Below are 57671 nucleotides of genomic sequence, written 5' to 3'. Positions count from 1 at the left end.
AGTGGTGGGCAGACGAGTTTCCATCGTAGAGGACACCCCCGGCGTAACCAGAGATAGAATTTATGCGGAGGCAGAGTGGAACGGCATTCACTTTGCATTAATTGATACCGGTGGTATTGAGCCTGATAGTGAAGATGTGATTCTTTCTCAGATGCGAGAGCAGGCGCAGACAGCTATGGATATGGCTGATGTAATACTTTTTATGGTAGATGGAAAAGAAGGTCTGACCCATGCCGATAACGAAGTAGCGATGATGCTGAGAAGAACCGGCAAAAAGGTCATGCTTCTTGTTAATAAAATTGATAATCCAAGAAATCTGCCCGATGATTTCTATGATTTTTATGAGCTGGGAATTGGCGAGCCTATCGCTATTTCTGCAGCCAATATGCTCAACTTCGGCGATGTGCTGGATGAAATTGTGGAGAGCTTTCCAAAGGGTCTTGATGAAGATGAGGAGGATGACATTAAGGTTGCCGTCATCGGAAAGCCAAATGTAGGAAAATCCTCTCTGATCAACTGCCTGATTGGAGAAAAGAGAGTTATCGTTTCTCCAATTGCAGGAACGACCAGAGACTCTATCGACACACCTTTTGAGTGGGGCGGCGATCAGTATACCTTAATCGATACGGCTGGTATTCGCAGAAAGAGCAAAGTCAACGAAGATATTGAGCGCTACAGCGTGATTCGCGCCGTTGCAGCTATCGAGCGCTGCGACGTGTGTCTTCTGATGATTGATGCAGAGGAAGGCGTGACTGAGCAGGATAAGAAAATTGCAGGCGTTGCTCACGAGGCAGGCAAGGGCATAGTTATTGTCGTCAACAAGTGGGATCTGATTCAGAAAGAAACCAACACGATGCGCGACTTTAAACGGGAAATCGAGGCAGAACTTCAGTTCATGTCCTATGCGCCGATGGTATTTATTTCTGTCAAAGATAAGCAGCGGGTTTTTGACGTCATCAAGATGGCAAAGTACGTAGCGGAAAAAAGAGCCCTGCGGGTGCCGACCGGTCAGCTGAACAGTCTTGTTACCGATGCGACCATGATGAAACAGCCGCCATCGGATAAGGGAAAAAGGCTGAAAATTTACTATGTAACCCAAGTAGGTGTAAAGCCACCGCTGTTTTCCTTCCAAATTAACAAACGGGATTTAATGCACTTCTCCTATGCCAGATATCTGGAAAACAAAATCAGAGAAGGCTTTGGTTTTGAAGGAACCTCAATCAAGTTTGTGTTCAGAGAAAAAGGAGAGAAGGAACAGTAGTGGAAAACTTACAGTTTGTCATCGTTATTATCATTGCCTATTTCCTTGGAAATATTTCCCCGGCAACGCTTCTTGCCAGAGCGGTCGGTAAGGATATCAAAAAAGAGGGAAGCGGCAATGCGGGAACGACCAATGCCCTTCGCGTACTGGGAAAAAAAGCAGCGCTGATTACGCTGATTGTAGACATCGGCAAAGGATTTATTGCCGTTAAGATAGGATTTGCATTTGCTGCGCCACCTGCAGCAATGTTCTGCGCGCTAGCGGCATTTGTGGGGCATATTTGGCCTATCGTGTTTAAATTTAAAGGCGGAAAGGGCGTGGCCGTTGCCTTTGGCGCGATTCTTGGCGTCAACTGGCAGCTGGCACTTCTTGCGCTTTTAGTGGTGGCTATCGTGGTGGCTTTGACCCGTATGGTATCCCTTGGGTCTATCACAGCAGCAGCTTCATTTCCTGTGTTTGCATATTTTATGGAGCCGGACTTTTTCTATATCGGTATTGTCATGGCGGCGCTTTTAATCTATGCACATCGTGGAAATATTAAACGTATCGTAAAAGGTGAGGAAAGCAGGCTCAGCTTGGGAAAGAAAGCTGACAAGTAGCTGGAAAGAAGGAATTTAAGATGAAAACAATTGGTGTTATCGGTGCAGGTAGCTGGGGAACAGCTCTTGCAATTTCACTGAGTAATAAAGGACATCAGATTAAAATGTGTGATGTCAACATGGATCATGTAAAAGAGATGCAGACGCACAGAGAAAATGTTAGGTACCTGCCAGGTATCAAATTCTGTGATAATCTGCAGATTGTAGAATCTACAGAAGAAGCGCTTGCTGGTGCAGATATTGCACTGTTTTCCGCACCAGCCCAGCATTTTAGAAGTGCCTTTGAAAAAGCGATTCCTTTTCTTGAGGATGACATGGTTGTTGTCAACGTGGCAAAGGGAATTGAGCAGGGAACACTGATGCGTATGAGCGAAATCGCGTATCTTCTGAAACCGGATGTAAAATATGTGGTACTTTCCGGTCCATCTCATGCGGAGGAAGTAGGCAGGGCGATGCCGACGACGGTTGCGGTGGCTTCTAAGGATATGGTGCTGGCAGAGTACATTCAGGATATTTTCATGACAGAGCGTTTCAGAGTGTACACCAATGATGACGTCTGTGGTGTGGAATTGGGCGGTTCTCTGAAAAATATCATTGCTTTAGGTGCAGGTATTTCTGATGGAATCGGTTTTGGGGATAATGCCAAAGCGGCGCTGATGACTCGCGGTATTACAGAAATGTGCCGTCTTGGTGTGAAACTGGGCGCAGATATTGCAACGTTCTCGGGTCTTACCGGTATCGGCGATTTAATCGTAACTTGTACTAGCATGCATTCCAGAAATCGCCGCTGCGGCATTATGATCGGTGAGGGTATGAAACCCAGTGAGGCAGTTGAAAAAGTCGGCATGGTCGTAGAAGGCATGTTTACGGCAGAAGCTGCTTATCAGTTGGCACAGAAAGTTGGCGTAGAAATGCCGATTACCGAGTGCATTTATAATTGTATCAATGAGAAGATTACCGCAAAGGATGCTGTAGAGCTTTTGATGGGCAGAGATAGAAAGAACGAAAAGCATATTGACTAGAAAGATAGCCGGAGGGGGAACCTCCGGCTGTGTTTATAATGAAAGGAGCCGGTATAGTGAAACTGAAAGTGCTGGTAGATAACAATACTTACATCGACGAATATTATCTGGGAGAACCAGCGGCAGCCTTTTATATTGAGGAGGGCGGCGAGCGGATTCTCTTCGACTGCGGCTATTCAGATGTGCTTCTAAAAAATGCGGAGCTGATGGGTATAGATTTATCCTCCTTGACGAAGATTGTGTTTTCCCATGGACACAACGATCATACCAGAGGGTTGTTGTTTTTAAAAGACAGGGCTGATTTGTCGGCAGTTTCTTTGATTGCACACCCAGACTGTTTTCTGCCGCGGGAAGATGAAACGGGAAGCTTTGGTGCGCCTTTTTCTCTTGCGGATGCTGCTTTGTGGACGAAGCTTACGACAACGTGTGAGCCTGTTAATCTGATCGATAAGCTGGTATGGCTTGGTGAAATTCCTAGAGGCAATGACTTTGAGGCATCAGAACCTGTCGGGCGCAGGCTGAAGGATGGCCTTTGGGAAGATGACTATGTCATGGACGATACAGCACTGGCATACCGCGGGGAAGAGGGACTGTTTATCATTACCGGCTGCTCTCACAGCGGAATTTGCAACATCATAGAATATGCAAAGAAAGTCTGCGGTGACAGCAGAATTGCCGGCATCATCGGAGGCTTTCATCTCTTTGAAAAGGGCAGGCAGCTGGATAAGGCGGTTGAATATTTGAAATCCTGCGGCGTAAAACGACTGTATCCGTGTCACTGTGTGTCCCTTGCGGCAAAGGCGGCAATGCTGGCGGAATTGCCGGTTGTTGAAGTCGGCGTAGGATTGAGACTGGAACTCCAATAGGGTAAGTTTTATAGGAGGTAACGATGTATCGTTTTGATGGGAACGCGAAAAATCGAAGCCTTGCGAAGTTGTTTGCAGGCTGGGATGAGACTATGATTTGGTCCTGCCTGCAGGGCATCATGGGCGAGATTTATACAGATGACGCAGTGCATCCGAAATCGGCGGCTGCAGTGCTGGGCGATTTCTGCTTTTTAGCGGGAGCGCCTTCTCTTGATTTTTTGACATCCTTCGCAAAGGGTGGCTGTCACAGCTTTTGTATCATGGTTCCGGCAAGCGACGCGCTGGGTGATTTAATTGAGGATTTTTTCGGAGAACGGGCAAAGAAGTTTACCCGCTATGCCACCCAAAAGGACGCCAGCTTTGATCTGGCAAGGCTTCGCCAATTGGCTTCTGCGGTGCCTGCAGGCTTTACCCTTGCACCGATCGATGAAATAATTTTTGATCGGGCAAAATCCATGGAGTGGAGCCGGGATTTAGTGTCACAGTATGCGGATTACGAAGTATACCGTGAGAAAGGCGTTGGAACAGCAATTTTACATCATGGGGAGCTGGTTTGCGGCGCGTCCTCTTACAGCGTCTACAATGGCGGCATTGAAATTGAAATCGACACCAGAGCCGATTGGCGCAGAAAAGGGCTTGCTCGCCTATGCGGCGCGGCGCTGATCTGCAGATGTTTGGAACAGGGACTCTATCCCAGCTGGGACGCCCATAACAAAGCGTCTCTGGCGCTGGCGCAGCAGCTGGGTTACGTGCTGGATCACAGTTATATCGCTTATGAAGTGAGAAAGTAGAGGGAGCAAATGGAACAGATGGACGAAAAACGGCTGGCGGCCTTTGAGAAAATGCTGACCTTTGTACAGCAGGAATATGACAAAACGACGGAAAAGATGGAGGATTTGAAAGGGGACGGGAAGGAAAAATCCGCCACTTATCGTCAACTCATGGGGAATAAGCTGACATATCAGAATTTGCTTGCGATGTACAGGCAGTATGATCTTTTATAAGGAGAGAAAATGTTTTACGTCGTTTTAGGACTTGTGACTATATTGGTAGGATTCTGCGCGTATCGGTATTTACAGCAGATTTTTACCTGTTTGCATTTAGATCTGCAAAAAAGTAAAGTGCGAGCATTTCACTGGCTGCTGACTTTGGTGTCGGCAGGCATCTGTACAAATCCAATGCACGTACTGGCGCTAGCTATCCTCTATACGCTTCTGTTCGCTGGAATATTGCATTTATTGTTCTGGATTTTGCGGTCCATATGGCGCAGGTGGAAAGAGCGTGATGAAAAGATTGTAAATTTGCAGCGAAAATGTTGTCTGCTTCCCGTGGCTATGGCGATTCTTTTGATTGGCTTCGGTGCGGTGAATATGGACCGAATTCATGAAACCGTGTATGAAATAACGTCGGAAAAACGCATTGGAACCTATGAAATTGCATTGGTTACGGATACTCATTACGGTACAGTGCAGGACACAAAACTTTTAGAAAAAGAGATGGCGGCGCTCAGTGCGCGCAGACCGGATGTACTCATACTGGGCGGTGATATCGTCGAGGAGGGTACGAGCCGGGCACAGATGGAGGATGTATTTCGCATTTTCGGCAATGTCGATACTAAATACGGCGTTTACTATGTTTATGGAAACCACGATCTGCAGAATTATACAGAGAAAAAGGCTTACAGCAGACAAGACCTGGAACAGGTTTTGGCGGAAAATGAGATTATACTGCTGGCAGATTCTTTTATGAAAATTGACGACACGTTGGTTTTGGTTGGCAGGGATGACGCCGGTTATGGGCTGCCCGGCGAACGAAATTCGATGGAAGCGATTCTGCAGGGTGTAAGCCGTGAACAGTATATCATAGTAGCGGATCATCAACCCGTTGATGTGGGGGAATGTGCTTCTGCAGGCGTGGATTTGATGCTTTCCGGTCATACCCATGCGGGGCAGATCTGGCCGCTCGGGTTATTGCTGCAGGCAAGCGGCAGCTATAACTACGGATTATATGATGGTGAAACGTGCAAAGTAATCGTCTCCTCTGGCTTTACAGGCTGGGGCTATCCGGTGCGGACGGAAGGAAAGTGCGAATATGTGTTGATTAGGCTCAAAGGAGAAAAAGTAGGAAAAAATTAACTGTTTTTTCCATTGACACAAGTCATTTCATTGTCTATAATGTATATTAATTTAATCACATGAACGCTTTTCTTACCCCCGGGTAAGGATATGACAGCATGCCGGTTTTGTCCCGTTAGGGCCACTTTCGTGGAGGGGCAGATCAGGGATGCTTTCTTTTTTGAAACAGGAGGTACAAGTAATGAATCACAAACAACAGCCATTTTCAGCACGCGAAGTCTTTGAGGCGTATGATCGGATTCGCGATTACGTTTATTTAACGCCTTTAGAGCCGTCTATTTACCTTGGCAAAGAAACTGGCAGGCAGTATTATTTTAAGCTGGAATGCAATCAAACGGTAAAGAGCTTCAAAATCAGAGGGGCGCTGAGCAAGATGACAACGCTGACAGAAGAAGAACGGAAGATAGGCGTAGCAACGATTTCTTCCGGGAATCACGGCGCCTCTGTCAGCTATGGCGCAAAGCTTTTGGGTATCGAAAATGCAAAGATTATCGTGCCTGAGACTACGCCCCAGGCGAAGATAGACAAGATTCAGTTTTATGGGGCCGATGCGCTTTTGATGGGGAGAAACTATGATGAGGCTCATGCTTTGGGCATGTCATATATTCAGGAAAATGGGTTGACCTACATTGACGCATATTACGATGATCCTAAGATTTATGGAGGGCAAGGAACAATTGCCGTGGAAATTCTCAAACAAAATTCGTCTGTCGATACCATCGTCGTTCCTATCGGAGGCGGCGGTCTGATCACAGGCATAGCTGTCGCGGCAAAGGCAATCAAGCCAGAGATTCGTATCATCGGCGTGCAGACAGAGGCCTGTCCGGCTATGATCAAATCCTTTTCCGACCATGTGTTCTACGAAGAATATCCGGTAACCGGCGATACGATTTGCGACGCATTGGTTGGCGGCATTGGAAAACTCGCTTATGAGATTCTGGAAGACTATGTAGATGATTTCATTCAGGTAAAAGAACGGTCTATACGTAAGGCGGTAAAACACATGATAAAAGAGGAAAAGTATATCGTAGAAGGCGCCAGCGCGGCTGCTGTGGCCGCTGTGATGGATGAGGCAGAAAGAATCGGCGGCAAAAATATTGCTCTGATTATGAGCGGCGGTAATATTGATGGTAATTTGATGGTGGAGCTGTTGAAAGAAAAATTGTAACAAGTAGTCATTTGTGGTATGATAAAGATATCCTGATGAGAGAAGAGGTGTGGTCTGTGGATATCAAATTAAAGGAAAAGATGATTGAGGTTGTTGAACAGAACATGGAGGAATTGACTTCCATCAGAACCTATCTGTATGAAAATCCGGAGATTGGCGGTGAAGAAGAAAAGGCAAGCGCGCTGCTGACAAAAACCATGGAGACGCACGGCTTTGATGTAAGCCGGAATATTTTAGACATACCATATAGCTTTCAGGCTGTCTATGACAGCGGAAGACCGGGTCCTTCTATCGGACTGACCTGTGAATATGACGCCCTTCCGTCTATGGGTCATGGCTGCGGTCATAATATCATAGCGACAGCGCCAATGGGAGCAGCATTTGCGCTACGGGAGGCGGTGAAGGAAACCGGTGGTAAGGTAATTTTGTTTGGCACACCGGCGGAGGAATGTTTTGTTACAAAAGCGCCTATGGCGGAAAACGGAGTTTTTGATCAGGTGGATGTAGCAATGACAGTTCATCCGAATCCTGTAAATCTGTCCAGCGGAAAGACAACAGCTTTGGACGCGTGGCAGGTTGAATTCTACGGCAAAGCTTCCCATGCGGGCGCAGCGCCGGAAGACGGCATCAATGCGCTGGATGCGGCAGTTCATTTTTATAGTTTGATTGGATTTGAGAAGCAGTATTTGAAGAATACCAATATTTACGGTGTATTTGTAGATGGCGGTGAGAAGTGCAGTATGATTCCTGCTCACGCGTCTGTCAAATATCTGGTAAGAGCAAGTTCTATGAAGGATATCCGAAAAATACGCGATTTGTTTGAACGGTGCGCGCAGGCTGCATGCGCGGCAGTAGGCACAACCTACAAAATCTGGAACAATGAGCCGGGCAATAAAAATATGGTTACCAACAGAACGCTGGCGGATATCTTTGATAAGCACTATATGGCTATTGGAGGCGGGCAGATGCCTCACATTGACAGTACAGGTTCTACGGATATGGGAGATGTCAGTCAGGTTGTACCAGCGATTCATCCATGGATTGGTCTAGGATGTCCGGATTTGCAGTTGCATACCAATGAGTTTGCTGATGTGACTGTTACGGAAGCAGGAGACAGGGCGATTCGTTTGGGAGCGGAGGCTTTGGCACTGACAGGATTGGAAATCCTCTGTGATCCAGAGCTTTTAGCTGTTATTAAAGCAGAGTTTGACGAAAGTATGAAGAATAATTGAGTAGAAAGAGAGACAAAATCAGGTTCATGAAAGAGAAGACATTTCACATTACAACTTTTGGCTGTCAGATGAATGAGCACGATTCTGAAGTCATGGCAGGCATGCTTTTAGAAAAAGGCTTTACGCCGGTGAAGGAGCGAAAAGACGCTGACGTTGCCATTATCAATACCTGCAGTGTACGGGATAATGCGGATAAACGGTTTTTTGGCACATTGGGACAGCTGAAACACAGAAAAAAGGACGATCCCAATTTCCTGGTCTGCGTCTGCGGCTGTATGATGCAGCAGCAGCACGTTATTGATACCATTAAAGCCCGGTATCCATGGGTAGATATCATCTTTGGAACCCACAACATTCATCAGTTTCCAGAACTGATTGACAATGCGCTCAACGAGAAAAAGAAGCAGGTGGAAATCTGGCCAGACGGCGGCGAGATCGTAGAAGGACTGCCAGCGAAGCGGCTTTACGAAAGCAAGGCGCTGGTCAACATCATGTTTGGCTGCAACAATTTCTGCACTTACTGCATCGTGCCGTATACCAGGGGCAGAGAGCGGAGCAGAAAGCCTTCGGAAATTCTCCGTGAAGTGCGGGAATTGGTAGCCGATGGTGTTAAGGAAATCATGCTTTTAGGGCAGAATGTCAATTCTTATAAAGGCGCAGATGGGGTGGATTTTGCAGCGTTAATCTATATGCTCAATGAAATAGAAGGGCTTGAGCGGATCCGTTTTATGACTTCACATCCGAAAGATTTGTCTGATAAGCTAATCCAGGCATTTGTGGACTGCGATAAGCTCTGCAAGAATATTCATCTGCCGGTACAGTCAGGCAGCAGCCGGATTCTCAAAGCCATGAACCGTCACTACGATAAAGAGCAGTATCTGGCTCTTGTTGAGAAGCTGAAAACTGCTGTACCTGGCATCACTATGTCAACGGATATTATTGTAGGATTTCCGGGAGAAACAGAAGAGGACTTTGCAGAAACGCTGGATTTAGTCAGCAAAGCACGCTATGATTCCGCTTTTACTTTCCTATATTCCATCAGGAAGGGCACGCCGGCGGAAAAGTATGAGGATCAGATTCCAGAGGAAGTTAAGCATGAGCGGTTTAATCGGCTGGTAGAATTGATGAACGGCATCAGCGCAGAAAAGAACGCCGCCTATGTGGGAACTGTGCAGCAGGTGCTGGTAGAAGGACCGAGCAAAACGGGAAGTAAAACTTTTGCAGGAAGAACCGATGGATTTAAGCTGGTGAACTTCCGTAACGAGACTGACATGACAGGAAAGCTGGTAGATGTAAAGATTACAAAGAGCAACACCTTCAGCCTGGAAGGAGAAATTTTATGAATCCGAAGCTGAGTAATCTTTGCTCTGTCATTACAGATTTTGTGCCGGGCTGTGAGCAGGAAGCGCGGGATAGGGAAGTTATGCTTCGTTTTTTACAAGAAAACGACAATTGTCTGGTGCGGGAGAATCTGACTGCACATTTTACAGCTTCCTCGTGGATTGTCAATGATGGTGGCGATAAAGTACTTATGGTCTACCACAATCTGTATGACTCTTGGGCCTGGACTGGCGGTCACGCTGACGGTGAAGCCGATCTGCTTTCTGTTGCAATCCGTGAAGCAAAGGAAGAAACTGGGGTGCAGGATTTCAAGGTGCTGCGGCGTGTACCGTTTTCTCTCGAAATTATCACCGTAGACGGTCATGAAAAACGCGGCGATTACGTGCCGTCACACCTTCATTTGAATTTGACCTACCTGCTGCAGGCAGATGAAAATGCGCCTCTTTCTGTTAAAGCAGATGAAAACAGCGGAGTGCAGTGGATTCCTGTCAGTCAGCTTGCGCAGCGCGTCAGCGAACCGTGGATGCTAAAGCGGGTATATGGAAAGCTTATTAGCAGGGCGTAGGTGCGGTGTGCATATATTTTGAAAAAATCCTTAAAATATGCACATTATCGTGCATATTTTGACGATAAACTTCGAATATATGCATTTTTTTAAGAAAACGCAGGTCGTTTATAGGAAATTTTAGCTAAATATATAGAGAGTTGTACACATTTTGAAGAAAACTTCTGAAAATATGCATGTATAGTCGAGGAATTATGCATATTTTAGGAGTTTTTTTATTATATATGCATTTTCAGATGAATCAAAGGATAGGAGAGAACGGATATGGAAGAGAGAATTTTGACGGCGAGTTTGATTCAAGCGTTTTGTAGCTATCTATATCAGGAAGAGAAAAGCAAGCTAACAATTGAAAAGTATCGCCGTGACGTAAAAAGATTTGCAGATTATCTAAACCGTAAGGAGGTAGAAAAGGAAAAGTTGATTGCATATAAGCAGGATCTGGTTGCTGAGGGTTACGCATTTAGCAGTATTAACTCTATGCTGGCTGCACTTAACAGCTTTTTTGCATATACAGGGTGGGATGATTTACGAATGAAAGCAATAAAAGTTCAGCGGCAAATTTTTTGCGAAGAAGAAAAGGAGTTGATAAAGTCAGAGTATTTGCGGTTGGTAGATTGTGCACTTAGCAGGGGAAAAGAGCGGCTAGCGATGATTTTGCGAACGATAGGAACTACAGGAATCAGAGTAAGTGAATTAAAGTTCATTACCGTAGAGGCTGTAAAACAGGGAAAACTGCAGGTATGCAGTAAATCCAAAAATCGAACTGTTTTTTTGGTGAAAGGATTACGAAAAAAACTGGTTACATATGTAAAGAAGCAAAGAATTTCATCAGGAAGTATTTTCTTGACTCGTAGCGGCAGACCGGTTAACCGAACTAATATTTGGAAAGAGATGAAAGCACTTTGTAAAGCAGCTGGAGTTTCAGACAAAAAGGTTTTTCCACACAATCTTAGGCATCTCTTTGCTAGAGTGTTTTATCAAGCAGAAAAGGATATTGCAAAACTGGCAGATATTCTGGGACACTGTAGTATCAATACGACACGGATTTATATGGTGTCATCAGGCAGGGAGCATCTGCGCTGTATGGAGAAAATGAAGATGTTGATGTGATAGATTGGAATATGACATAATTGTGATTATGTTGCAAACACGTGTAATCTCATATAAAATATTATACTTTAATATAGTACAAAAATCAACATTTTCTGACAATACTTATAATATTGATTGACCTTTTTTATTTTATACATGACAAATAAGCTGTTTCAGCTATTTTTATACAAAATAGGGAAAGAGCTTGTTTTGTTGTACTTATATTTTATTGAAATAGCTATGGATTTAGCAGGAGCAGTGTGCCGAATACAACATAATCACAATTATGTTGCAAATGCTTTTCGAGGAGGATGAAAATGGCAAAAATTGCAGAGGTAATCAAGTATGAGGGTGATAACAGCACCTTTATATGGAAACACCCCAGTGAGGATTTTAACAGTTTAACACAGCTGATTGTCCATGAAAGCCAAGAGGCTGTTTTCTTTATGAATGGACAGGCGTTAGATTTATTTGGACCGGGCAGATATACGCTGGAAACCCAAAACATTCCTAAAATTGGTAAGGCTTTAAATCGTTCAACAGGAGATATGTCACCGTTTCACTGCGAAGTATATTTTATCAATAAAACAGAGCAGATGGCAATTAAGTGGGGCACTGACAGCAAGGTACAATACATAGAACCAACGTACGGCTTTCCGATTTCTATTGGTGCTTCAGGTGAAATGAGTCTAAGAGCGGAAGACAGCAGAAAGCTGCTAATCAAAGTAGTTGGTACAGAGAGTTTTCTAGGTCAACAAAAACTGGCGACTTTTTTCCGTGGTTTTCTGATGACTCGTGTAAAGACCTACATTGCACAGGTAATGAAATCCAATGCAATTAATATTTTTGAAATAGATGAGAACCTAACAGTTTTTTCAGAGAATATTCGTAATCTCTTGATTCAGGATTTTGCTGACTATGGAGTCAGCTTAGAACGATTTTTCGTGACAAATATCGTAAAACCTGACGGCGAAAGGCAGTTTGAAAAGTTTAAAGAACTGTACTTCCGCCAGTACGCTGACATTGCTGAGGCAAAACTTCGTCAGCAGGTAGGAATTATCGATCAGCAGACCGAGGCGCAGAAGCTGGTAATTGAATCTCAGGCTATCGCACAGAAACGAATGCAGGAAGGCTACACCTATCAGCAGGAAAGAGGTTTTGATGTCGCGCAGGACGCTGCAAAAAATGAAGCGGTAGGTCAATTTACCAATATGGGAATTGGGCTTGGCGTGATGGGGGGCGTTGGCGGTAGCGTTGGAACTATGGTTGGTGGCGCAGTAAGCGACGCTTTTGAGGGAATGCAATCAGCGCAGCCAGTACAAGGCACGGAATCATTTTGTGAAAATTGCGGTGCAAAGCTTGCGGCAGGTGCGGTATTTTGCGAAGAGTGCGGTACAGCAGTACCGGTAGATACATCAAAGTGTGCTGGATGCGGCTTTGTCTTTGAACGTCCGGGTAAGTTTTGTCCTAAATGTGGCATGAAGAGAGGTTAGGAAAAATGAATAAAAGATTTAAGATGTACGCCTTGGTATGGGCGATTATGTTTATTGTATTTCAGGTAATTTGCTTTGTAACACCGACTGAGGTTGCTGGAATGAATAAATGCGGCGGCGCCTTTTGGGCAGGCTATGTGTTTATTAATTTAGCATTTGTAGGGCAGCTTGTTTGTGCCTATATCGCATTGAAAGCAGAAAATCTGCAGAAGCTGTTTTACAATCTGTCGCTGATTAACGTTAGCTACACAGGTCTGGTTTTGATGTTGATTTGCGGCGGCGCTGCGATGATTGTACCTAACATTCCAAACTGGGTGGGAATCATAATTTGCCTTTTGATTCTGGCATTTACAGCAACTTCAGTGATTAAGGCGAAAGCAGCTGTAGATATTGTTGACCGGCTGGATGATAAGCTAAAGACGCAGACCTTTTTCATGCAGTCACTGCGTGCCGATGCGGAAACTCTGATGACACAGGCGAGGTCAGCGGAAAGTAAAACCGCCTGTAAACAGGTTTACGAGGCGGTACGATATGCTGATCCGATGAGCTATGAAGCACTAGAAGGATTAGATGGGCAGATTACACTGAAATTCGCAGAACTGAAAGAAGCAGTTGCAAGTGAAGCTGATTTGGCAGAGAATGTACAGCAGCTGGCAAAAGAGGTGGTTGTGCTGGTGCAGGAGAGAGGGAAGAAAGCGAAGTTGGTGAAGTAGGAGGTGCGTATGAGTTTTAATAAAGCTGTACGATTTATTGAGAAACATTTTACGTGGATAATAGTTGTTATTATACTTATTTCAGTGGGTTCACCCGTTATAGCTTGCTGGTTAGGGAAAGAAACACTCTCCACTGATGGAATTCTTTCATATGTTGGAAGCATTATTACAGGAATAATAACTTTATTTGTCGCAGGGATTGCATTGCATCAAGGAAAAAGAGCAGAACTTGTGGATAAAGAGAAAAGGAAAAATGAAATTAAACCTAATTTAAGAATAGAAGTTAAGGAAATTGAAAATGAAACTTTTGAGATAGACATTGAGAATTTTGGAAACCACCATACAATAGGTGTATATTTATATGAATATCCATTTTCCTCAGTGATAAGATCAAATGATATGACAAAACGAATAATCTCATTTTCAAGGAAAACAGGAGTTGATATTAGTATTGATGAAAGTTTTTATGAGAGAGGAAAAGACTCATTACCGAAAGAAATTTATTTGATTTATGGAGATATTGATAATAATTTGATATCGCAAGAATTTAAACTAACATCAGATGGATATGAGCCAATGGAATTACAGTATTTTTAATTAAGGAGAATAACAATGTCAATTTTTAAATGTAAAATGTGTGGTGGCACACTTGAAATCACAAACAACGAAACTGTAGCAACCTGTGAATATTGCGGAACAAAACAGACGCTGCCAAAACTTGATGATGAAAAACGAGCCAATCTTTACGATCGTGCAAATCATTTCAGACGCAGCAACGAGTACGATAAAGCAATGGGAATTTATGAACAGATTCTCAACGAAGACAGTACAGATGCCGAAGCTTATTGGTCTTTAGTTCTTTGTCGTTACGGAATTGAATATGTTGAAGATCCGGTCACTCATAAGCGTGTACCGACGGTGAACCGTGCACAGTATGCGTCTATTTATACGGACGAAGATTACAAAGCTGCTTTGCAGCACGCTGATGGTTATCAAAAAGTTGTTTATGAAGAAGAAGCAGAAGCAATAGACAATATTCAAAAAGGTATTCTTGCCATTTCACAGAGGGAAGAACCGTTTGATGTGTTTATCTGTTACAAAGAAACGGACAATCAAGGACGAAGAACACCGGATTCAGTTCTTGCTAACGACCTGTATCATCAGCTGACACAGGAAGGCTTTCGGGTGTTCTTTGCAAGAATTACCTTGGAAGATAAACTAGGTTCAGCTTACGAGCCGTACATATTTGCAGCATTAAACTCTGCAAAGGTCATGGTAGTGCTGGGAACAAAATCAGAACATTTTAATGCAGTTTGGGTAAAAAATGAATGGAGCAGATATCTTTCCTTAATTAAGCGTGATGCTAAGAAAATGTTAATTCCTGCTTACAAGGATATGGACCCATACGATTTACCGGAAGAGTTTTCTCATTTGCAGGCACAGGACATGTCCAAGCTAGGATTTATGCAGGACTTAATTCGTGGAATTAAGAAAATTACCGCAGCGGAGGAAACAAAACAGACAGCAAAGGAAACAGTAGTAGTCAGCAGCACAGGAGGAAATGCAGAGGCGCTGTTAAAACGTGCTTTTATGTTCCTTGAAGATGGTGATTTTACAAGTGCAAATGAATACTGCGAAAAGGTGCTGGATTTAGACCCGGAAAACGCAAGAGGCTATCTTGGAAAGCTCATGGCACAACAGAAAGTTAGAACAAAAGAAGCACTGAGAGATTGTTCGAAATCCTTTGAAGAAGAGAACAATTATCAGAAGGCGATTAGGTTTGGCGATATTGCATTAGTTACCGAACTACAGAGGTACATTACATATATCAATGAGCGAAATGAATTAGCAAGAAAAACAGCCATCTATAATAACGCGAAGGAATTAATGGAAAACGCTAAAATAGAAAGTGAATTCAAAGAAGCGGCAGAAAAGTTCCAAATGATAGCCGGATTTGAGGATGCTGATGTTTTAGCAGAGAAATGTTTGGAAGACGCGGAGATTGCAAGGAAAGACGCAGTCTATGACACAGCGAAGAAATTAATGATGAGAAATACAATTTCTTCTTATGAAAGAGCAATAGAGGAATTACAAAGTATTATTGAGTGGAAAGATACTGCAAAACTGGTAGATATTTGTCAACAAGAAATAGCGACAAGAAAGGCTAATCAAGAGGCAAGGAAAGCAAATGCAAAGCGAAAGGCTAAACTGATTAAGAAATGGACAATGATTATTGTTCCGGCGGTAATTATCTGTGGCATTTTAGGTTTTGTTACGGAGGAAGTTATCATTCCAAATGTCCAATACAGCAGCGCAAAGAATTTGCTGGAAGAAGGTAAGTACCAAGAAGCAATCAAGAAGTTCACTAAAATGGGTAATTATAAAGAAAGCAGAAATATGATTACAGAATGTAAATATCGTGAAGCAGTAACAATGATGCAGAAGGGGCAGCTTCAAGAAGGGGTTCAAAGATTAGCAGCATTAGGTGGCTACAAAGATGCGAAAGCACAGATAGAGAAGTGCTTTAGTGGAGAATATGGTAAAAATGCTGATAATTTTAAGATTGGCGATAGCTACTTTTTTGGCTCATATGAACAGGATAATCAAACTCAAAATGGAAAAGAAAATATTGAATGGATTGTACTAGACAAAAAGGAATCTGGGCTGTTGTTGATTAGTAAATATACTTTGGATGCAAAACCGTATTATGATGAGTGGAAAGACATTACGTGGAAATCATCGGACTTAAGAAGTTGGTTGAATGAAGAATTTTTAAAAAATTCTTTTTCGGAGACACAGTTGAGTTGCATTGAGGAAACGAGACTGCAGAACAATAAGAATTCTAGATATGGTACTGATGGAGGAAAAAATACCATCGACAAAATATTTTTACTGTCAATTGATGAGGCAGAAAAATATTTTAAAACGGATGAAGAATGGATCTGCAGACCAACAGATTATGCTATTAAACAAGGTGTATATAATATAAGTGACGACGCATGCCGGTGGTGGCTGCGCTCCCCTGGTTCGAGTAGTGATAGTGCGGCAATTGTAAATATAGACGGCGTCATTAATTACAGTGGTAGCTATGTTAGCAATAATTCTCGTGGGGTTCGTCCTGCTTTATGGATTAATCTGGCATCTTAAATCTGCAAATCAGAAATCTTCCCTTGCGCCGAAGGCGCAAATCTTTCTCCCCCCTTTGGGGAAGATGGCTGCGAAGCAGTCAGAAGGGGAACTTAAACAGGAGAAACATATGAAGCAGAAGCAAAGTGAACTGACTGTGACTACAAAGGCGAAGGATTTGTGTAGTTACATTATGACGATAACGCAGAAATCACCGAAAAAATTTCGTTTTACCTTTGTTTCGAGATTACAGAGTCTTATACTGAACGTGATAGAAAATATTTATCGGGCAAATGACGTTTTCATTTCAAAAGATGATTTACTGGCGCAGCAGAAACGATTAGAACTGCAAAGAAAAGCATTGACTGATTTAAAGGTACTTGGATACGCAAAAGCTTATGAAATCTATAAAGTGCAGAAAAAACTCTTCTGCACTTTTTGCTGACAACAGGAAAGAGATAAGTTTATGATGGACTATGAAAAAGTATGGGATTTTCAAAATTTATATAAAGTGCATACCGTTGCCAGACGGGGTAAGCGAAATGAGAAAGAGGTTATCGAATTTGAACTGCACTTTGCCGAGAACTTGATTAGCGGATATTACAGTTTTATGGTATATGCTCCGAAGAAGAGGGAAGTTCATGCACTGTATTATGTTGACAGAGTTGTACCGCACTGCCTGTGTGATGAAGCTTTAACATCACTGCTGGGCAGGAGATTGATATATGATAATGCAGCATGTCGCTTAGGAAAAGGTACACATTTTGCGATAAAACGTCTTTCAAAGTTTATGAAGAGGTTTTATAAAAATAATGGACAAGAAGGCTTCTTTCTAAAATGTGATGTCCGTAAATTCTTTAATTGTATTGATGTTGATAGCTTTGAAGTCACTCCAGATAAAGGAATTCCAATGGGGAATCAAACCAATCAGTGGTTTGCAATTTATTATCTCGATGGCTTAGACAGACTTAAAAAAACTGAAAGTCAAATATTATTCTCGATATATGGATGATTGTGTTTTAATTCACAATGATAAAAAGTATTTGCAGTGTTGCCTCAAAGCGATGTCAGAATATCTGAATAAAGAATTGCAATTGGAGTTCAATGAAAAAACGCAAATTTTTCCTATAAGAAACGGTGTTAATTATCTGGGTTGGCATTTTTATCTTACCGATACAGGTAAAGTAATACGGAAAGTAAAGCGGCAGACTAAATATAAATACCAGCAAAATTAAAGAAAATGCAAATACTATATGCGAATGATCAAATAAATGTAATGATATAAGACAAATTTTAAAAAGTTATCATGCTCATTTTAATTATGAACACACGTATTATTTACAGCGAAAACTACTGAAAGGTTTTAAACTTTATAGAGAAAAAGACAATCACAATAAATGCGCGAAAACCTTTAACCCATAGTGCTGACAGAACTGACGGATTCTTGTTTTTTGTCAGTTTAACTTGGCTGACAAACATACGCAATATATCGGCATTGGTTGGTTTCAAAATCTTTCGGGGTTCATCCGCGCGGCTTTTTAGTGTAAACATTGCAAAAACAATACAATAGCAGTATAATAAAATAGAAGAGAGCGAGGTGCTAAAATTGAGTACTATACAAGTAAGAGTTGATGATGATTTAAAAGAAAAAATAGATAGCTTATTTAAAGAACTAGGGACTGATACAACATCAGCCATACGCATGTTTTTAGTGCAAGCGCTTGCATATGGTGGATTTCCTTTTGAAATTAAAACAGCAACACCAGCAAATCCATTTGAGCCATTAACAGAAAAAGAGATTTTGCAGAAACTAGAACAGGCGAGAAATCATGCTGATGAGGGTATGGTAAAACCGTGGGATGAAGTTGCTTCAGAAATAAGAAAGAGATATGAACTATAAAGTTATAATCACCACAGATGCAGAGAATGACCTGGAGTGCTCCATAAGGTATCTATTGGAAGTAAAAAAGAGTCGTCAGGCAGCTAAAAATGTGCTCAATGACTTTATGATAACTGTAAAAAACTTGGAAAACGTAGCGGGCTCTTTGCGTTATTGTGAGCATCCCAAATTATCAGAATTTGGATATAAAAGAATTAATTTCGTATCACATAGATATTTTATGTTATTCCGTCTTGATGGCAATGTTGCAATCGTAGATAAGATTTTTCACGAGTTACAAGATTATGAAAGTAAAATTAAATAACGGAGACACAAATTAAACCGCACTAATATATTCCTCAAGAACCTTCAGGGATTTTGGTACCGGCAGATCCGCAGGCAGGATGCCTTTTTTTACGAGGCTTTCAAAGAGCTCCATGGCTGCAGGCTTTTTTAAATTGGTCTGCTGCAAGATAGTGTCGTTTGAAAAAACCTCGACAGGAGTGCCGTGCATCAGTGTTTTACCTTCTGCAATTAATACGATTTCATCAGCCCATTCCAAAGCATAATCGACGTTATGGGTGGACATAAGAATTGTAATACCTTGTTCTACGAGCATATCCACAATTTTGTTGACGATGATTGTATGCTTAGGGTCGAGAGAGGAGGCTGGTTCATCTAAAATGATGATTTCCGGGTGCATGACTAAAACATCGGCAATAGAAACCTGTTTCTTTTGACCTCCGGAAAGAGAGTGGGTGGGTTTATGCTGAAAATCTGTAATTTCCAGAGTTTCGATGACTTTTGCGACCTCTTTGCGTGCATCTTGCTCGCTCATTCCCATGTTAAGAGCGCCGAAGGAAATTTCCTGTGTCACTGAGGCAGAAAACAGCTGATTATCCGGGTCCTGAAAGACAATGCCTACCTTGCTTCGAAGGTCTAAAAGACCTTTTTTGCTGTAGTCCACAGGCTTTCCGTCTAAGTAGAGTGTACCTTCTGAAGGTTTGTGAATGCCGTTTAAGCACAGGAAAAAAGTAGACTTTCCAGCGCCGTTTGCACCCATAAAGGCAACCTTACGGCCACGCTCAATTTCCAGACTGAGTCCGTTTAAGGAATAGCTTTTTTCGTCGTCGTAGGAAAAAAATAAATTGTCTGCTTTAATGATAATATCTTTCGTCATGTCTTTCGCGGAAGCTCCTATCTCCATAATTTAAACCATAAAGTAAAAGCCAGAAGGGCAGTTTCATAAAGTACAATGTAGTAGATATTTCTTTTGCTGGTGGGATGGCTTTCTTCCAGCACTCTAATTTCACCATCATATCCTCTGGACTCCATAGCGTCATAAAGATTTCTGGAACGCTTCATAGATCTGATAAACAGTGCCTGCACCATAGAGGCAAAAGATTTTATTGATGTTTTAAAATCCTTGTGTCCAAGGCGGGCGCTTTGTGAAGTGGAAATGTAGTAGGCTACGTCCAGCAGCACAAAGATATAGCGGTAAATTAGAAGCATGAGCTCTATCATAAGAGCTGGCACATGAAGCTTTCTGAGGACGCTTAGAATATCTGTCATAGTAGTATTAAAAGATAAAAAGTATAGACAGGATACGGCGGCTAGTGCTGTAGTGATAAGCTGTGCCCCATGCAAAATGCCTGCAAAACTTCCAGTGACGTACCAGCTTCCAATAGGAACTGCAAAGGCGTCAAGGGGACGTTTTCCGATGTTGATGATAATGGCAGCAGTGCTCAGTATGAGAAAGGCCAGGGGAACCATCATCAAATTTCTGTATCTGGCAGCGGAAATACCGCCGCGAACAATGGTTAGCCAGCTGTTGACTCCAATGACAAAGACGCCCATAGCAATGGAACGACTGACAATACAAAAAATGAGAGTCAGCATTGCAAAAGCGAACTTTTCCATGGGGTTTACATATCTGAGTTTTGACAAATAGCACAGCTTATCTACAATAATCATAATTTATTTATTCATCCTTCATCCATTTTTTTCTTTCGTAAAACCGACCCATAAAGAAGGCGAGAATGCCGACTCCGATACCGGTCTGTACGCAGAAAATTAAACTTTCGATTTCACCGGGAATTTCACCGCCCAGATAGCTTTCCAAAATCGGTGTAAACCAAGGTTCATATTCACCGCCCTGTATCTCTTCTATAGCGCCGCCGGCAGCGTCATCAGAGCCGCCAAATTCAGCGTCTTTGAGCATTAAGAAGGGTACGACTGCGATGAGAATTGCCAGAATCAGAAGCAGAACCACAAGACCCTTTTTAGATTTCTTCTTATCCATATTATTTGCCCTCCTTGATAAATCCGATTGATTTCAGTTCAGGTTTCGCAAAGGATTCTAAACCGATGACGATGATAACAGTCAAAATGCCTTCTACGATAGCAAGAGGTACTTGCGTCGTAGCAAAAATACCCATGAATTTCGCAAGAGAAGCACCGACACCTCCTACTTCTGAAGGATAAGCCAGAGCCAGCTGCAGACTGGTAATGCAGTATGTAAGCAAATCACCTAAGGCAGCTGCCAGAAATACAGAAAACATTTTGTTTACCTTTAACTTTTTGCATAGCTTGTATACGCCATAGGTGATAAAAGGTCCTGCGATAGCCATGGAGAAAGTATTCGCTCCAAGGGTAGTAAGACCGCCGTGAGCCAGCAGAATTGCCTGAAATAAAAGTACGATAATTCCCAAAATGCTGACTGCTGCAGGTCCGAAAAGGATTGCGCCAAGACCGGTTCCTGTCATGTGAGAGCAGCTTCCTGTAACCGATGGAATTTTTAGCGAGGAAATTACAAAGATAAATGCACCTGCCATGGCAAGTACAGTGATAATTTTTCTATTATCTGTAAGGGTATTTCTGATGGAGAAAAAACCCCAGATAAGAAATGGAACGCATATCGCTCCCCATACCAGACAGTAGGTTCCGGGTAAGTAGCCCTCCATAATGTGCATGGCATTTGCCGTGGGAACCATACCAAAGACCAGTGAAAAAACTGTTACAATTGATAAAAATAATTTTTGCCTTTTTGTCATAAAGTATCTCCTTTCTTGATAAACAAATGAACAAAACACGAAATGTTGTATCTCTACGCAATAAAAAATCCTGTCATTTATGACAGGTGCAGCGATAGAAAAGTATGCAAAAAATACTTTCCGTTTCGTGTTCACACCCGGTCATCGTTCGTAACCTGTGTAAATTGGCTGTATTTGGGTAGTTCTTCTGACTTAGACATCTGGCACCCTTATCTTGCCTTCCCAGTTTCCCAGTGACATAAATTAAGATAGGGCTACGTCATTACAGCGGCGCGACCGTGCAGGACTTTCACCTGCTTCTCTTTTAAACCCCTTGAAAGGGACCCTTATACATTCAATTGTAACCTCATTATATTACCGGAGGTTGTATTTTGTCAAGCGGAGGATAGGGGCAAAAAAAGATTCTGTACAAATGCGATTTGATATGATACAATGTCAGCGTAGAAGCGTTGATGCTTTGAAATAACAACTGAATGACAAGTATTTCTTGTCTGTTTTAACAGCAAAGAGGGAAACAGGTGCAAATCCTGTGCGGTTGCCGCCGCTGTAAGGAAGGAGTCATGCCGAAATACCACTGGACAGATAGTCTGGGAAGGTGTGCATGATGAAGATATCCGAGCCAGAAGACCTGCTTGAAATACTAGGAGTGCGCCTGACGGTTATCAGGTTTCCTAAACGACAGATACAGAAAATACGGGCTGTAGCATATTTTGCTACAGCATTTTTATTATTCTAATATTAAAACTTGCTTAGGAGAAATCAAAGTGGAAGAAAGAGAGTTAGAGCTAAGGAAGAAGCTGCTGATTGAAAAGATCAGTCGAAATCCAGACAGGAAATACGGGCAGAATGACAAAACTTCTGCTGTCTGGAAAAATTATGCATTAGCAAGTCCGGACGGCAAATGTGTCTACCAAAGCTTTTCTGATGAAGAACTGCTCGCTTATCTAAGGCGTTTAGCGTCAGAACTGGGGTATGGCCCTACGCAGGGAGAAGTATTTTGGATATTGAAAGACTACATCAAACAAAGGTTTGGTAAATGGCCTTATGCGCTTCGTGCTGCAGGGCTTTCCGCGTCAGCAGGTAAAGGCGGAAAAACTATGGAGCAGATGGAAAAAGAGCGATTGCATAAGGAAAAGCTTCTTGACATGGTCAGAGAAAAAGCACTGGAGCTTGGGAAAATTCCGCATCCCAGAGATCTGCCTGAGGTTTGCAGGGAAATCAAAAAATATTACAGCGGCTGGACTTCTGTTATTAAAGCTGCAAAGCTGGATGCTGATTTTCTTAAAAGAGCAGTCTATAAGATTCCTGATTTAGAACTGGAATATATCAATATGCTGGAAGCAGTTAGAAATTTTGCTCATGAAATAGGACGAAGTCCTCTTCATGGAGAAATTGAACAGGCTGTTAAGCAGGCGCTCATAGAGCGATGCGGCTCCTGGCGCAATGCGCTGTTTCAGATTGATTTGGAACCGGTCCTCCGAATGGAGCCTTTTCACGATATTTATATCGACCATAGAATGACAGAAAATCGAAGGCATCATTCTGACAGTCTCTATGGCTGCTATTATAAGGTATTGAATCTGGATGAAGATGATAGAAAGCGCCTTGGTATGGTAAAAGATATCTATCTGAAAAACGGAAAAATTCCTATGAAAAAGGAAGTGCCAAGACAGCTGCGGCAGGATTTGCACGAAAAATGCGGTTCCTGGGGTAACGTTCTCTATCAGATTGGCGTTACGCCAAAGGAATACTACGAGGAGAAAAATAAAAAGAAAAATAGTAATCAAGGAAAGTAAGAGGAATAAAAAGATGAATCAGAAACAAGACACCGCGATTCTGGTAGTCAGCTTTGGCACCAGCTATAACGAAAATAGAAAGGTCACAATAGATGCTATTGAGCAGGCAGTTGCGGATGCTTTTTCAGATTATCCGGTGCGGCGTGCTTTTACCAGTCAGATGATTATTAATAAGCTAAAGAAAAGAGATGGACTTCATATCGATAACGAAGCTGAGTCACTGCAGCATGCAGCAGCAGATGGATTCAGAAAGCTGGTGATACAGCCGACACATTTGATGAATGGAACAGAGTATCACGACCTTCTGCGCGATGTGGAAAAACATAGAGATCTTTTTGCAGCTGCAGTACTTGGAGAACCTCTTTTAACTGATAAAGAGGATTTTGAGAAAGTTGCAGCTGCCATGGTGGAAGACACAAAAGAGCATACGGATGAAAAGACGGCCGTGGTGTTGATGGGACATGGAACAGGTGTTGAGGCAAACAGGGTATACTTTGATTTGCAAGATGAGCTCAGAAAACAGGGACACCACAACTATTTTATCGCAACTGTGGAAGCGGTACCAACTCTGGAAGATATTCTTCCTGCCTTAAAGGAAGGCGGTTATGAAAAAATTGTGCTGCAGCCTTTAATGATTGTTGCAGGCGATCATGCCAATAACGATATGGCAAGTGATGATGAAGATTCATGGAAAACGATTCTGGAAAAAGAGGGCTATGCGGTGCAGTGTGTACTGCGAGGCATGGGGCAGATTCCTGCAATCAGAGAAATTTTTGCGCAGCATACAGCAAGGGCATTTGAAAAGCTTAAATAAGCATCCCGATAAACGGCTGCTTCAAGCTGGTGCAAATTGCAGTTGACAGCCGAAAACGATTGTAATATAATTCTGTTAAACAACTTGAAAATATTGGTTGATAAAATCGTAATATGGAATCAGGTGAGAGTCCTGAACAGTCCTGCTGCCGTAATGACGGAGTTTTTATGTAAGGCATATGGCCGGTCACTGGGAATCGTTCCTGGGAAGGCGCATAAGAGCGTTGACGTCAGAGTCGGAAGACATCCCAATATTTTACCATGAAAGTCACAGGATATGAGTTTTAGGGTAATAATAGTAAATTCTTCGGCGGCTGGACTCCCAAAACGGAAAAGAAGGAGACAGTGCGAAGAGTTTTACTTAATGCAAGATAAATTTGAACCCGAATCCTGTGGATTCGGGTTTTTCTATTGCAACATTATTCATTGCAGGAAAAGCTTGCAGAAAGGATAATATGGAGAAGTTTACCGTCAAAAATGGAAAAAAACTAAAATACGGTTTTACAACCGGAAGTTGCGCTGCTGCTGCAGCTGCAGCGGCAGCGGCTATGCTTTTTTCTGGAGAGAAAGTCTCTGAGGCGGAGGTTATATTGCCTGCAGGAGAGAAAACGACCATGCAGGTCAGTGAAATAGATATAGATAAGGGTACGGTTTGCTGCACGGTGATAAAAGACGGAGGCGATGACCCTGATGCAACCCATGGCGCAGGAATTTCAGCCTGTGTCAGCAAGGAGCCGATTTCATCGGGAACTTTAGCAGAAACTCGAGATCGTATTACCTTGCTGGGCGGCTGCGGCATAGGCATTATTACAGCAAAAGGCCTGCAGTGCAGCGTAGGAGAGCCTGCCATCAACCCGGTGCCGAGGCAGATGATCTTTGAAAATGTGCAAAGGATACGCAGGAAGTACGGAAAAGAGGAGGAACCTATATATATAGAAATTTCTGTGCCTTGCGGTGCGGAGATTGCAAAAAAAACATATAACCCAAGACTTGGGATTGTTGGGGGGATTTCTATTCTGGGAACGACAGGTATTGTCGATCCTATGAGTGAAAAGGCTCTTGTCGATACGATTAAGACTGTGATCGACAAACAGTATCAGGAGAATCCGAAGCGGATTCTTATCGCCCCGGGAAATTACGGCAGGGAATTTTGCCGTGAGTATCTGGGACTGGATATCGCAAAGGCTGTATCCATCTCTAACTATATTGGAGAAGCTTTGGATTACATTAAGTTTAAGGGGTTTGAGGAAATACTTCTGGTAGGCCATACAGGCAAGCTGATCAAGCTGGCAGCAGGGATTATGAATACCCATTCCTCTTACGCTGATGGCAGAATGGAGATTATCGGTATGCATAGTGCCGTTTGCGGTGCTGACTGCGATACTGTAAAAGCAATTGCAGAGTGTATTACCACCGATGAGGCGTTTGCTCTGATTCAGGAAAAAAATTATTATGAGGAAGTAAAAGCAAGGATTTTGGAAAAGGTTCTGTACCATCTCCATTTCAGGCTGAAAGGACAGGTGAAAGTTGAGACGGTATTGTTTACTACAGATCGAAACCATATTATGAAAAGCCCTGGTGCAGACCGGCTTGCTGAAATGATACGAAAGGATATGAAACAGATATGAGTGGAAAATTTTATGCAGTAGGACTGGGACCGGGAGATCCTAATCTGCTTACAATGAAAGCCATCAATGTAATGAAAGACTGTCATGTTATTGCAGTGCCAAGAAGTGGAGCAGCAGAGAACATGGCGCTGAAAATTGCGGGAGATTACATCTTGGACAAGGCAATCCTGGAATGCGATATGCCCATGATTAAAGATAAAGAAGAGCTTAATCGCTGTCACGAGAGGTCTGCTGATGCCATTTCCGAAATTTTAGAGCAGGGAAAGGATGTGGCGTTTCTGACCTTAGGAGATCCGGCAATTTACAGCACAGTCATGTACGTGCATAGAAAACTCGCCCAGCGGGGTTATCAGACAGCAATGGTGCCGGGCGTTCCGTCCTTCTGCGGTGCGGCGGCCAGTCTGAATATATCTCTTTGCGAACGTGAGGAAATGCTGCACATCATTCCGGCGACCTATAAAGGAAGTCAGGCGGAAGAACTGGAAGGCACGAAAGTGCTGATGAAGTCAGGCAAAACCATCATGAAGATTAAAGATCAGCTGGCTGACAAGAAAGCTATGATGGTAGAATGCGCCACCATGGAAAATGAAAGGGTATATCAGGACCTAAAAGAACTGAAAGAGCAGTCCAGCTACTTTTCGCTGATTATAATTCCGTCGGAAGACAGACAAAAGGAGAGTTAAACTATGATTTATTTTATCGGAGCAGGTCCGGGCGCTGCAGATTTAATTACTGTCAGAGGGGCGGAGCTTCTAAAGAAAGCAGACGTTATCATTTATGCAGGTTCTCTTGTGAATCCGGCGCTTTTAGATTATGCTGGTAAAGACTGTAAGATTTATAACAGTGCTAAGATGACTTTGGAAGAGGTTATTGCGGTGATGAAAGAAAACAGGGGAAAGGAAGTAGTCCGGCTCCACACAGGAGATCCTTGTATCTACGGCGCGATTAGAGAGCAGATGGATATTTTAGACCGGGAAAATATGGAATATGTTTCTGTACCCGGCGTCAGCTCCTTTATCGGTGCTGCAGCAGCATTAAATGCAGAATACACTTTACCTAATGTAAGCCAGACAGTCATTTTGACAAGAATGGCAGGAAGAACCCCGGTTCCTGAGAAAGAAGAAATTTCTAAACTGGCTGAACATGGAGCAACCATGGTAGTATTTCTAACCTCCACCATGTTGGCTGAGCTTTCTGAACGACTCATTGCAGGCGGGTACGCACCGGACAGCCCGGCGGCGATTGTTTATAAGGCAACCTGGCCGGACGAAAAGGTGGTTCGCACCACGGTGAAGGACATCGCAAAAGCTGCAGAAGAAAATGGTATCAATAAAATGGCGCTGATTATGGTAGGCGGTTTTTTAGGCAGCGAATACGAGCGTTCTAGGCTCTATGATCCGTCTTTTACTCATCTGTTCAGAGAGGCGGCAAAATAATGAAAAACATCAGTATTCTGGCATTTACGGCTAGAGGACAAAGCCTGGCAGAGAAAATTGCAGAAAGGCTGCAAGAGACGTGCAGTGCGGAGATTTTCGATAAAAGAAAAGAAAGCGCGAGAGAATATCTGAAAGCAAACTTTGAGAAGAAAGACACTTTTCTCTTTATCTGTGCGGCAGGCATTGCCGTTCGCCTGATTGCACCGCTGATTAAAACCAAGGATCAGGATCCGGCAGTAGTAGTCATGGACGAGTTTGGCAGATTTTCCATACCGCTGCTTTCCGGCCATCTGGGCGGCGCAAATGAAGCGGCGGCAGAGTTTGCAAAGGTGACGGGAGCGGAGCTGGTGCTGACTACGGCTACCGATATCAACGGACAGTTCGCAGTAGATGTATGGAGTAAATATGCAGGCTGTCATATTATGGATATCAGCAAAATCAAGTTGATATCATCAGCGATTTTGCGAGGAGAAAAGGTGGGGATTTCCAGCGCATTTCCCTTTGAGGGAAAATTGCCGCAGGCTCTGACTCTCGATGAAACGGAAAGTGGTATTTGTGTCAGCCTTGCCGGAAATCAGAATGTTTTTCAAAATACCATTAATTTGGTGCCGCGCATTGTTACTATCGGTGTCGGATGTCGTAAAGGTGTCAGTGCAGAGGTTTTTGAAAGGTTTATTTTGGAGCAGCTGGCAGATAAGCACATTGCGATTGAAGCGGTAGAACAGCTGGCTTCTATAGATTTGAAGAAATATGAAACCTGCATTCTGGCATTCTGCGACAAATATGAGATTCCTTTGGTTACTTATACGGCAGAGGAGCTGCAAGAAGTGCAGGGGTGCTTTGTACCATCAGCACTGGTCAAATCAGTAACGGGTGCTGATAATGTTTGTGAGCGCAGCGCGGTACTGGCGAGCAATTACGGAACAAAAATATTATCAAAGACCAGTGGAAGCGGCTGTACCTGCGCCCTGGCTATGAGAGATTGGAAGTGTAATTTTTGAATATCATTATGTCATATATTGATTATAACATGGCGGGGCTTAGAGAAAGAGAGATATTCTCCTGTACAAAGACGCAGACTGCAGAGCTTTATGATAAGCTGAAGGAAAAAGAGGAGATACTGGGGGCGGTTCTCATTGCCACATGTAACAGGACAGAGTTATATCTGTCTCTCAAGGACGAAGCAGTATTAAACCCTTTTAAGGAGCTTTGCCGGATGATAGGGGTTGAGTATGGGACTTACGCCTATATGAACCGGACACTGACAGGCGATGATGCGATTATCCATCTGTGTAAAGTGGCAGCGGGTGCTGAATCTCAGATTTGGGGCGATGATCAGATTGTGACACAGGTAGATGATGCGCTGAAAGCTGCCCAAAAAGCGGGGGTGACAGATACTCTGCTCAATGTCATTTTCAGAAATGGTGTTAGTGCGGGAAAAAAGGCAAAAACTCTGGTGGATTTCAAGTTTGATGACAATTCAACTGCTTCTCGGGCGGTCAAACTGATTCGTACCAATCCGGCACTGAAAAAGGTGCTGGTCATCGGAAATGGAATGATTGGACGTCTGGTTGCGGAAATTCTGGTAAAAGAGGGCTTAGAAGCGACGATGACCCTTCGTCAGTATAGGCATGGAGAAAACATCATACCGCAGGGTGTGAAAACCGTCAACTATGGGGAACGTTATCATGCGATAGAGACGGTTGACGCTGTTGTCAGTGCAACTTTAAGTCCCCATTACACTGTATCTATGGAGGAAATCAGCCGGTTGAGCAGAGTACCGGAGGTGTTTATTGATTTGGCTGTACCCAGAGATATTGACCCAAGGGTGGAAGAACTTGCGCATGTGCGTTACTATGATATAGATAATTTGGGCACAGATGTGAGAGACACCCGTATGGAACAGCAAATGAAAGAAATTGAATTGATTATAGAAAAATACATGGACGACTTCCACAAATGGTATAGCTTCAGGGAGCGTCTGTCGAAAGAGGATATCTAAATGAAAATATATGTAGTGGGCATCGGCCCGGGTAACAGGGAATATATGACGCCGCAGGCGAAGGAAGCCATTGAGAAAAGCGATGTCATCGTAGGCTACACTCTGTATGTGGATCTGGTACGGGAACTTACAGAAGGAAAAGAAATTAAATCGACAGCTATGAAGCAGGAGGTAGATCGCTGCAAGCTGGCGCTGGAATCTGCTCTGAAAGGAAAAACAGTGGCCTTTGTCTGCAGCGGAGATGCTGGCGTTTACGGAATGGCAGGAATTATGGCGGAGGTTGCAGCAGAGCATCCGGAGGTGGAAATTATTATTGTGCCGGGTATTACGGCGGCCTGCAGCGGTGCAGCAGTATTAGGAGCACCGCTGATTCACGACTTTGCAGTTATTTCTCTGTCAGACCTTTTGACTCCGTGGGAAAAAATTGAAAAAAGACTGCATCTTGCGGCAGAAGCTGACTTTGTGGTCTGTCTTTATAATCCGAAAAGTAAGAAACGTCACGATTATGTCGACAAAGCAGCAGAGATTATGAGCGCTTTCAAAGGCTGGGATACGCCCTGCGGTTATGTAAAAAACATCGGAAGAGATGGCGAAACAGGGGTGGTATGCACTCTTGCTGATTTAAAAAATAATGAAGAAATAGACATGTTTACCACTGTCTTTATAGGAAATAGTCAGACGAAAGTCATCAACGGAAAGCTGGTAACACCTCGTGGATATCAAGACGTGTAAGAAAAAAAGAATACTGGTCTTTGCGGGAACTTATGAGGGTCATCAGCTGGCAAAGGCTTTTGCGGAGAGGAAATGGCAAAGCGGTGCGGATTTCTGTGTTGCTACGGATTACGGAAGTGAAATGCTGACAGATATACCGGGGCTTTCTGTTCTTGAAGGAAGGTTGAACCTTTCAGAAATGGAAGAGCTGATGGCTGCCGGAGATTACGGTCTTGTCATTGATGCGACACACCCTTACGCAAATATTGTCACAGAAAATATTCGAGGAGCCTGTGAGAATCAGTCGATTTCATATTTGAGGCTTCTGCGAGAAAAGGGAAACACCGCAGGTGAGGGTATCATAGAAGTCGCTACCATCGAAGAAGCTGTGAATTTTTTAAATCGAACTGATGAGCGGGTGCTGCTGACGACCGGTGCCAAAGAGCTGTGGAAATATAGTAAAATGAAAGGTATCCAGGAAAGAGCAGTTGCAAGAGTGCTTCCATCGGTTTCATCTGTTGAAAGCTGTATAGCAGCAGGTATCGCTCCAAAAAATATTATCGCTATGCAGGGTCCTTTTATAAAGGAAATGAATCTGGCGGTTATGAAACAGTACGGCTGCCGGTGGCTTGTGACAAAGAATACGGGAAAACCAGGCGGCTTTGATGATAAATTGTCGTGTCTGGAAGAAGGCTTCGGAATTATTGTGATTGGAAGACCCAGCGAGGAGGCAGGATATTCCTTTGAAGAGGTGTTAAGAAAGGCAGCGGACTATTATGAAAAATAGATATTTTCCGGTCTTTGTACCATCTGAGGGGAAGATGGTAGTTGTATTTGGCGGCGGCAATATCGCAACCAGAAGAGTTAAAACTCTGCTGGAATTTGATTTTGAAATTACTGTCATAGCGCCGGAGACTTCCCAGGCGCTGAAAAATCTGACGGCAAATGACAGACTGACTTTGATTACGGACATTTATAATGAAGAATATTTGCATGACTGCTATATGGTGCTTGCCTGTACTGATAACAGACAGGTAAACAAGCAGATTGGAGATGCGGCAAAGAAACGGAACATTTTGGTAAGTGTCTGTGATAATAGGGCAGAGTGTACATTTTATTTTCCGGCTGTCGCAGCGGGAGATGAGGTTACTGCAGGTATCTGCGGTAGCGGACTTTCTCACAGCGTTACGAAAAGAGCTGCAGCAAAAGTAAGAGAAATCATAAAAGGAAAGGCATACTGATGAAAGTAATCGTAGGAAGCAGAGAAAGCAAGCTGGCTGTGATTCAGTCAGAGATGGTGATAGATGCCATTAGAAAATTCGACAGCACCATTGATGTCGGATTGGTGACTATGAAGACCACCGGCGACATCATATTAGATAAAACGTTGGATCAAATTGGAGGGAAAGGTCTTTTCGTCAAGGAGCTGGATAAGGCTTTGATGGAGAAAAGAGTTGATTTAACAGTGCATAGTCTGAAGGATATGCCGATGGAGGTGGATGGCGATTTGCCGCTTCTGGCGTTTTCCGAAAGAGAAGACCCAAGAGATGCGCTGGTTCTGAGGGCAGGTCTCGAAAGGCTGCCGCAAAATCCAATCATAGGCTGCTCTTCAAAGAGAAGGAAATTACAGGCGCAGAAACTGTATCAGACAGCGGATATCAGACCGATTAGAGGCAATGTGCAGACACGCCTTGCAAAACTGGACGAAGGACAGTATGACGCTATTATTTTAGCTTATGCTGGGCTGAAGAGGCTAAACCTTGAAGCGCGAATCAGCAAGCTGTTTTCCACTGAGGAAATTCTGCCGGCTGCATGTCAGGGAATTTTGGCAGTACAGGGAAGGAAGGGTTATGAGGTTCCTTTTCTTAAGGATTTCGCAGATGAAGAGGCGAGATTAGTCGCATTGGCAGAAAGAAGTTTTGTCCGGACTTTGGACGGCGGCTGCAGTTCACCGGTTGCAGCATATGCTGTAATTAACGGTGATGAAATCACTATAAAGGGCTATTATGTAGACGAAGAAGAGAACCAATACATAGATGAAATAAAGGGCAGCAAATATCAGGGTGAGAGTCTGGGAAGAGAGCTTGCTCTGAGGATGAAAGGAGGCAGCGCATGGGCACAGGAATCGTATATTTAGTAGGTGCAGGTCCAGGAGATAAGGAACTGCTTACAGTGAAGGCTGTACGGCTGATTGAGGAAGCGGACGTTATCGTCTACGACCGGTTAGTCAGTGAAAGTATTATGGAACTGATTCCAGATTGCTGCAGACGCATCGACGTAGGTAAAAATGTAGGCAATCATCCAGTTCCCCAGCATGAAATCAACAAAATCCTTCTGAGAGAGGCGCAGGCCGGTCAAAAAGTAGTGCGGCTCAAAGGCGGCGACCCATTTGTCTTCGGCAGAGGGGGAGAAGAACTGGAGCTATTGGCAGATAACAGAATCCCCTTTGAAGTAGTACCGGGCATCACATCTTCTATTTCAGTGCCGGCCTATGCAGGCATTCCAGTAACTCACAGAGATTTTTGCTCGTCGCTGCACATTATTACAGGGCATGCAAAGGAAGGCGCCGATCTTGCTATCGATTTTGACGCGCTGGTACGGCTCAAAGGAACACTGATTTTTATGATGAGTGTGTCGACAGTGGGCCGCATTGCAAAAGGTTTGCTTCTTGCAGGTATGGAAGAAGACATGCCTTGCGCTGTGATCGAAAATGGAACCTATACAAAGCAGAGAAAGTTCATTTCAGATTTAGCACATATAGAAGAAGCTGTAAGGCGTAATGGGGTGAAATCTCCAGCAGTCATTGCTGTGGGCAGGGTTTGTTCTCTCTCGGACAGATTTGACTGGTTTGATGGAAGACCACTTAAGGGCAGACGAATTCTGGTGACACAGCCAAAAAGTAAAGCTTCAAAGCTAGAACAAAAGCTGCGGAATCTGGGTGCGGAAACGAAGCTATATCCTTGTATCAGGACTGATTTTATCAGACCTATGGCACCTGATTTTGAAGGATATGATACCCTCGTATTTACCAGTACCGAGGGCGTTCTCTCCTTCTTCAGTTGGCTTTTGGAGCAGGGGAAAGATGTTCGGGTGGTTTCCGGCAAGCGCTTTGCTTGTATCGGCAGTGCTACAGCAGCTGCCCTGAAGGAATTCGGTCTGACAGCAGATTTTCTGCCTTCTGTGTACGACGGTGAAACTTTGGGACGAGAGATGGTTGCAACGGGCTTTGTGGACAAAGACAGCAAGGTGCTGCTGCTGCGGGCAAAGATAGGAACAGCTGATTTGACTGAAGCTCTTGATGCAGGAGAAATAACGTATCTGGATTACCCGGTTTACGATACCGCATATGTAGAACATGAGGAGATTACAAATCTGGAAGACTGGGACTATGTGACTTTTACAAGTAAATCCTGTGTAGATGGTTTTGTGAAGACACAGAGCAGAGATCATTTTGCAGGGGTAAAAGCCCTTTGCATTGGAAAACAGACTGCAGCAGAAGCCGCAAGGTTTGGCTTTGATACAGTCGTTTCAAAGGTAGCTACTATCGATAGTATGGTAGAAAAGGTAAGGAGTAAGTGCAATGATTAACAGACCGAGAAGACTTAGAGCAAATCCGCTGATTCGCGGTATGGTGCGGGAGACCAGGGTGTCAGCTGACAGCCTGATTTATCCTATTTTCTTTGAAGAAGGAACTGATATAAAAGCTGAAATTTCCGCGATGGAAGGGCAGTATCGTTACAGCCCGGATAGAGCAAAGGAAGTCATCGACCAATGTTTGCAGCACGGCGTTAATAAGGTGCTGCTGTTTGGTATTCCAAAGGAAAAAGACGAGAAGGGCAGTCAGGCTTATGCCGAAAACGGCGTGGTTCAGCAGGCTGTACGCGCGATAAAGGAAGAATACGGAGATCAGATTTATGTGATTACCGATGTGTGTATGTGTGAATATACTTCCCATGGACATTGTGGTATTCTTTGCGGACATGACGTAGACAATGACGAAACTTTGAAATATCTGGCGGCTACGGCAGTTTCTCATGCGGCGGCAGGCGCTGATATGGTTGCACCTTCTGACATGATGGACGGAAGAATTGCTGCGATTCGCGCAGGTCTTGACGAAAATAGCTTTAAAAACGTGCCGATTATGAGCTATGCAGTGAAATACGCTTCAAAATTTTACGGTCCGTTCCGTGAAGCTGCAGGCAGCGCACCTTCTTTTGGCGATAGAAAAACCTATCAGATGGATTTTCATAACATTAAGGAGGGTATGAAAGAGGCAATCATTGATGAACAAGAAGGGGCAGATATTCTCATGGTAAAGCCGGCGCTTTCCTATCTGGATGTAATCAGAGAGCTTTCTTATGAAACCAATCTGCCAATTGCAACCTACAGCGTCAGCGGTGAATATGCTATGATAAAAAATGCTGGCAAAGCAGGGCTTGTGGATGAGTACGGCATCATGTGTGAAACGGCAGTTTCCATGTACCGTGCAGGTGCAGACATCATCATGACCTATTATGCCATGGAAATTGCAGATGCGATAAAGAGAGGAGATATCGGCTAATGAAGAGTTCACAGCAGCTATTTGACAGAGCAAAAAAGGTAATGCCCGGCGGTGTCAACAGTCCGGTAAGAGCCTTTAAGTCCGTAGGTTTAACACCGCGATTTATTGAAAAAGCTTGCGGCAATAAAATTTACGATATCGAAGGAAATGAGTATCTTGACTATGTGGGCTCTTGGGGCCCGATGATTTTAGGTCATGCAGATCCGAAAGTGATTGCCGCTGTACAGCAGAGAGTCAGCAAGGGTCTCAGCTTCGGTGCATGCACAGAACTTGAGGTGGAACTGGCAGAACTGATTTGCGACAATATTCCTCACGTAGAAATGATTCGTATGGTAAACAGTGGTACTGAGGCAGTCATGAGTGCGCTGCGCCTTGCCAGAGGCTATACGAAAAAGAGCAAGATTATCAAATTCGAAGGCTGCTATCACGGACACAGCGATGCTATGCTGGTAAAGGCAGGCTCCGGCGCCATGACCTTTGGCGATCCGGATAGCGCAGGTGTAACCTGCGGTGCAGCAGCGGATACACTCCTTGCGCGGTATAATGACCTTGCCAGTGTAGAGTTTCTCATGAAAAAAAACAGAGACGATATTGCTTGCGTCATTGTGGAGCCGACAGCTGCAAATATGGGCGTTGTACCTGCAGAACCTGGATTTTTACAGGGGCTGCGTAATTTATGCGACCGATTCGGTGCACTTTTGATTTTTGATGAAGTGATAACGGGTTTTCGTCTTGCTTTTGGAGGAGCTGCTGCGTACTTCGGTGTGACGCCGGATTTAGTGACCTATGGAAAGATTATCGGCGGCGGTATGCCGGTGGGAGCCTATGGGGGCAGAAGGGAAATTATGGAATGTGTTTCACCTCTTGGCAGTGTGTATCAGGCAGGAACTTTATCGGGAAATCCTATCGCTATGACTGCAGGCATTGAAACACTGCAGCAGCTGCTAGTTAACCCTTCCATTTATGATCGAATCAATGAAATGGGACAGTATCTGGCAGACGGTCTGCGCAGCGCCAGCGGCTTTACGGTAAATCACATAGGCTCGCTGGTCTGCATGTTTTATACAAAGGAGCCTGTCACAGATTATGACAGCGCTTGCAAATCGGACACGCAGGGATTTGGTCACGTGTTCAAAGAGCTTCTTGAGGCAGGCATCTACGTGGCACCGTCACAGTATGAGGCGATGTTCATAAACAGCTGTTTTACAAAAGAAGAACTGGATTTCACCATTGAGTCTTATAAAAAGGCATTGAAGAAATAGGGAAGTTTTATGAAAGTAATTGTTGCAGGCGCAGGTCCGGGGGCTGCGGATCTTTATACAGACAAGATGATACAGGCGGTACGTTCTGCCGATTTGGTGCTGACAGCAGGCAGACTTTATGATTCGCTTTCGGCGCTGACTGACAAGGTGCAGGTGATGGGAGTTATGGACACTGTTTCTTATATTAACGCCCATGGGAAAGAACCTATAATCATATGTGTTGCAGCTTCCGGCGATACGGGATTTTACAGCATTGCATCCACCATAGCAAAAAATGTAAGACCCGAAATTGAGATGGAATTTATCAGCGGTATCGGCAGTTTGTCCTGTTTTATGGCAAAACTGAAACTGGGCTATGAGGATATAAAGACGGTAAGTCTTCACGGCAGAAACAAATCTATCGTGCCATATGTTTGCTATCATGAAAAGGTGTTTGCTCTGACAGGAGGCACGCTTAAGGTACAGGATATTGCAAAGCAGCTGCGTAAGGCGGGACTCTCCAATGTTACGATGTATATCGGAGAAAATTTATCCCTTGAAGAAGAGAGAATATTGACGGGAAACCCAGCGGATTTTGCGGAGATGGAATTTGACGACTTGTCAGTTATAGTTGTCGAGAATAAAAATTATGCAAACCGATATAAAACCTTAAAAGATGAGGATTTTGTCAGAGGAAAGAGTCCTATGACGAAGGAAGCTGTACGGAACTTAGTGCTGTCAGCCTTGGAAATAGAGCCGACCGATGTTGTTTACGATATTGGAGCAGGCACTGGCTCTGTGACCTGCGCAATGGCGTACAAAGCTTTTGAATCCACGGTTTACGCAGTGGAAAAAAATTCTGAAGGGGTGGAACTGGTAAAACAGAACATGGCGGCAACCGGTGCAGGAAACATTGTAATAAGGAATGCGCTGGCGCCCGATGGTCTTTCTGATTTTCCGCCTGCTGACAAGGTGTTTATCGGTGGCAGCACAGGAAATCTCACAGAGATTATGGAAGCCGTTCTTGCAAAAAATCCGGCAGCAGTCTTTGCAGTCACTGCGGTAACGCTGGAAACCATTTCTCAGGCAACTGAGGTGTTTAAGGAGCTGCAGATGGCAACTGAGGTAGTCTGCGCCAACATTGCCACCGCAAAAAAACTGGGAAATTATCATCTTATGCAGGCAGACAATCCGGTATATATCATCAAAGGAGCAAGGAAACTTGAAAACTAAAGTAAGTCGAATTATGCTGGTAGGAAGTGGCAGCGGCTGTGGTAAAACCACTGTGACCTGCTCTCTTTTACAGGCGCTTTACAGCAGAAACATCAAAGCCGCCAGCTTTAAATGCGGTCCCGATTATATCGACCCTATGTTTCACAGTGAGATTTTGGGAACAAAATCCAGAAATCTGGATTTATTTCTGTGCGGTGAAAATACGGTGAAATACCTGCTTTCCGAAAATGGAAAGGGTTCGGATATTGCTGTCATAGAAGGGGTTATGGGCATGTATGACGGTTTGGGGTTTTCTGATGACACCTGTTCGGCTAACCACATTGCAAGAGTGACAGAAACGCCGGAGATTCTCATTACAGGGGTCAGGGGAAAGAGCCTGTCCCTTTTGGCGGAGCTTTCTGGATATATCAATTTTGCAGAGAATCGGATAGCGGGGGTGATTCTAAACCACTGCTCAAAAGCTATGTATCCTTTTTATAAAGAGATGATTGAAGAAAAACTTCATTTGCGCTGCTATGGATATCTTCCAAAGCTTCCTGAGGCGGAAATTGGCAGCAGACATCTGGGACTGGTTACTGCCGAAGAAATAGAAAACCTGAAAGAAAAGATGGAAGTCTTGGGAAAGGTGGCTGCCGAAACGCTGGATTTGGAAGGAATTTTAGAGCTGGCACAGTCGGCGGCTGAAATAGAGTGCGAGGAAATCTGCGTACCACAGGTATTGGAAAAGCCGGTCTCCATTGGGGTAGCCCGCGATAAAGCTTTTTGTTTTTATTACGAGGACAATTTTACTTTACTTAAAAAAATGGGGGCGGAGTTGATACCTTTTTCACCCCTTATGGACAAAGAACTTCCAGACGGGATTAGCGGCGTGATTTTAGGCGGCGGCTATCCAGAGGAGTATCTTTACGAGCTGTCTTCTAATGAGTCGATGCTTGAGTCTGTCAGAAGCGCAGCAGCCGGCGGCATGCCGGTTTATGCAGAATGCGGCGGCTTTATGTATCTGGGAAAGTCCATAGAAAAAGACGGAAAAATCTTTCCCATGGCGGGCGTTCTTTCCGGTCAATCTGTGATGACGAAAAGTCTGGTTCGCTTTGGATATAAAACGCTGACTGCAAACAGTGACAATCTAATGTGCGGGAAAGGGGACACCATTGCCTGCCATGAGTTTCACTACAGTGACAGTGATATGAACGGTGAAGGTTTTACTGCGGAAAAGGGAAAGAGACACTGGCAGGCTGTCTGCAGCAGTGAGACAATTTTCGCTGGATATCCCCATATTCACCTGTGGAGCAATCCTGCTTTTGGGGAGAATTTTGTAAGGAAATGTGAGGCATATAGATGGAAACAGTCATCATCATTTTAATTGCTTTTTTGCTGGACTGTCTTTTTGGCGATCCGCCGTGGCTGCCGCACCCCATTCGCCTGATTGGCTTTTTCATTACGAAGGGAGAAAAGCTGCTTCGTGCTTTGTTTCCAAAGAACAAAGGCGGTGAAATCGCAGCAGGAGCGGTGCTGGCAGTAAGTGTTCCTGTGCTGACCTTCGGGTTATGCTGGGGGCTGCTGCAGGCAGCTGCAATGGTTCATGTTTATCTGAAATATGCGGTGGAAACTTTGCTTTGCTATCAGATTTTTGCGGCTAAGTCGCTCAAAGACGAGAGTATGCGTGTTTATCACCATATTGAGGCGGGCGATCTTGCAGGTGCGCGCAAATATCTGTCCTACATTGTGGGAAGAGATACGAAAGATCTTGATTTTAGGCAGATTACCAAGGCTGTGGTGGAAACAGTGGCGGAGAACACCTCTGACGGCGTTATTGCGCCTATGCTGTTTATGGCAGTGGGCGGCGCGCCCCTTGGTATGCTTTATAAGGCGGTTAATACGCTGGACTCCATGGTGGGCTATAAGAACGAGAAGTATATCAATTTTGGCAAAGTGTCTGCCATCAGCGATGATATTTGGAATTATATTCCGGCAAGACTGACTGCTTTTGCTATGGTGGCGGCAGCATTTTTTACCGGCTTTGACGCAAAGAATGGACTGAAGATTTACAGAAGAGACAGAAGAAATCACGCCAGCCCCAACAGCGCCCATCCGGAATCTGTCTGTGCTGGTGCATTGCATGTACAGCTTGCCGGTGACGCATATTACTTCGGAAAACTTTACAAGAAAAAGACCATCGGCGATGATGACAGACCAATCGAAGCATCCGACATCAAAAACACCGTGAAGCTGATGTATGGTGCAGCGATTTTATGCCTCATCATCTTCCTTGGGATTAGAACCTGTTTGGAGTTACTATAATGAAAGAAATACATGGCGGAAATATTTATAAATACGACCACAAGGTCTATGACTTTTCAGCTAATCTCAATCCTCTTGGCATGCCGGAGGAAGTGAAGACGGCGATTGCAGAACATATAGACCGGTACGAAAGCTATCCTGACCCGCAGAACAGGGAGCTGACTGAGGCGCTTAGTTTGTATCACAGTGTGCCGAAAGAGTGTATCTGCTGCGGTAATGGGGCGGCAGACATCATCTTTCGCATTGCTTTAGGCTTGCGACCGCAGAAGTCACTTGTTCTGGCGCCAACTTTTTCGGAGTATGAACAGGCGCTGAAGGCTTGCGGCAGTACTGTAGTCTATCACTTTCTTGCAGAGGAGAAGGGATTTCGGCTGCAGGAAGATGTGCTAAAGGCTATTGATGAGAGTCTGGATATGATGTTTCTTTGCAATCCTAACAATCCGACTGGCATACCGACAGAGCGGGAATTGGTGCTTGCCATTGCGCAGAAATGTGAAAGATGCGGTGTTACTTTAGTCATAGACGAGTGCTTTACAGAGTTTTTGGACGAAGAAGAGCGCTATTCGGTTGTGGCTGATGTGCAACGCCTTGAAAACGTTATTATTTTAAAGGCATTTACAAAGATATATGCTATGGCTGGACTTAGACTGGGATATTGCATCTGCGCAAATACTGTACAGGCGGAAATCATCAGAGAGACGCTGCAGCCTTGGGCAGTATCTACTGTAGCAGCAAAAGCAGGATGTGCGGCACTTAAGTTGACGGGGTTTGTGGAGAAAACGAAAACATATATCAAAGAAAATAGGGAGTTTCTTGTAAAAGGATTGATAGATTTGGGCTACAAAGTGTATAATACAAAGGCGAACTATATTTTTTTCAGAAGTGCCAGGGATATCCGAAAACCACTGGAAGCCTTTGATATTATTGTAAGAAGCTGCAGCAATTATATTTCTCTTGATGAGCAGTATTACCGAATCGCTGTAAGAACCAGAGAGGAAAATATTTATTTTTTAAATTGTCTTGGAGAAATTACAGAGGGAAGAGAGGAACCTATCCATGGCTAAAACAATTATGATACTGGGAACCTGCTCTAATGCCGGAAAGAGTGTGGTAACTGCGGGAATTTGCAGAATCTTAAAGCAGGACGGCTATAAAGTAGCTCCCTTTAAAGCGCAGAATATGGCGCTGAATTCCTTTATCACCAAAGATGGTATGGAAATGGGCAGAGCGCAGGTGATGCAGGCGGAGGCATGTCAGATTGAACCAGACTGCCGTATGAACCCTGTGCTGCTCAAGCCGACCAGCGACAAGGGCTCGCAGGTCATTATCAACGGGGAAGTGTACGGCACCCTGACAGCAAAGGATTTTTACAAAGAAAAAGGAAGATTTCGTGAAAATATCAGACAGGCTTTTGAGAGTCTTTCCAGGGACTACGATGTTATCGTCATGGAGGGGGCGGGAAGCCCTGCGGAAATCAACTTAAAAGAAGAAGATTTGGTGAACATGGGCATGGCAAGGATGGCGGATGCGCCGGTGCTTCTTGTAGGAGATATTGACAGAGGCGGCGTTTTTGCTTCCTTAGCAGGTACTATGCTGCTCTTTGACGAGGAAGAAAAAGAAAGAGTCAAAGGTGTAATCATCAATAAATTCAGAGGTGATGTGACAATTTTGGAACCAGGGCTTCGCATGCTGGAAGATATCATTTCCGTACCGGTGGCAGGCGTAGTTCCTTATATGGAACTGGATCTTGACGATGAGGATAGTCTGACTGACCGCTTTGCAAACCGTAAAGGTGAGGTTCTTGTGGATATCGCTGTCATTCGCACGCCGAGAATATCCAATTTTACCGACTTTAATCCCTTTGAATATATTGACGGGGTGGGCGTAAGGTACGCAGGGTCGGTTCATGAGCTGGGAAATCCGGATCTCATTATACTGCCGGGCACAAAGAACACCATGGCAGATCTTTTGTGGCTGCGTCAGTCAGGGCTTGAGGCTGCCGTTTTGAAACACCATGCCAAGGGAAAGCCGATTTTCGGCATCTGCGGCGGATTCCAAATGTTGGGACAAAGTCTGTCAGATCCAAAGGGTGTGGAACATGGAGGTCAGATGAGCGGAATCGGTCTGCTCCCCCACAGTACTGAATTTGGGAATGAGAAAATCAGAACCAATGCGACAGGGGTACTATCTGACGTAGATGGCATTTTTGCTGCTCTGTCAGGCAAAACATATCAAGGCTATGAAATCCACATGGGCACCTCGGGCGCCAGTGGCAATATCATAAACGATGGAAATGTTTACGGCACCTATATTCACGGCATTTTTGACAAAGAGGAAATTGCAAAAGCTGTCATAGAGGCTCTTCTGGCTGAAAAAGGCGTGGATTTTACTGATGTAAAGGCATTTGATGTTGACGCGTATAAGCAGGTGCAGTATGATATTCTTGCAGACAATTTACGCGCTGCACTGGATATGGATTTGATTTACAGTTTGATTAGATAACAGGAGGAAGAATATGAAAAAGAATGATTTAGGCTTAGTACACATTTATTGTGGTGAAGGAAAGGGAAAGACAACCTGTTCTGTGGGTCTTACTGTAAGAGCCTGCGGATATGGTCTCCATGTTTTATTCATGCAGTTTCTGAAATCCGGAGACAGCAGCGAACTGAAGATTCTAAAGAGTCTGCCGGGCATTGAGGTACTGGGAACGAAACCGATTAAAAAGTTTTCCTTCCAGATGACTGAAGAAGAAAAGGAAGAAACCAGACAGATTAATGCAGAGCAATTTGCAGATATGGTAAAAATGCTGGAAAACGACCACTACGATATGCTGGTGCTGGACGAAGTGCTTGGCTCCATTGAAGCAGGACTTCTCGACGATCAGCTGATTGTGAACTTTTTGAAGAATCGTCCGGAGCAGCTTGAGGTCGTAATGACCGGCAGATATCCAACTGAAGAGCTTGAGGAACTTGCTGACTATGTTTCCAGAATCGACAAAGTAAAGCACCCTTACGACAAGGGAATTCCGGCAAGGGCAGGTATTGAAGCATAATGAAAATCGAAAATATTAAACCTGATCAAATAGAAGCAAAGAGTTTTGAAATTATTGGAGAAATTCTCGGCGACAAGAAGCTGGATTCTCGCTATGAGGCGGTGATTAAGCGCTGCATTCATACCTCTGCAGATTTTGAGTATGCGGATAGTCTGTACTTTACAGATGGTATTATTGAAACCGTGCAGGATGCCATCCGAAGCGGCGCATATATTGTAACGGATACCAAGATGGCGCAGGCGGGAATTAACAAGAAACGCATCGAGGCATACGGCGGGAAGGTGCTTTGCTTCATCGCAGACGAAGATGTGGCGCAGGAAGCAAAGGCAAGAGGCGTAACCCGTTCTCTGGTCAGCATGGAAAAAGCGGCGCAGCTTGATCGCCCGGTTATTTTTGCAATCGGCAATGCGCCCACTGCGCTGATTTCTATCAGTAATTTAGTAAAGGCAGGAAAGCTTAGACCTGCGGCAGTCATCGGCGTGCCGGTGGGATTTGTCAATGTAGTAGAATCCAAGGAGCAGATGATCAAGCTTGGGGTGCCTGCCATTGTGGCACGGGGCAGAAAGGGCGGAAGCAATATTGCTGCGGCCATTGTCAATGCAATCCAGTACAAAATTGAAGACTAAAACTTTTACAAAACCGTCATATCCATGGCGGTTTTTTCATATATTCTGAATAAGTTATGTGAGAAAGAGGATGAAGGTATGACTGATGGAAATATTTATAAGAGTATAGCAGAGAGAACCGGCGGAGAGATTTATGCCGGCGTGGTAGGACCTGTCAGGACGGGGAAATCCACATTTATCAAGAGATTCATGGAACTGTTTGTTGTGCCGGGTATTGAAAATACATATGCCAGAACCAGGGTGGTGGATCAGCTGCCCCAGAGCGGCGACGGCAGAACCATTACGACGACGGAGCCGAAATTTGTGCCGGAAGAGGCAGTCAAAGTAAAAATTAATCATGCAGCCATGGAAATCAGACTGGTAGACTGTGTGGGATATCTGGTACCCGGTGTCCTTGGACATCAGGAAGATGGAAAAAGCCGCATGGTAAAGACACCGTGGGATAAAGTGGAAATGCCTTTTGAACAGGCGGCAGAGAGGGGAACCGAGAAAGTCATCACCGACCATTCCACCGTCGGCATTATGGTAACCTGTGACGGCAGTTTTGGGGAAATTCCAAGGGAGGCTTACGAGGGTGCAGAAGAAAAGACTGTTTCTCAGCTGAAGGCGCTGGGAAAGCCTTTTGTCATTGTGCTGAACAGTGCGATACCGGCATCTAATGCATGTCAGAACCTGGCAAAAGAACTTTCGGAAAAATATGCAGCGCCGGTGATTGCGGCTGATTGTGCAGTAATGGATAGAAGTGTGCCGGAGCGGATTTTTGATGAGCTTTTGAAACAGTTTCCAGTCAGTGAAATCTTTATTGACTTGCCGGAATATATGGATGCGCTTTCTCAGAACCACTATATTAAGGCGGGGATTGTCAGGACTGTCTGTGAGTGGATGGATGGTATAGATACCATCAGCAGTGTGGAACAGACGGTACAAATGCTTTCTGCTAATGCCCATGTGAAGGAAGTGTCTGTTCAGCATTCCGAAATGGCTACGGGCAGAGTGTACATCGATGTCAAGCTGCAGGAAGGACTTTATTATCAGATTATGGAGGAACTGCTCGGTCAGCCGGTACGAAGCGACAGAGAACTGTTTATGCTCCTTTCTGAATACGCCGGTGCAAAGCGCGCCTACGACGATATGGCGCAGGCTCTTGAAAAAGTAAAATCCACCGGATATGGAATTGTTCATCCGAAGCTGTCGCAGATGAACCTGGGAAAACCGGAAGTATTTAAACAGGGAAACAAGTACGGCGTGCGGCTGGTCGCCTCAGCGCCTTGCCTGCACATGGTGAGAACCGACATCAGTACGGAGATTTCACCTATTGTGGGGACGGAACAGCAGTCTGCGGATTTGGCAAAATATCTGATGGAAAAGTTTGATGTAGCAGAGAATGCTGAAGGTGCTGAAAGCAGCGATATCTGGGATACCAATCTCTTCGGAAAATCCCTGCAGGAGCTGGTGGCAGAGCAGATGGAAGGTAAGCTGACCGCCATGCCGGAAAGTCTGCAGGTTAAGGTGCAGAGGTCACTACAGAAGATCAGCAACGAGGGGAAGGATTATTTTATCTGTATTATTTTATAAGTGTGGAGCGGAGGACTGCCGGGGACAGTCCTCTTTTTCTTATGTGACGGCAATATCATTAGCTTGCGGTGCAAAGAGCAGCGACAATCTGGACAGGGTGATGAAGCGTGCATTGGGAGTATATTGGGATAAAGACCATATTCAGGATAATAGGACAAAATGATATTAAACAGGAATATATATGGTTAAAGGTGAAACTAGTTAAATATGATATAGAGAGTTATGAAGCTTGGAGTATTCAAAAATAGTTCATATAATATGAATTTTAAATCAATTTTATTTATGGTATAAATATTGCAGAGTACCTTGTATAACAAATTTTTACATGAAGTAAGTTGTGGAAGAGAATAATAAAAAAACGAATCTTCTGGAGCAACCAAATTGATTTATGTGAAAGGGGCGAACATTGTATCAAGGTTAAATATAACTTTATACTAAAATAAGATGAGAAAATATGCAAAAATAATAGTCGCATTATTATTGACTATTGCGGTACTGGGAATTACTTTTCTTTATCGGAACACATTAAATGATACTTGGACAGAAAGGCTGACGGAGGAATCGGAGGTTGAGTGTTATTTAGAGTTTTATACTGCTGGTGAAAAGGCAATTACCGCAGAAAAAGGAACTTTCATTATCAATAACAAATCCGACCAAGAAATGCGTACAGGGGAATTCTACGCATTGCAGAAAAAAGTCTTAGGAAAATGGAGCGATGTAGAACCGTATTTGGATTTTGTAATGGTAGCTTATGAAGTGCCAGCGGGTGAATATAGTTTTACTGTGAATTGGGGAAAAGATTATGGGAAATTACCGCATGGAACATATAGGATTATAAAGGATTGCAGTGTAACTCTGGATGCCGAATATCATAAAAGCGAAGATTTAGTTTTTGCATGTGAATTTAGGATTTGATTACAGGATATTACAAGTATATTTATAATAGAGGGATGGGATGATTTATCGAGTCGATAAACTATCCGAAAAACGCCTGTTTGCAGTGAGACTCGCTGCCAGCAGGCGTTTCTTTTATTAACGACTATCAGCGAGCGGCTTGAAAACGCCAATCTGACCGTATTGCAGCCAAAACGAGTTTTACGGTCATTTGCAAAAATCCTGTAACACCAAAAATGACCGTAAATCTATCGTTTTAATCGATTGCGGTCAGATTGCAGCTGCATGAATGAATTTGCGCAGGAAAAATCCATCTGACTGCAAGTAATTGGGAGATTTTTCTCACGATATTCTGTAAGAATCTGTAATATGCTGTAGCATTATGGAAATCGAAATATGAATACACAGCATGCGCTGCAAATAAGCGCCGATTTTCTGACCGTATTTGTTCAAATCAGCTTTTTACGGTCAAAAAGGCTGTAACAGGATTTTTACATCTGACCGTATGATGTCAATTTTCGTTCTTTACGGTCAGATAGCCGATTTCCGGAATCGAAATTCACTTTCTGAGCAGATCCGGAGCAGAACTCAAGCAAATATTAAGCAAATCTCGAAACAGATTTCATTGGCTTGCCGCTGATTTATATGTGGAAAATCTTTCAGTGTTGTGATAAAATATAAAAATGGACAAATTATAGTATTAGGGGATTTAGAGATGACATATTTTATCAGTTTGTTTACAGACAGCAACTGGAGTGCTTTTATTTACAGTATCAACTTGATTATTGCGCTTACCATTATTTTTTTGGAGCGAAAAAATCCGGCGGCGTCACTGGCGTGGATTTTAGTCCTGTTCGTTCTGCCGATTTTCGGGATATTTCTTTATATGATGCTGTCGCAGAATATTTCCAGACACAAGATTTCCAGACTGTCTGAGCGAGAAATGCTGACGATGGGCGAGGAGATGCAAGGTCAGATTGCCGATATGGACAGCGGCGATTTTGTTTTTTCAAAGGAAGAAGCGGCAAGATGGAAGCATATGATAAAACTGAATCAGGTTTATGGCAACGCTTTTCTGACCCAAAACAATCAGGTGGAGCTTTTGGTAGACGGCAAGGAGATGTTCGAGAACCTGCTTCACGATATCAACTGCGCAACCAAAACGATCAACGTCATGTATTACATCATCAAGGATGATAAGGTAGGAAAGCGATTATTGGAAGCGCTGACAAAGAAAGCAAAAGAAGGGGTAGAGGTCAGGCTTCTGATGGATGCATTGGGAAGCCGATTTATCAACGACTGGAGGCTTTCAGAATTTCTGGAGGCTGGTGGGAAGACTGCCTATTTCTTCAAACCGAAGTTGAAATATCTTTATTTTGAGATGAATTACCGCAATCACCGAAAAATTGTTGTCATCGACAGTGAAATCGGTTATACCGGCGGCTTTAATATTGCAAAAGAGTATCTGGGGCAGAAGCGAAAGTTCGGCTACTGGAGAGATACGCACATCAGGCTGCAGGGCGGCGCTGTGCAGGATCTCAACGCTCGCTTTATCATGGACTGGCGTTTTGCGTCCAAAGAGCAGATGGAACTTGACGAAGCCTATCTGGGTGCGCCAAAGGATGCGGGGACAAGCCCTGTACAGATTGTTTCCAGCGGACCGGACTCTGTCAGAGAAGAAATTAAGCGTTCTATGATGAAGATGATTACCTATGCACAGAAGTCAGTTTATCTGCAAACGCCGTACTTTATTCCGGATCCCAGCATGCTGGAATCCCTCAAAATGGCGGCGCAGTCCGGCGTAGACGTACGAATTATGATACCGTGTATGCCTGACCATATGTTTGTCTACTGGGCGACTTACGCTTACTGCGGCGAACTTCTTCGCTCCGGGGCCAGGGTGTTTATTTATGATAACGGCTTTCTTCATGCTAAGACTCTGGTAGTGGATGGAGAGATTTCAACGGTTGGCTCTGCTAACTTCGACAGGCGAAGCTTTCGGCTTAACTTTGAATCCAACGCCTTTGTTTATGATAAAACATTTGGCGAAAAGATGGACAGGCAGTTTATGATTGATATGGAACATGGTCATGAATTGACACGAAAGGATTATAACAACAGAAAGACAGCAGTAAAATTCAAAGAAGCTATTTCCAGATTGCTGTCAGATATATTATGACGGGAGGATACCAATGAAATTTTATCTTGCGCTTTGGTTTGCAAAGCTCATTAACATCATCATCAACATTGTGGACAAGAGCCGCGGCTCCAACTTCTCCGGTGAAAAAGCCATGAAGATTGATCCTAAGATGGTGGCTCACTTTAAAGGAATTGATTATTCCAAGGTTCTGTTTATCACCGGTACCAACGGCAAATCGACGACCAACAATCTGATTACTCATATTTTCCGCTCAAACGGAAAGAAAGTGGTTGCTAATCTGGAGGGTGCAAACCTGATTTACGGTGTTGCGACTGCGCTTTCTAAGGCATCCAGCTTGACTGGCCGTATTAAGGCGGACTATATCATCTTTGAGACTGACGAACGTTATCTGCCGCTGATTCATAAGCAGCTTCCGGCACAGAATATCATGATTACCAATCTGCAGAAGGATCAGGTGCAGAGAAACGGCGATCCGGACTTTATCTACCGAAAAATTTTTGACGGGCTGCCTGACGGCATTCGCTTCTTTTTAAATAACGAGGAGCCGAGAACCCGCTCTTTTGGAGACAAATCTGAAAACATCGTAACTTACGGTGTTGATCGTCATAACGAGTCTTTCACCAAAGATGAGAGCTTTCCGACTATGGCTTGTCCTCGTTGCAGGCACAAAATCATCTTCGATTATTATAACAACGATGGCGTTGGCAAATTCCACTGCAGCCACTGCGGTCTATCTTCAGACGAAAGAGCAGACTACACCATTACCGATGTGGATTTTGCGGCGAGAAAGTTTAAGCTTGGTGATGTAACCTTTGATATGCCATACGATACACCTTATATGTGCTACAATTATGCCGGTGCGCTTGCAGTAGCCAAGGAACTTGGCAGCATAGAACCTGCTGATGCGGCAAAAGCCTTTGGCTCCTTCAAAAATGTGGGTGGTCGCTTTGAGATTTTGAAATATAAAGATAAAACTATTAAATATATGCGAATCAAGCAGGAAAATCCGGAAACTTTGCAGACCTGTATCAACGTCATGGCTGCAGACAAGGAAACGAAGATGGTGTGCCTTGGGTTGTGTCCTCTTATTGACCTGATTCCACACTATACCAACTCTTTCTACGCCTTTGACTGTGATTTGTCAGGTCTAGTAAAATCTGACGTTGAGAAGTACTTCTGCTTTTCCGAAGCGGTTTGCTTTGATACTGCCAACAGATTGATTTACGAGGGAGTAGATCGGTCAAAGATTTCTATCGCAGAAACTGAAGCGGTAGAGACCATCTTTAAGGAAATTGAGGAAGCGGAAACGAAGAATATTTACCTGATTACGTGGTTGCATACTTTTGAACACATGAAGAAGTACATCGATAAGGAGGGAAATTAAATGAAAGACTTAAAAATTGCGTGGCTTTTCCCGGATACGTTGTATCTTCACGGAGAGAGGGGAAATATTCTGGCGCTGCAACGGATTGCAAAGCTGAAAGGTCTGGAAACCTCGGTAGATCGTATTGATTTTGATACCGAGAATTTTAATCCGATGGATTATGATATCATCTTTTGCCCACCGGGAGAAATCGTGTCTTTTCCAGTAGTACTGGAATATCTGAAGCCGCAGGCCGATGCTTTTAAGGCTTATATCGAAAGCGGCAAGGTGCTTTTGGCAACCGGAACGTCTATGGCGCTGTGGTGCAAAGAAGTGCAGAGAGCCGACGGCAGCAGTTTTGAGGGACTGGGGATTCTGGATGCAGTTACGAAGGAAAATGATGCGGTATATGGTGACGATGTGTACTTTCGCTGTAAATATGGAAGCAAGGAAGTGGAAGTGCTGGGAAACCAGATTCAGATGGCGGATTTTATCTGCGATGGGCAGCCTGCCTTCGGTCAGCTGATTTATGGCTATGGAAACACTGGAAAGGATAGACAGGAAGGTTTTCTGCTAGAAAATGCAATTTTCACCAACACCCTGGGACCTATGCTTGTAACCAATCCGTGGCTTACAGAGGAAATTATTACTGTGGCAGCCGAAAAAGCAGGGCTTGTGTTAAACGATGAGGAACTGGATGTATCTTTGGAGCAGGAATCCTTTGCTGCAAAGAAGAGATATATTGAAGGAAAAGAAAGCAGATTAACAAACTGCAGATAGTGAAAGGAGAATCGATATGGCTTTTTTAGATAAGCTGACCGATGCCGCTGCTGCTATCGGTGATAAGGCAAACGAAGCAATTGAAGTAACGAAGATTAAAACAAAAATTAATGGAGAAAAGAAAGACCTGGAAGGGGATTTTGCACAGCTGGGCAGAATTTATTATGACCTAATTAAAGCAGGGGCTGGCGCAGAGCAGACTGCACTAGATCTCACTGCGGCGATTGATGCGAGACAAGAAGTGCTGATAGAACTGGAAGAAGAACTAAAAAAACTTTAATTTTCATTGAAAAAGTGTGAAACGAAAAAACGCTTTGGCAGGTGCCCAAGATGGCTTGCCAAAGCGTTTTTAATTTGTCGATTATCTGGTGCTGGTATTGTCACAGCCGTTGCCGGTGTTATGGCAGCCGTTGTGAGAGCCGATGGAGATTTCGATGTTAATGCCACCGCTTGCGGAAAAGAGAATGATGCCTGCAGCAGCGCCGATCAGCGCAGCAGCAGAAACCAGCATAGCTTTCTCGGCAGGGGTATGTTCTTTCTGTAAAAACCTTTTTAGTCTGCATGTGCCTTCCATAATTGTATCCTCCCAGTTTGTTAGCTGATTTTATTCTACCATGAATGAGAAGAAAAGGCAACGTGCGCAACGCATACTTCTCTGCGAACTATATTTGTTGGGCGCAGTGTGGCCAGTGTGCATATATTTGAAAAAAATATCGATTTTATGCACGTTAACAAGGCATTAATGCAACAGAGGCGTACTACTTCTACAGTGAAAGATTTACGGCAGAGGAACGCAAAGCTCGGTTCCAATCATCAGATTGTATGGGTCGATGGATGGATTGGCTTGCATAATATCATCCAGCTTTGCGCCATGCATTTTTGCAATTAAGTACAGAGTGTCTCCAGCTTCTACCACGTGGGTAATCACTTTTGGCTTTGACGGTTCTTCCGGCTTTGGAAGTTGGGAAGGATCTCCCGGAATACAGAGTCTGGTTCCGATTTGCAGATTGTATGGATTGGTAATGTGATTAACCTTCATCAAAAGACTGACTGGCAGATCATATTTCTCTGCAATTGTGTACAGGGTATCACCTGCTGAGACAGTATAGACATCGATACATACAAGTGTATTACTCATAAAAAACCACCTTTCTTTTTTGACCGTTTATATTATAGTATTTTCAATTGCCCATAAATGTGATAAAATATTTAAAAATATATTGGGAAAGGAAAAAAGATTTGAAACGATTTTTACGCTCACCGGCGCTGGTGCTGCTCTTTGCACTGATTGTACTTAGAATTATTTCTAATCCATACGTAGATGCCGGAGAATGGATTATGGATAAACTTTTGATTTTGCCTGGCATTATTATAGGTTTATCTTTTCACGAATTTGCACACGGGATTGTATCTTATAAGCTAGGGGATCCAACTCCGAAGCTGCAGGGAAGATTAACCATAAACCCCGCGGCACATATTGATCCTTTTGGTTTTTTTGCGCTGCTAATCGCGGGATTTGGATGGGGTGTTCCTGTAGAAATTGATCCGCGCTATTATAAACACAGAAGGCGGGACGAAATGTTGGTGTCCTTTGCGGGAGTCGTGATGAATCTCTTCATTGCTATCGTCTTTTCGTTTGTACTGAAAGGCTTATTTATCATGAATCCACCTTGGCTCATGGGCACTTTCGGAGATGTTCTTTTAGACGTTTTGTTTTACATCATATCGGTCAATGTGGTGCTGATGGTATTTAATCTGCTGCCGGTGCCGCCGCTGGATGGGTTCGGCATTTTGACCGAGATTTTCGACCTGCGGAAATACAACTGGTATTATCAGGTTTACGACAAAGGATTTCTTATTCTGCTGGCGCTGATTATCTTTAACGTAACTGATGTTGTGCTGGTGCCTTGCGTCAACTTTGTATATCAGCTTCTGATGGATTTGATTATTTTTTAAAGATTTTGCGAAGTTATGAGTTGCCCGTGTATGCTAGATGGCTATGCGGGCATTCTTTGTTTTGAAGATTGTTAGCACTCTTAGACGATGAGTGCTAAAAAGTTCTTTACTTTTTGAAAAAGTGGGTATAAAATAGAGACAGAGATTAAAAATAGTACAAATATAGTGATGTTTGAAGCGGGGGTGAAGCATATGAACATCGAAAAATTTACACAGAATGCACAGTCCGCCATTATGGACTGCCAAAATATTGCAATTTCAGAGGGCCATCAGGTACTGGAGGGTGAGCATTTGCATTTAGCGCTGCTAATGCAGAAGGACGGTCTGATTCCGAAGCTTTTGCAGTACATGGAGGTCAATCCTTCCTATATGATTGCTGAGCTTCAGGAAGCCATCGAGAAACTGCCGAAAGTTTCCGGAAATGCTGATAATATCTACGCTTCTAGAAGGCTGAATCAGGTTCTGATTTCTGCAGAGAAGGAAGCAGAGCAGTTTAAAGATGAATATGTCAGTGTTGAGCACTTGTACCTGGCGCTCCTTGCTGAGCGAGGCACACCATCTGCTAAGCTGTTTTCTAGGTATCAGATTACCAAGGAGAAATTTTTGGAGGCTCTTTCTAAAGTGAGAGGAAACCAGCGTATTACCAGCCAGAATCCTGAAGATAACTATGACGTGTTGAATAAGTATGGTCGTGATCTCGTGGAGATGGCAAGAGAGGGAAAACTGGACCCGGTTATTGGGCGTGACAGCGAAATCAGACACGCAATTCAGATCCTTTCCAGAAGAACTAAAAATAATCCGGTCTTGATTGGTGAGCCGGGGGTAGGCAAGACTGCCGTAGTAGAAGGGCTGGCACAGAGAATTTTAAACGGCGATGTGCCGGAGGGACTGAAAGACAAGACGATTTTTGCGCTTGATATGGGAGCCCTCATTGCCGGCGCCAAATTCAGAGGAGAGTTTGAGGAACGTCTGAAAGCCGTTCTCAACGAAATCGAAAAGTCCGATGGTAGAATTATTCTGTTCATTGATGAGATTCACAATATTGTAGGTGCAGGAAGAACAGAGGGCTCCATGGATGCAGGAAACCTGCTGAAACCAAAGCTTGCCAGAGGAGAACTTCACTGCATTGGCGCTACGACTCTTGATGAATATCGCAAGTATATCGAAAAGGACGCAGCACTTGAGCGACGTTTTCAGAAGGTTCTTGTGGATCAGCCGACAGTGGAGGATACCATTTCCATTCTCCGTGGTCTTAAGGAACGCTTTGAGATTCATCACGGCGTGCGCATTACAGACAGCGCTCTCATTGCCTGCGCAACTCTTTCTGACCGGTATATTTCCGATCGTTTTCTTCCAGATAAAGCCATTGACTTGATGGATGAGGCAGCTTCCAAAATCAGAACGGAAATCGACAGCTTGCCAACGGAACTTGATGAGATTTCCAGAAAAATCATGCAGCTGGAAATCGAAAAGCAAGCTCTTTCCAAGGAGACAGACCGCGGATCGGTGGCAAGGCTTTCCGCACTTGAAAAAGAGCTTTCCCAGCTTCGCGAGGAAAATGCCACGATGCGTGCCCAGTGGGAAAATGAGAAAAAAGCGATTACCCAGGTGAAGAGTACCAAGGAGCAGATAGAAGAAGTAAAGCACCAGATGGAAGAGGCGGAAAGAAACTACGACCTTGAAAAACTAGCGCAGCTGAAATACGGTACGCTGCCGGAGCTTTTGAAAAAGCTTGAAACTGATAAGCAGACTGCTGAAACGGCTGAGGAAAATCGCCTGCTGAAAGAAGAGGTCGGCGAGGAAGAAATTGCAGAAGTAGTTTCTGCATGGACTGGCATTCCTGTCGCCAAGCTGGTAGAGTCGGAGAAGGAAAAGCTGCTCAAATTGCCGGAAATTTTGCACCGCAGAGTCATCGGTCAGGAAGAAGGCGTTGTTTCTGTATCAGAATCCATTCTTCGCGCACGGGCAGGCTTAAAGGACGAAAACAGACCAATCGGATCCTTTATTTTCCTTGGACCTACTGGTGTTGGTAAAACTGAGCTTGCCAAGGCTTTGTCAGAGTCTCTCTTTGATTCGGAGAAGAATATGATTCGTATCGACATGTCCGAGTACATGGAAAAGCACGCAGTGTCCAGACTGGTCGGTGCGCCTCCGGGATATGTGGGCTACGATGAAGGCGGTCAGCTGACTGAAGCTGTTCGCCGCAAGCCGTACAGCGTGGTTCTCTTCGATGAAATTGAAAAAGCGCACCCGGATGTATTCAACATTCTGCTGCAGCTTCTGGATGATGGAAGACTGACCGATAATCAGGGAAGAACAGTAGATTTCAAAAATACCATTATCATCATGACCTCCAACATCGGCAGCAGTCAGCTGATTGAAAACATCCAGCCTGACGGCTCGATTGATGAGAAAACCAAGGAAGATGTAGAAAACCAGCTGAAGAATTACTTCCGTCCGGAATTCCTCAACAGAATCGACGATATCGTGGTCTTCAGTCCGCTGACAGAAGACCAGATTGTAAGTATTATCGAGCTTTCCTTAAAGGGACTTGAGAGACGCCTTTCTGAGCGTGAAATTATTCTTTCCCTGACGGAAGAGGGTAAGAGGTTCATTGCAAAAAATTCCTACGATCCGGCCTATGGTGCAAGACCTGTAAAAAGATATCTGCAGAAAAATATCGAAACAGCCCTTGCTTCCAAGCTGATTCAGGGTGAAATTACAGACGGGGATACAGTGGTCATCAATTCTGACGGAGAACAACTGATTTTTGAGGTAAAATAAAATAGAGAATACAAGAACAGCCTCCCGCAATAAGCTTTGCTGGAGGCTGTAATAGTTTTTGATTATTTATTTGAATTTTCGTTTTTTGCCATTTTCCATATGTTCTTTCATCGCCAGTGCGCCGCCTTCGATGTCGCCGGCTTTAAATGCTTCGAAGATAGCGCGGTGTTCCAAAAGGACATCGTTCAGGTAGGAAGGGGCGTAGTAGTTGGATGGGCTGCAGTGCTTCAAATAAGTCTGATAGGAAGACAGTATTTGCTTCAGCATTCTGTTATGCGTTGCCATGTAAATAATCTGATGGAATGCTGTATTGATATTAATCATTTTGTTAATATCGTTTTTCATGGTATAAAATTCCATGAATTCAAAGGTCTCCTCAAGTTCTTGCATTTCTTCTTCTGTAATGCGTTCAATAGCCCATCTCACAGCTTGAATTTCATAATCTTTGCGAAGGGTAAACATATCTTCTAAATCTTGTGTGGAAAGCCCAAGGACAAAGGCGCCTCTGTTGGGAATATTTTCAATGAGACCGTCCATTTCAAGCTGTCTCAATGCTTCTCTGACAGGTGTCCTGCTGACTTTATACTCATTGCAGATTTTCTGTTCTGTTAATTTTTCACCGGGCTTTAGTTTGCCAGTTAAAACGTCTTCCTGAAGCTCTGTGTAAAGATTGGTGGATAGGGGCTGATTGCCTGTTTTGCCGTCTTCTAAGTATTGAATAATAGACATTTCTTTCCTCCTGGATTTTAACCGTATACAATTATATGAGGGGAATGGGCATTTGTCAAGCAAAATAGATGCGTGGCTTGCGGTGGTCTGTCTGCTCGGACTTGTCAAAGATTGTTTTTTCTTGTATAATGCTAGGTATGAAACAGGAACACATTAAAGAAATTTTAGACATTTTGGAGGATACTTATCCGGACGCAGAGTGCGCACTGCATCATCAAAATGTATTTCAGCTTATTGTAGCGGTGGCTTTGTCCGCACAAACCACAGACAAAAGCGTCAATCAGGTGACTCCGGATTTATTCGCAGCTTATCCGGACGCTTTTGCACTGGGAAATGCCGACCCGGAGGAGGTTAGCGAGTATATCAGGCGAATCGGCATGTACAAGACGAAGTCAAAGAATATCGTAAAGATGGCGAAAATGCTGGCAGATCAATACGACGGCAAGGTGCCGGAGGACTACGACAAATTGGTGGAACTGCCGGGTGTAGGCAGGAAAACTGCTAACGTAGTGCTTTCTGTAGGATTTGGACATCAGCGTATTGCGGTGGATACTCACGTATTTAGAGTGGCAAACAGAATCGGTTTTGTCAGCGAAAAAGACGTGTTGAAAACAGAGATGGCGCTGATGGAAGTAATCCCTGAAGATAGATGGTCGAGAACTCACCATTCACTGATTTTCCACGGCAGAAACTGCTGCGACGCCAGAAAGCCTGCTTGCGAAAACTGCAGCATAAAGGAACTTTGTGAGAAGCATTTATAAAGCGTTTGCGAAAGCAGGACAGAAAGGACAAGCTATGAAAAAAAGAGCCTTGGCTTTACTTTTGACATGTACCATGATGCTGAGTGTGTCATTTATATTGCAGCCGCAAGAAGCTGTAGCTGACTCAGGTACAGGGTATGCAGGACAGGATTGTACTGCAAACGAGACCGCCTCTTCCACCATTGACTATGCCATGAGTAAGTACAAGCACCTGAGCACTTTTCCAAAGAGTGGAGAATGCTGGGGGTTTGCTGAGACTATCAACGGACTTTTGGCAGCGCAAAACGATGTTAACTATTTTACAGGACTAAAGAATACCCAGAAGAATTTCCTAAAAAAATGTCTTGGTGTTAAAGCGGGCACGCATATTCGTTTTTGCAATACCAGACAGTTTGACAGTTGGTCTGGTCATTCCGTGGTGCTTTTAAAGGTGACGGAAGATTATATTTATTGGGCTGACAATAATTATGACAGAGCCAATACGGTGCAGTATTACAGTGGCACTATCGATGATTTTTTCTCGATGTATGGACAGTATAGCTATCTGACTATGGTGAAAAAACCAGTTAAGTACAAAACTTATGCAGCCCCAACGGTATCTTCAATGCGAGATATGGAAGCTGGCGGAATTCGGTTGACATGGCTGAAGACCACTAATACAACCCGCTACGATGTGTACCGAAGCTACAATAAAACCGGAACTTATAAGCGCATTGGAAAGACAGAGGACAGGGTTTTTCTTGATCGTTCTGTGGACATGGGACAAAAAGCTTACTACAAAATTAAAGCGGTCAAAACCAGTGGCAGCCAATACAGCAATATCGTATCAAACACGCTGAAGCTGGCGACACCTGTAGTTACCATAGAAAACAATCAGGCGGAAAGTAAGATTACACTGTCTTGGGGACAGGTAGCTAAAGCAGATTGCTATAAAGTCTATCGTAAAATTGGAACGGACAGAGAAAAACTGGTAAAGACTACTACAAATCTGACCTATACTGCAAGGGTAAGCAATATCGAAGGTATCTGCCGGTACCGTGTAAAGGCGGTTTATGCTGGAAACAGTAGCGGGAATTCAGCTTACTCCAAAGCTGTTTATGTAGATATACAGCTGCAGCCGCCAACTGGTTTTTCCGGAGTGCTTCACGATGATGAGAATGGATCCGTTACGTTGTCATGGAATGAAGTAAAAGGCGCAGACTGTTATGAGCTCTACTGCAGCAGAACGATAAACGGTCCTTATTGGCTTGAGGCAACGATTAAAGAGGAGACAACATATTTTGATTCGCTGAGAAAACCGGGGCAGCAGTACTACTACTTCCTCATTGCAAGAAATTCTGTAACCAGCACGAGCAGTCAGCCGTGCGATCCGATTTTGATTTAACATGATTGGAGCTGTCTCAAAATAAAATGAGACAGCTTTTGTTTTGATTTTCGACCAGAGCGCCGGCTTGAAGCAGTTAGTCAGGCAAATTCGTGTACGGGAGTAAACCTGGCAGAAAGAGAATTAAGATATGCCGATGATTTACCCCGTGCCAATTTTGAGCTTGATTTCTGTATACATGGCGCGGACCTTTGAGAAAGTGCCAGGTAGAAAAGCTTTTTTAGAAAAAATGGCGGCGGCAGAAAGAAATGCAGACAGATAGTCGGAAAAACTTTAGCATCCTACAGTAAAATATCAAAAAAGTGGGTATTAGGCGGCAGGTGCGCGCCAGTTTTTTAT

At 43.9% G+C, this 57671-nt stretch carries 60 protein-coding genes and 3 riboswitches (1 of these 63 running past the window's edge); of the genes, 53 read left to right on the top strand and 7 right to left on the bottom strand.

Annotation, left to right across the window (positions count from 1 at the left end; translation table 11 throughout):
- The 21 genes from der to D1151_RS00350 all read left to right on the top strand — a co-directional run.
- A protein-coding gene (der, locus tag D1151_RS00450; protein ID WP_161907559.1) for a ribosome biogenesis GTPase Der crosses the window boundary here: on the top strand, nt 1-1261 show its 3' portion. 65 nt of this gene lie to the left of the window's left edge; 1261 of the gene's 1326 nt are visible here — the last part of the coding sequence; its start codon lies beyond the left edge, outside the window; the stop codon is at nt 1259-1261.
- Entirely contained in the window at nt 1261-1860 is a 600-nt protein-coding gene (gene plsY / locus D1151_RS00445) for a glycerol-3-phosphate 1-O-acyltransferase PlsY (protein ID WP_161907558.1), read from the top strand. Before der ends, plsY begins: the two co-directional genes overlap by 1 nt.
- A 20-nt stretch (nt 1861-1880) precedes the next feature.
- Nucleotides 1881-2882, top strand: coding sequence for an NAD(P)H-dependent glycerol-3-phosphate dehydrogenase (locus D1151_RS00440; protein ID WP_161907557.1), 1002 nt, complete (start codon nt 1881-1883; stop codon nt 2880-2882).
- A gap of 56 nt (nt 2883-2938) precedes the next feature.
- Entirely contained in the window at nt 2939-3748 is an 810-nt protein-coding gene (locus D1151_RS00435) for an MBL fold metallo-hydrolase (RefSeq protein ID WP_330588232.1), read from the top strand.
- A gap of 23 nt (nt 3749-3771) precedes the next feature.
- Nucleotides 3772-4539, top strand: a complete 768-nt coding sequence (locus D1151_RS00430) for a GNAT family N-acetyltransferase (protein WP_161907556.1) — start codon at nt 3772-3774, stop codon at nt 4537-4539.
- A gap of 9 nt (nt 4540-4548) precedes the next feature.
- Nucleotides 4549-4752, top strand: coding sequence for a hypothetical protein (locus tag D1151_RS00425; RefSeq protein ID WP_161907555.1), 204 nt, complete (start codon nt 4549-4551; stop codon nt 4750-4752).
- Nucleotides 4753-4761: 9 nt separating this feature from the next.
- Nucleotides 4762-5883 (top strand): metallophosphoesterase, encoded by a 1122-nt coding sequence (locus D1151_RS00420; RefSeq protein ID WP_161907554.1) that lies wholly within the window; start codon nt 4762-4764, stop codon nt 5881-5883.
- 181 nt (nt 5884-6064) lie between these two features.
- Nucleotides 6065-7051 (top strand): threonine/serine dehydratase, encoded by a 987-nt coding sequence (locus D1151_RS00415; RefSeq protein ID WP_202620355.1) that lies wholly within the window; start codon nt 6065-6067, stop codon nt 7049-7051.
- Between the two features lie 56 nt (nt 7052-7107).
- Nucleotides 7108-8283 carry a M20 family metallopeptidase gene (locus tag D1151_RS00410; RefSeq protein ID WP_161907552.1) on the top strand — a complete coding sequence of 392 codons (1176 nt, stop codon included), beginning with the start codon at nt 7108-7110 and terminating at the stop codon, nt 8281-8283.
- 26 nt (nt 8284-8309) lie between these two features.
- Nucleotides 8310-9626 (top strand): tRNA (N6-isopentenyl adenosine(37)-C2)-methylthiotransferase MiaB, encoded by a 1317-nt coding sequence (gene miaB, locus D1151_RS00405; protein WP_161907551.1) that lies wholly within the window; start codon nt 8310-8312, stop codon nt 9624-9626.
- Nucleotides 9623-10189: an NUDIX hydrolase gene (locus tag D1151_RS00400; protein WP_160202221.1), complete on the top strand. Its 567-nt coding sequence runs from the start codon at nt 9623-9625 to the stop codon at nt 10187-10189. The genes miaB and D1151_RS00400 overlap by 4 nt, the downstream gene beginning before the upstream one ends.
- 264 nt (nt 10190-10453) lie before the next feature.
- Nucleotides 10454-11299, top strand: a complete 846-nt coding sequence (locus D1151_RS00395; RefSeq protein WP_161907550.1) for a tyrosine-type recombinase/integrase — start codon at nt 10454-10456, stop codon at nt 11297-11299.
- A 299-nt stretch (nt 11300-11598) separates the two neighbouring features.
- The gene (locus D1151_RS00390; RefSeq protein WP_161907549.1) at nt 11599-12774 is read left to right on the top strand and encodes an SPFH domain-containing protein; all 1176 of its coding nucleotides are present in this window, start codon (nt 11599-11601) and stop codon (nt 12772-12774) included.
- 5 nt (nt 12775-12779) lie between these two features.
- Complete coding sequence (locus D1151_RS00385) at nt 12780-13487, top strand: hypothetical protein (RefSeq protein WP_161907548.1); 708 nt, start codon at nt 12780-12782, stop codon at nt 13485-13487.
- Between the two features lie 9 nt (nt 13488-13496).
- On the top strand, nt 13497-14084 hold the full coding sequence (locus D1151_RS00380; protein ID WP_161907547.1) for a hypothetical protein: 588 nt from the start codon (nt 13497-13499) through the stop codon (nt 14082-14084).
- Between the two features lie 15 nt (nt 14085-14099).
- On the top strand, nt 14100-16634 hold the full coding sequence (locus D1151_RS00375; RefSeq protein WP_161907546.1) for a DUF6273 domain-containing protein: 2535 nt from the start codon (nt 14100-14102) through the stop codon (nt 16632-16634).
- Nucleotides 16635-16743: 109 nt separating this feature from the next.
- Nucleotides 16744-17058, top strand: a complete 315-nt coding sequence (locus D1151_RS00370) for a four helix bundle protein (RefSeq protein ID WP_161907545.1) — start codon at nt 16744-16746, stop codon at nt 17056-17058.
- 21 nt (nt 17059-17079) lie between these two features.
- The gene (locus tag D1151_RS00365; RefSeq protein WP_161907544.1) at nt 17080-17625 is read left to right on the top strand and encodes a hypothetical protein; all 546 of its coding nucleotides are present in this window, start codon (nt 17080-17082) and stop codon (nt 17623-17625) included.
- On the top strand, nt 17618-17848 hold the full coding sequence (locus D1151_RS17265) for a hypothetical protein (protein ID WP_161907543.1): 231 nt from the start codon (nt 17618-17620) through the stop codon (nt 17846-17848). Before D1151_RS00365 ends, D1151_RS17265 begins: the two co-directional genes overlap by 8 nt.
- Before the next feature lie 371 nt (nt 17849-18219).
- A complete protein-coding gene (locus D1151_RS00355) occupies nt 18220-18513 on the top strand; it encodes a type II toxin-antitoxin system RelB/DinJ family antitoxin (RefSeq protein ID WP_161907542.1) in 294 nt (97 codons plus the stop codon).
- Nucleotides 18503-18817, top strand: coding sequence for a type II toxin-antitoxin system RelE/ParE family toxin (locus D1151_RS00350; RefSeq protein WP_161907541.1), 315 nt, complete (start codon nt 18503-18505; stop codon nt 18815-18817). The genes D1151_RS00355 and D1151_RS00350 overlap by 11 nt, the downstream gene beginning before the upstream one ends.
- 12 nt (nt 18818-18829) lie before the next feature.
- On the opposite strand, the gene D1151_RS00345 is transcribed toward D1151_RS00350, so the two are convergent.
- From D1151_RS00345 to D1151_RS00330, 4 genes are read right to left on the bottom strand one after another with little or no spacing between them, the layout of a single operon-like run.
- Nucleotides 18830-19672, bottom strand: a complete 843-nt coding sequence (locus D1151_RS00345; RefSeq protein ID WP_161907540.1) for an energy-coupling factor ABC transporter ATP-binding protein — start codon at nt 19670-19672, stop codon at nt 18830-18832.
- 17 nt (nt 19673-19689) lie between these two features.
- Complete coding sequence (cbiQ, locus tag D1151_RS00340) at nt 19690-20466, bottom strand: cobalt ECF transporter T component CbiQ (RefSeq protein ID WP_160202219.1); 777 nt, start codon at nt 20464-20466, stop codon at nt 19690-19692.
- A 7-nt stretch (nt 20467-20473) separates the two neighbouring features.
- Nucleotides 20474-20794 carry an energy-coupling factor ABC transporter substrate-binding protein gene (locus tag D1151_RS00335; RefSeq protein ID WP_161907539.1) on the bottom strand — a complete coding sequence of 107 codons (321 nt, stop codon included), beginning with the start codon at nt 20792-20794 and terminating at the stop codon, nt 20474-20476.
- Between the two features lies 1 nt (nt 20795).
- Complete coding sequence (locus D1151_RS00330; RefSeq protein ID WP_160202217.1) at nt 20796-21545, bottom strand: energy-coupling factor ABC transporter permease; 750 nt, start codon at nt 21543-21545, stop codon at nt 20796-20798.
- Between the two features lie 159 nt (nt 21546-21704).
- Nucleotides 21705-21888: riboswitch (cobalamin riboswitch) on the bottom strand.
- A 127-nt stretch (nt 21889-22015) separates the two neighbouring features.
- Nucleotides 22016-22196, top strand: a riboswitch (cobalamin riboswitch).
- A 113-nt stretch (nt 22197-22309) separates the two neighbouring features.
- On the opposite strand from D1151_RS00330, the gene D1151_RS00325 reads away from it, so the two are divergent.
- The 27 genes from D1151_RS00325 to D1151_RS00195 all read left to right on the top strand — a co-directional run bounded on the left by D1151_RS00325 (nt 22310) and on the right by D1151_RS00195 (nt 49998).
- Complete coding sequence (locus D1151_RS00325) at nt 22310-23341, top strand: homing endonuclease associated repeat-containing protein (RefSeq protein ID WP_161907538.1); 1032 nt, start codon at nt 22310-22312, stop codon at nt 23339-23341.
- A gap of 13 nt (nt 23342-23354) precedes the next feature.
- On the top strand, nt 23355-24155 hold the full coding sequence (locus tag D1151_RS00320) for a sirohydrochlorin cobaltochelatase (RefSeq protein WP_160202215.1): 801 nt from the start codon (nt 23355-23357) through the stop codon (nt 24153-24155).
- A 77-nt stretch (nt 24156-24232) separates the two neighbouring features.
- A riboswitch (cobalamin riboswitch) is annotated at nt 24233-24422 on the top strand.
- A 187-nt stretch (nt 24423-24609) separates the two neighbouring features.
- Nucleotides 24610-25782, top strand: a complete 1173-nt coding sequence (gene cbiD, locus D1151_RS00315; protein ID WP_161907537.1) for a cobalt-precorrin-5B (C(1))-methyltransferase CbiD — start codon at nt 24610-24612, stop codon at nt 25780-25782.
- A complete protein-coding gene (gene cobI / locus D1151_RS00310) occupies nt 25779-26465 on the top strand; it encodes a precorrin-2 C(20)-methyltransferase (protein WP_161907536.1) in 687 nt (228 codons plus the stop codon). Before cbiD ends, cobI begins: the two co-directional genes overlap by 4 nt.
- A gap of 3 nt (nt 26466-26468) precedes the next feature.
- Entirely contained in the window at nt 26469-27218 is a 750-nt protein-coding gene (gene cobM / locus D1151_RS00305; RefSeq protein WP_161907535.1) for a precorrin-4 C(11)-methyltransferase, read from the top strand.
- Nucleotides 27218-28219, top strand: a complete 1002-nt coding sequence (locus tag D1151_RS00300; protein ID WP_161907534.1) for a cobalt-precorrin 5A hydrolase — start codon at nt 27218-27220, stop codon at nt 28217-28219. Before cobM ends, D1151_RS00300 begins: the two co-directional genes overlap by 1 nt.
- Complete coding sequence (locus D1151_RS00295; protein WP_161907533.1) at nt 28216-29220, top strand: glutamyl-tRNA reductase; 1005 nt, start codon at nt 28216-28218, stop codon at nt 29218-29220. Before D1151_RS00300 ends, D1151_RS00295 begins: the two co-directional genes overlap by 4 nt.
- Entirely contained in the window at nt 29221-29952 is a 732-nt protein-coding gene (gene cobJ / locus D1151_RS00290; RefSeq protein WP_161907532.1) for a precorrin-3B C(17)-methyltransferase, read from the top strand. It begins immediately after the preceding gene.
- A complete protein-coding gene (cobK, locus tag D1151_RS00285; protein WP_161907531.1) occupies nt 29933-30718 on the top strand; it encodes a precorrin-6A reductase in 786 nt (261 codons plus the stop codon). Before cobJ ends, cobK begins: the two co-directional genes overlap by 20 nt.
- Nucleotides 30708-31172 (top strand): bifunctional precorrin-2 dehydrogenase/sirohydrochlorin ferrochelatase, encoded by a 465-nt coding sequence (locus D1151_RS00280; RefSeq protein WP_161907530.1) that lies wholly within the window; start codon nt 30708-30710, stop codon nt 31170-31172. The genes cobK and D1151_RS00280 overlap by 11 nt, the downstream gene beginning before the upstream one ends.
- Nucleotides 31172-32068: a hydroxymethylbilane synthase gene (hemC, locus tag D1151_RS00275; RefSeq protein ID WP_161907529.1), complete on the top strand. Its 897-nt coding sequence runs from the start codon at nt 31172-31174 to the stop codon at nt 32066-32068. The genes D1151_RS00280 and hemC overlap by 1 nt, the downstream gene beginning before the upstream one ends.
- On the top strand, nt 32044-33519 hold the full coding sequence (gene cobA / locus D1151_RS00270; protein ID WP_161907528.1) for a uroporphyrinogen-III C-methyltransferase: 1476 nt from the start codon (nt 32044-32046) through the stop codon (nt 33517-33519). Before hemC ends, cobA begins: the two co-directional genes overlap by 25 nt.
- Nucleotides 33512-34492: a porphobilinogen synthase gene (hemB, locus tag D1151_RS00265; RefSeq protein ID WP_161907527.1), complete on the top strand. Its 981-nt coding sequence runs from the start codon at nt 33512-33514 to the stop codon at nt 34490-34492. The genes cobA and hemB overlap by 8 nt, the downstream gene beginning before the upstream one ends.
- Nucleotides 34492-35754, top strand: coding sequence for a glutamate-1-semialdehyde 2,1-aminomutase (gene hemL, locus D1151_RS00260; RefSeq protein ID WP_161907526.1), 1263 nt, complete (start codon nt 34492-34494; stop codon nt 35752-35754). The genes hemB and hemL overlap by 1 nt, the downstream gene beginning before the upstream one ends.
- A 9-nt stretch (nt 35755-35763) precedes the next feature.
- Nucleotides 35764-36966: a precorrin-6y C5,15-methyltransferase (decarboxylating) subunit CbiE gene (cbiE, locus tag D1151_RS00255; protein WP_161907525.1), complete on the top strand. Its 1203-nt coding sequence runs from the start codon at nt 35764-35766 to the stop codon at nt 36964-36966.
- A complete protein-coding gene (locus tag D1151_RS00250; RefSeq protein WP_243151123.1) occupies nt 36956-38329 on the top strand; it encodes a cobyrinate a,c-diamide synthase in 1374 nt (457 codons plus the stop codon). Before cbiE ends, D1151_RS00250 begins: the two co-directional genes overlap by 11 nt.
- Complete coding sequence (cbiB, locus tag D1151_RS00245; RefSeq protein WP_161907524.1) at nt 38305-39267, top strand: adenosylcobinamide-phosphate synthase CbiB; 963 nt, start codon at nt 38305-38307, stop codon at nt 39265-39267. Before D1151_RS00250 ends, cbiB begins: the two co-directional genes overlap by 25 nt.
- Nucleotides 39267-40331 carry a histidinol-phosphate transaminase gene (locus tag D1151_RS00240; protein ID WP_202620354.1) on the top strand — a complete coding sequence of 355 codons (1065 nt, stop codon included), beginning with the start codon at nt 39267-39269 and terminating at the stop codon, nt 40329-40331. The genes cbiB and D1151_RS00240 overlap by 1 nt, the downstream gene beginning before the upstream one ends.
- A complete protein-coding gene (locus D1151_RS00235; RefSeq protein ID WP_161907523.1) occupies nt 40324-41769 on the top strand; it encodes a cobyric acid synthase in 1446 nt (481 codons plus the stop codon). Before D1151_RS00240 ends, D1151_RS00235 begins: the two co-directional genes overlap by 8 nt.
- A 13-nt stretch (nt 41770-41782) precedes the next feature.
- Nucleotides 41783-42319, top strand: a complete 537-nt coding sequence (locus D1151_RS00230) for a cob(I)yrinic acid a,c-diamide adenosyltransferase (RefSeq protein ID WP_161907522.1) — start codon at nt 41783-41785, stop codon at nt 42317-42319.
- Nucleotides 42319-42945 (top strand): precorrin-8X methylmutase, encoded by a 627-nt coding sequence (locus D1151_RS00225; protein ID WP_161907521.1) that lies wholly within the window; start codon nt 42319-42321, stop codon nt 42943-42945. Before D1151_RS00230 ends, D1151_RS00225 begins: the two co-directional genes overlap by 1 nt.
- Before the next feature lie 78 nt (nt 42946-43023).
- Nucleotides 43024-44520, top strand: coding sequence for a stage IV sporulation protein A (spoIVA, locus tag D1151_RS00220; RefSeq protein WP_161907520.1), 1497 nt, complete (start codon nt 43024-43026; stop codon nt 44518-44520).
- Nucleotides 44521-44964: 444 nt separating this feature from the next.
- Nucleotides 44965-45435 (top strand): immunoglobulin-like domain-containing protein, encoded by a 471-nt coding sequence (locus D1151_RS00215; protein WP_161907519.1) that lies wholly within the window; start codon nt 44965-44967, stop codon nt 45433-45435.
- 694 nt (nt 45436-46129) lie between these two features.
- The gene (gene cls / locus D1151_RS00210; protein ID WP_160202195.1) at nt 46130-47593 is read left to right on the top strand and encodes a cardiolipin synthase; all 1464 of its coding nucleotides are present in this window, start codon (nt 46130-46132) and stop codon (nt 47591-47593) included.
- Between the two features lie 13 nt (nt 47594-47606).
- On the top strand, nt 47607-48959 hold the full coding sequence (locus D1151_RS00205; protein WP_161907518.1) for a MurT ligase domain-containing protein: 1353 nt from the start codon (nt 47607-47609) through the stop codon (nt 48957-48959).
- A complete protein-coding gene (locus D1151_RS00200) occupies nt 48960-49718 on the top strand; it encodes a type 1 glutamine amidotransferase (protein WP_161907517.1) in 759 nt (252 codons plus the stop codon).
- A gap of 16 nt (nt 49719-49734) precedes the next feature.
- Complete coding sequence (locus D1151_RS00195; protein ID WP_161907516.1) at nt 49735-49998, top strand: hypothetical protein; 264 nt, start codon at nt 49735-49737, stop codon at nt 49996-49998.
- Between the two features lie 81 nt (nt 49999-50079).
- Here the strand turns inward: D1151_RS00195 and D1151_RS00190 are convergent, their stop codons facing one another.
- Together D1151_RS00190 and D1151_RS00185 are read right to left on the bottom strand one after the other, a co-directional pair.
- Nucleotides 50080-50292 (bottom strand): hypothetical protein, encoded by a 213-nt coding sequence (locus D1151_RS00190; RefSeq protein ID WP_160202191.1) that lies wholly within the window; start codon nt 50290-50292, stop codon nt 50080-50082.
- A gap of 204 nt (nt 50293-50496) precedes the next feature.
- Nucleotides 50497-50856 (bottom strand): LysM domain-containing protein, encoded by a 360-nt coding sequence (locus D1151_RS00185; RefSeq protein ID WP_160202190.1) that lies wholly within the window; start codon nt 50854-50856, stop codon nt 50497-50499.
- Between the two features lie 101 nt (nt 50857-50957).
- On the opposite strand from D1151_RS00185, the gene D1151_RS00180 reads away from it, so the two are divergent.
- Together D1151_RS00180 and clpB are read left to right on the top strand one after the other, a co-directional pair.
- Entirely contained in the window at nt 50958-51674 is a 717-nt protein-coding gene (locus D1151_RS00180; RefSeq protein WP_243151064.1) for a site-2 protease family protein, read from the top strand.
- A gap of 192 nt (nt 51675-51866) precedes the next feature.
- Nucleotides 51867-54458: an ATP-dependent chaperone ClpB gene (gene clpB, locus D1151_RS00175; protein ID WP_160202189.1), complete on the top strand. Its 2592-nt coding sequence runs from the start codon at nt 51867-51869 to the stop codon at nt 54456-54458.
- A gap of 66 nt (nt 54459-54524) precedes the next feature.
- On the opposite strand, the gene D1151_RS00170 is transcribed toward clpB, so the two are convergent.
- Nucleotides 54525-55187: a GntR family transcriptional regulator gene (locus tag D1151_RS00170; RefSeq protein ID WP_161907515.1), complete on the bottom strand. Its 663-nt coding sequence runs from the start codon at nt 55185-55187 to the stop codon at nt 54525-54527.
- 137 nt (nt 55188-55324) lie between these two features.
- On the opposite strand from D1151_RS00170, the gene nth reads away from it, so the two are divergent.
- The 3 genes from nth to D1151_RS16965 all read left to right on the top strand — a co-directional run bounded on the left by nth (nt 55325) and on the right by D1151_RS16965 (nt 57594).
- Complete coding sequence (nth, locus tag D1151_RS00165) at nt 55325-55948, top strand: endonuclease III (protein ID WP_160202187.1); 624 nt, start codon at nt 55325-55327, stop codon at nt 55946-55948.
- Between the two features lie 34 nt (nt 55949-55982).
- Nucleotides 55983-57332, top strand: coding sequence for a hypothetical protein (locus D1151_RS00160; protein ID WP_161907514.1), 1350 nt, complete (start codon nt 55983-55985; stop codon nt 57330-57332).
- Between the two features lie 130 nt (nt 57333-57462).
- On the top strand, nt 57463-57594 hold the full coding sequence (locus D1151_RS16965) for a hypothetical protein (protein ID WP_275557719.1): 132 nt from the start codon (nt 57463-57465) through the stop codon (nt 57592-57594).
- Nucleotides 57595-57671: the final 77 nt, after the last annotated feature.

Source organism: Emergencia sp. 1XD21-10, from assembly GCF_009936045.1.
In the GTDB taxonomy this organism is placed as follows: domain Bacteria; phylum Bacillota; class Clostridia; order Peptostreptococcales; family Anaerovoracaceae; genus Senimuribacter; species Senimuribacter intestinalis.
This window is presented reverse-complemented; position numbering and strand designations above follow the sequence as displayed.

Bases quoted from the DNA above. Each gene is read 5' to 3' on its own strand.
- cbiQ (WP_160202219.1), bottom strand. From the start codon at position 20,466: ATGATTATTGTAGATAAGCTGTGCTATTTGTCAAAACTCAGATATGTA.
- hemB (WP_161907527.1), top strand. From the start codon at position 33,512: ATGATTAACAGACCGAGAAGACTTAGAGCAAATCCGCTGATTCGCGGT.
- D1151_RS00185 (WP_160202190.1), bottom strand. From the start codon at position 50,856: ATGAGTAATACACTTGTATGTATCGATGTCTATACTGTCTCAGCAGGT.
- spoIVA (WP_161907520.1), top strand. From the start codon at position 43,024: ATGACTGATGGAAATATTTATAAGAGTATAGCAGAGAGAACCGGCGGA.
- cbiE (WP_161907525.1), top strand. From the start codon at position 35,764: ATGAAAGTAATTGTTGCAGGCGCAGGTCCGGGGGCTGCGGATCTTTAT.
- cbiD (WP_161907537.1), top strand. From the start codon at position 24,610: ATGGAGAAGTTTACCGTCAAAAATGGAAAAAAACTAAAATACGGTTTT.
- D1151_RS00195 (WP_161907516.1), top strand. From the start codon at position 49,735: ATGGCTTTTTTAGATAAGCTGACCGATGCCGCTGCTGCTATCGGTGAT.
- clpB (WP_160202189.1), top strand. From the start codon at position 51,867: ATGAACATCGAAAAATTTACACAGAATGCACAGTCCGCCATTATGGAC.
- D1151_RS00205 (WP_161907518.1), top strand. From the start codon at position 47,607: ATGAAATTTTATCTTGCGCTTTGGTTTGCAAAGCTCATTAACATCATC.
- cobI (WP_161907536.1), top strand. From the start codon at position 25,779: ATGAGTGGAAAATTTTATGCAGTAGGACTGGGACCGGGAGATCCTAAT.
- D1151_RS00345 (WP_161907540.1), bottom strand. From the start codon at position 19,672: ATGACGAAAGATATTATCATTAAAGCAGACAATTTATTTTTTTCCTAC.
- D1151_RS00350 (WP_161907541.1), top strand. From the start codon at position 18,503: ATGAACTATAAAGTTATAATCACCACAGATGCAGAGAATGACCTGGAG.
- D1151_RS16965 (WP_275557719.1), top strand. From the start codon at position 57,463: ATGCCGATGATTTACCCCGTGCCAATTTTGAGCTTGATTTCTGTATAC.
- D1151_RS00190 (WP_160202191.1), bottom strand. From the start codon at position 50,292: ATGGAAGGCACATGCAGACTAAAAAGGTTTTTACAGAAAGAACATACC.
- D1151_RS00240 (WP_202620354.1), top strand. From the start codon at position 39,267: ATGAAAGAAATACATGGCGGAAATATTTATAAATACGACCACAAGGTC.
- D1151_RS00225 (WP_161907521.1), top strand. From the start codon at position 42,319: ATGAAAATCGAAAATATTAAACCTGATCAAATAGAAGCAAAGAGTTTT.
- cobA (WP_161907528.1), top strand. From the start codon at position 32,044: ATGGGCACAGGAATCGTATATTTAGTAGGTGCAGGTCCAGGAGATAAG.
- D1151_RS00200 (WP_161907517.1), top strand. From the start codon at position 48,960: ATGAAAGACTTAAAAATTGCGTGGCTTTTCCCGGATACGTTGTATCTT.
- D1151_RS00400 (WP_160202221.1), top strand. From the start codon at position 9,623: ATGAATCCGAAGCTGAGTAATCTTTGCTCTGTCATTACAGATTTTGTG.
- D1151_RS00160 (WP_161907514.1), top strand. From the start codon at position 55,983: ATGAAAAAAAGAGCCTTGGCTTTACTTTTGACATGTACCATGATGCTG.
- D1151_RS00215 (WP_161907519.1), top strand. From the start codon at position 44,965: ATGAGAAAATATGCAAAAATAATAGTCGCATTATTATTGACTATTGCG.
- D1151_RS00375 (WP_161907546.1), top strand. From the start codon at position 14,100: ATGTCAATTTTTAAATGTAAAATGTGTGGTGGCACACTTGAAATCACA.
- hemL (WP_161907526.1), top strand. From the start codon at position 34,492: ATGAAGAGTTCACAGCAGCTATTTGACAGAGCAAAAAAGGTAATGCCC.
- D1151_RS00425 (WP_161907555.1), top strand. From the start codon at position 4,549: ATGGAACAGATGGACGAAAAACGGCTGGCGGCCTTTGAGAAAATGCTG.
- D1151_RS00330 (WP_160202217.1), bottom strand. From the start codon at position 21,545: ATGACAAAAAGGCAAAAATTATTTTTATCAATTGTAACAGTTTTTTCA.
- miaB (WP_161907551.1), top strand. From the start codon at position 8,310: ATGAAAGAGAAGACATTTCACATTACAACTTTTGGCTGTCAGATGAAT.
- D1151_RS00335 (WP_161907539.1), bottom strand. From the start codon at position 20,794: ATGGATAAGAAGAAATCTAAAAAGGGTCTTGTGGTTCTGCTTCTGATT.
- D1151_RS00395 (WP_161907550.1), top strand. From the start codon at position 10,454: ATGGAAGAGAGAATTTTGACGGCGAGTTTGATTCAAGCGTTTTGTAGC.
- D1151_RS00280 (WP_161907530.1), top strand. From the start codon at position 30,708: ATGAAAAATAGATATTTTCCGGTCTTTGTACCATCTGAGGGGAAGATG.
- D1151_RS00320 (WP_160202215.1), top strand. From the start codon at position 23,355: ATGAATCAGAAACAAGACACCGCGATTCTGGTAGTCAGCTTTGGCACC.
- D1151_RS00235 (WP_161907523.1), top strand. From the start codon at position 40,324: ATGGCTAAAACAATTATGATACTGGGAACCTGCTCTAATGCCGGAAAG.
- cbiB (WP_161907524.1), top strand. From the start codon at position 38,305: ATGGAAACAGTCATCATCATTTTAATTGCTTTTTTGCTGGACTGTCTT.
- D1151_RS00420 (WP_161907554.1), top strand. From the start codon at position 4,762: ATGTTTTACGTCGTTTTAGGACTTGTGACTATATTGGTAGGATTCTGC.
- D1151_RS00365 (WP_161907544.1), top strand. From the start codon at position 17,080: ATGATGGACTATGAAAAAGTATGGGATTTTCAAAATTTATATAAAGTG.
- D1151_RS00380 (WP_161907547.1), top strand. From the start codon at position 13,497: ATGAGTTTTAATAAAGCTGTACGATTTATTGAGAAACATTTTACGTGG.
- cobJ (WP_161907532.1), top strand. From the start codon at position 29,221: ATGAAAATATATGTAGTGGGCATCGGCCCGGGTAACAGGGAATATATG.
- D1151_RS00300 (WP_161907534.1), top strand. From the start codon at position 27,218: ATGAAAAACATCAGTATTCTGGCATTTACGGCTAGAGGACAAAGCCTG.
- cls (WP_160202195.1), top strand. From the start codon at position 46,130: ATGACATATTTTATCAGTTTGTTTACAGACAGCAACTGGAGTGCTTTT.
- D1151_RS00390 (WP_161907549.1), top strand. From the start codon at position 11,599: ATGGCAAAAATTGCAGAGGTAATCAAGTATGAGGGTGATAACAGCACC.
- D1151_RS00415 (WP_202620355.1), top strand. From the start codon at position 6,065: ATGAATCACAAACAACAGCCATTTTCAGCACGCGAAGTCTTTGAGGCG.
- D1151_RS00440 (WP_161907557.1), top strand. From the start codon at position 1,881: ATGAAAACAATTGGTGTTATCGGTGCAGGTAGCTGGGGAACAGCTCTT.
- D1151_RS00385 (WP_161907548.1), top strand. From the start codon at position 12,780: ATGAATAAAAGATTTAAGATGTACGCCTTGGTATGGGCGATTATGTTT.
- D1151_RS00170 (WP_161907515.1), bottom strand. From the start codon at position 55,187: ATGTCTATTATTCAATACTTAGAAGACGGCAAAACAGGCAATCAGCCC.
- cobM (WP_161907535.1), top strand. From the start codon at position 26,469: ATGATTTATTTTATCGGAGCAGGTCCGGGCGCTGCAGATTTAATTACT.
- D1151_RS00230 (WP_161907522.1), top strand. From the start codon at position 41,783: ATGAAAAAGAATGATTTAGGCTTAGTACACATTTATTGTGGTGAAGGA.
- D1151_RS00370 (WP_161907545.1), top strand. From the start codon at position 16,744: ATGAAGCAGAAGCAAAGTGAACTGACTGTGACTACAAAGGCGAAGGAT.
- D1151_RS00430 (WP_161907556.1), top strand. From the start codon at position 3,772: ATGTATCGTTTTGATGGGAACGCGAAAAATCGAAGCCTTGCGAAGTTG.
- hemC (WP_161907529.1), top strand. From the start codon at position 31,172: ATGAAAGTAATCGTAGGAAGCAGAGAAAGCAAGCTGGCTGTGATTCAG.
- nth (WP_160202187.1), top strand. From the start codon at position 55,325: ATGAAACAGGAACACATTAAAGAAATTTTAGACATTTTGGAGGATACT.
- D1151_RS17265 (WP_161907543.1), top strand. From the start codon at position 17,618: ATGGATGATTGTGTTTTAATTCACAATGATAAAAAGTATTTGCAGTGT.